This window comes from Mesorhizobium sp. M0715 (assembly GCF_040320355.1).
In the GTDB taxonomy this organism is placed as follows: domain Bacteria; phylum Pseudomonadota; class Alphaproteobacteria; order Rhizobiales; family Rhizobiaceae; genus Mesorhizobium.
Genome location: NZ_JAMYPL010000018.1, coordinates 1 through 57,031, shown reverse-complemented (window position 1 = coordinate 57,031; position 57,031 = coordinate 1). Strand labels below are relative to the sequence as shown.

At 62.5% G+C, this 57,031-nt stretch carries 51 protein-coding genes, 1 tRNA gene, 1 pseudogene and 1 riboswitch (1 of these 54 cut by a window edge); of the genes and pseudogenes, 28 read left to right on the top strand and 25 right to left on the bottom strand.

The features are described from left to right. The 6 genes from rhaS to NKI21_RS20810 form a co-directional block, all read left to right on the top strand. Window positions 1-641, top strand: the 3' portion of a protein-coding gene (gene rhaS, locus NKI21_RS20835; protein WP_023813908.1) for a rhamnose ABC transporter substrate-binding protein. Its footprint begins 355 nt before the window's first position; 641 of the gene's 996 nt are visible here — the last part of the coding sequence; the start codon falls outside the window, past its left edge; it ends in the stop codon at window positions 639-641. 84 nt (window positions 642-725) lie between these two features. Continuing rightward, on the top strand, window positions 726-2,267 hold the full coding sequence (locus NKI21_RS20830; RefSeq protein ID WP_352441457.1) for a sugar ABC transporter ATP-binding protein: 1,542 nt from the start codon (window positions 726-728) through the stop codon (window positions 2,265-2,267). Further along, window positions 2,264-3,238 carry an ABC transporter permease gene (locus NKI21_RS20825; protein ID WP_352441458.1) on the top strand — a complete coding sequence of 325 codons (975 nt, stop codon included), beginning with the start codon at window positions 2,264-2,266 and terminating at the stop codon, window positions 3,236-3,238. Before NKI21_RS20830 ends, NKI21_RS20825 begins: the two co-directional genes overlap by 4 nt. Beyond that, window positions 3,235-4,230: an ABC transporter permease gene (locus NKI21_RS20820; RefSeq protein ID WP_352441459.1), complete on the top strand. Its 996-nt coding sequence runs from the start codon at window positions 3,235-3,237 to the stop codon at window positions 4,228-4,230. Before NKI21_RS20825 ends, NKI21_RS20820 begins: the two co-directional genes overlap by 4 nt. After that, window positions 4,230-4,547 (top strand): L-rhamnose mutarotase, encoded by a 318-nt coding sequence (gene rhaM, locus NKI21_RS20815; RefSeq protein WP_352441460.1) that lies wholly within the window; start codon window positions 4,230-4,232, stop codon window positions 4,545-4,547. The genes NKI21_RS20820 and rhaM overlap by 1 nt, the downstream gene beginning before the upstream one ends. Beyond that, window positions 4,544-5,920, top strand: coding sequence for an FGGY-family carbohydrate kinase (locus tag NKI21_RS20810; protein WP_352441461.1), 1,377 nt, complete (start codon window positions 4,544-4,546; stop codon window positions 5,918-5,920). Before rhaM ends, NKI21_RS20810 begins: the two co-directional genes overlap by 4 nt. Here the strand turns inward: NKI21_RS20810 and NKI21_RS20805 are convergent, their stop codons facing one another. The 3 genes from NKI21_RS20805 to galE all read right to left on the bottom strand — a co-directional run bounded on the left by NKI21_RS20805 (window position 5,921) and on the right by galE (window position 10,101). Beyond that, window positions 5,921-7,747, bottom strand: a complete 1,827-nt coding sequence (locus NKI21_RS20805; protein ID WP_352441462.1) for an alanine racemase — start codon at window positions 7,745-7,747, stop codon at window positions 5,921-5,923. It lies immediately after the preceding gene. A 2-nt stretch (window positions 7,748-7,749) separates the two neighbouring features. Then, a complete protein-coding gene (locus NKI21_RS20800; protein ID WP_352441463.1) occupies window positions 7,750-9,000 on the bottom strand; it encodes a D-amino acid dehydrogenase in 1,251 nt (416 codons plus the stop codon). 105 nt (window positions 9,001-9,105) lie between these two features. Next, entirely contained in the window at window positions 9,106-10,101 is a 996-nt protein-coding gene (gene galE / locus NKI21_RS20795; RefSeq protein WP_352441464.1) for a UDP-glucose 4-epimerase GalE, read from the bottom strand. 268 nt (window positions 10,102-10,369) lie between these two features. Between galE and hemA the strand changes: the two genes are divergently transcribed. Next, complete coding sequence (gene hemA, locus NKI21_RS20790) at window positions 10,370-11,647, top strand: 5-aminolevulinate synthase (protein WP_352441465.1); 1,278 nt, start codon at window positions 10,370-10,372, stop codon at window positions 11,645-11,647. Window positions 11,648-11,720: 73 nt separating this feature from the next. On the opposite strand, the gene NKI21_RS20785 is transcribed toward hemA, so the two are convergent. Continuing rightward, a complete protein-coding gene (locus tag NKI21_RS20785; protein ID WP_352441466.1) occupies window positions 11,721-12,887 on the bottom strand; it encodes a pyridoxal phosphate-dependent aminotransferase in 1,167 nt (388 codons plus the stop codon). A 112-nt stretch (window positions 12,888-12,999) separates the two neighbouring features. Continuing rightward, window positions 13,000-13,422 (bottom strand): large conductance mechanosensitive channel protein MscL, encoded by a 423-nt coding sequence (gene mscL, locus NKI21_RS20780; protein ID WP_023813897.1) that lies wholly within the window; start codon window positions 13,420-13,422, stop codon window positions 13,000-13,002. Between the two features lie 264 nt (window positions 13,423-13,686). Here mscL and NKI21_RS20775 point away from each other — a divergent pair, with 264 nt between their 5' ends. Further along, window positions 13,687-17,175 (top strand): PAS domain-containing hybrid sensor histidine kinase/response regulator, encoded by a 3,489-nt coding sequence (locus NKI21_RS20775; RefSeq protein WP_352441467.1) that lies wholly within the window; start codon window positions 13,687-13,689, stop codon window positions 17,173-17,175. Between the two features lie 147 nt (window positions 17,176-17,322). Here NKI21_RS20775 and NKI21_RS20770 read toward each other — a convergent pair whose 3' ends face one another. After that, window positions 17,323-18,231 carry a LysR family transcriptional regulator gene (locus NKI21_RS20770; RefSeq protein ID WP_023813895.1) on the bottom strand — a complete coding sequence of 303 codons (909 nt, stop codon included), beginning with the start codon at window positions 18,229-18,231 and terminating at the stop codon, window positions 17,323-17,325. 146 nt (window positions 18,232-18,377) lie between these two features. Here NKI21_RS20770 and NKI21_RS20765 point away from each other — a divergent pair, with 146 nt between their 5' ends. Then, window positions 18,378-19,889 (top strand): MFS transporter, encoded by a 1,512-nt coding sequence (locus NKI21_RS20765; RefSeq protein WP_352441468.1) that lies wholly within the window; start codon window positions 18,378-18,380, stop codon window positions 19,887-19,889. A 32-nt stretch (window positions 19,890-19,921) separates the two neighbouring features. Here NKI21_RS20765 and NKI21_RS20760 read toward each other — a convergent pair whose 3' ends face one another. Beyond that, a complete protein-coding gene (locus NKI21_RS20760) occupies window positions 19,922-20,581 on the bottom strand; it encodes a response regulator transcription factor (protein ID WP_023813893.1) in 660 nt (219 codons plus the stop codon). 122 nt (window positions 20,582-20,703) lie between these two features. Continuing rightward, window positions 20,704-21,132: a hypothetical protein gene (locus NKI21_RS20755; protein WP_023813892.1), complete on the bottom strand. Its 429-nt coding sequence runs from the start codon at window positions 21,130-21,132 to the stop codon at window positions 20,704-20,706. A gap of 187 nt (window positions 21,133-21,319) precedes the next feature. On the opposite strand from NKI21_RS20755, the gene NKI21_RS20750 reads away from it, so the two are divergent. Then, window positions 21,320-21,670: a DUF952 domain-containing protein gene (locus tag NKI21_RS20750; protein ID WP_352554146.1), complete on the top strand. Its 351-nt coding sequence runs from the start codon at window positions 21,320-21,322 to the stop codon at window positions 21,668-21,670. Next, on the top strand, window positions 21,667-22,743 hold the full coding sequence (locus NKI21_RS20745; protein WP_352867014.1) for a quinone-dependent dihydroorotate dehydrogenase: 1,077 nt from the start codon (window positions 21,667-21,669) through the stop codon (window positions 22,741-22,743). The genes NKI21_RS20750 and NKI21_RS20745 overlap by 4 nt, the downstream gene beginning before the upstream one ends. 7 nt (window positions 22,744-22,750) lie before the next feature. On the opposite strand, the gene NKI21_RS20740 is transcribed toward NKI21_RS20745, so the two are convergent. The 3 genes and pseudogenes from NKI21_RS20740 to NKI21_RS20730 all read right to left on the bottom strand — a co-directional run bounded on the left by NKI21_RS20740 (window position 22,751) and on the right by NKI21_RS20730 (window position 24,648). Beyond that, window positions 22,751-22,924, bottom strand: a complete 174-nt coding sequence (locus tag NKI21_RS20740) for a hypothetical protein (protein WP_352867011.1) — start codon at window positions 22,922-22,924, stop codon at window positions 22,751-22,753. 341 nt (window positions 22,925-23,265) lie between these two features. Then, window positions 23,266-24,017: pseudogene (locus NKI21_RS20735) on the bottom strand (IS5 family transposase). A 76-nt stretch (window positions 24,018-24,093) separates the two neighbouring features. Further along, entirely contained in the window at window positions 24,094-24,648 is a 555-nt protein-coding gene (locus NKI21_RS20730; protein ID WP_352867008.1) for a hypothetical protein, read from the bottom strand. Between NKI21_RS20730 and NKI21_RS20725 the strand changes: the two genes are divergently transcribed. Continuing rightward, window positions 24,647-24,808 carry a hypothetical protein gene (locus NKI21_RS20725; protein WP_352867005.1) on the top strand — a complete coding sequence of 54 codons (162 nt, stop codon included), beginning with the start codon at window positions 24,647-24,649 and terminating at the stop codon, window positions 24,806-24,808. The genes NKI21_RS20730 and NKI21_RS20725 overlap by 2 nt on opposite strands. Window positions 24,809-24,839: 31 nt before the next feature. Beyond that, window positions 24,840-25,181: a hypothetical protein gene (locus NKI21_RS20720; protein ID WP_352867002.1), complete on the top strand. Its 342-nt coding sequence runs from the start codon at window positions 24,840-24,842 to the stop codon at window positions 25,179-25,181. A gap of 620 nt (window positions 25,182-25,801) precedes the next feature. Here the strand turns inward: NKI21_RS20720 and NKI21_RS20715 are convergent. Together NKI21_RS20715 and NKI21_RS20710 are read right to left on the bottom strand one after the other, a co-directional pair. After that, window positions 25,802-26,773, bottom strand: a complete 972-nt coding sequence (locus NKI21_RS20715; RefSeq protein WP_352866999.1) for an IS1595 family transposase — start codon at window positions 26,771-26,773, stop codon at window positions 25,802-25,804. A gap of 129 nt (window positions 26,774-26,902) precedes the next feature. After that, entirely contained in the window at window positions 26,903-28,276 is a 1,374-nt protein-coding gene (locus NKI21_RS20710) for an MATE family efflux transporter (RefSeq protein WP_352866996.1), read from the bottom strand. A gap of 132 nt (window positions 28,277-28,408) precedes the next feature. On the opposite strand from NKI21_RS20710, the gene NKI21_RS20705 reads away from it, so the two are divergent. Continuing rightward, window positions 28,409-29,311, top strand: a complete 903-nt coding sequence (locus NKI21_RS20705; RefSeq protein WP_352866993.1) for a histone deacetylase family protein — start codon at window positions 28,409-28,411, stop codon at window positions 29,309-29,311. A 59-nt stretch (window positions 29,312-29,370) separates the two neighbouring features. Here the strand turns inward: NKI21_RS20705 and NKI21_RS20700 are convergent, their stop codons facing one another. After that, window positions 29,371-29,634, bottom strand: coding sequence for a DUF6460 domain-containing protein (locus tag NKI21_RS20700; RefSeq protein WP_023813886.1), 264 nt, complete (start codon window positions 29,632-29,634; stop codon window positions 29,371-29,373). A gap of 273 nt (window positions 29,635-29,907) precedes the next feature. On the opposite strand from NKI21_RS20700, the gene NKI21_RS20695 reads away from it, so the two are divergent. The 6 genes from NKI21_RS20695 to NKI21_RS20670 all read left to right on the top strand — a co-directional run bounded on the left by NKI21_RS20695 (window position 29,908) and on the right by NKI21_RS20670 (window position 35,817). Then, window positions 29,908-30,897 (top strand): glycosyltransferase family 2 protein, encoded by a 990-nt coding sequence (locus NKI21_RS20695; protein WP_196815360.1) that lies wholly within the window; start codon window positions 29,908-29,910, stop codon window positions 30,895-30,897. After that, the gene (locus tag NKI21_RS20690) at window positions 30,890-31,591 is read left to right on the top strand and encodes a class I SAM-dependent methyltransferase (protein WP_023813884.1); all 702 of its coding nucleotides are present in this window, start codon (window positions 30,890-30,892) and stop codon (window positions 31,589-31,591) included. Before NKI21_RS20695 ends, NKI21_RS20690 begins: the two co-directional genes overlap by 8 nt. Next, window positions 31,569-32,036: a GtrA family protein gene (locus NKI21_RS20685; RefSeq protein ID WP_031213781.1), complete on the top strand. Its 468-nt coding sequence runs from the start codon at window positions 31,569-31,571 to the stop codon at window positions 32,034-32,036. The genes NKI21_RS20690 and NKI21_RS20685 overlap by 23 nt, the downstream gene beginning before the upstream one ends. 38 nt (window positions 32,037-32,074) lie before the next feature. Further along, on the top strand, window positions 32,075-33,556 hold the full coding sequence (locus NKI21_RS20680; RefSeq protein ID WP_352441475.1) for a hypothetical protein: 1,482 nt from the start codon (window positions 32,075-32,077) through the stop codon (window positions 33,554-33,556). 196 nt (window positions 33,557-33,752) lie between these two features. Beyond that, the gene (locus tag NKI21_RS20675) at window positions 33,753-35,666 is read left to right on the top strand and encodes an acyltransferase family protein (protein WP_352720406.1); all 1,914 of its coding nucleotides are present in this window, start codon (window positions 33,753-33,755) and stop codon (window positions 35,664-35,666) included. Between the two features lie 77 nt (window positions 35,667-35,743). Further along, window positions 35,744-35,817: transfer RNA gene (locus NKI21_RS20670), tRNA-Gly, on the top strand. Between the two features lie 2 nt (window positions 35,818-35,819). Here NKI21_RS20670 and NKI21_RS20665 read toward each other — a convergent pair. Both NKI21_RS20665 and NKI21_RS20660 read right to left on the bottom strand, forming a co-directional pair. Further along, on the bottom strand, window positions 35,820-36,056 hold the full coding sequence (locus NKI21_RS20665; RefSeq protein WP_023813880.1) for a hypothetical protein: 237 nt from the start codon (window positions 36,054-36,056) through the stop codon (window positions 35,820-35,822). 222 nt (window positions 36,057-36,278) lie between these two features. After that, on the bottom strand, window positions 36,279-37,268 hold the full coding sequence (locus NKI21_RS20660; RefSeq protein ID WP_128305263.1) for a LysR family transcriptional regulator: 990 nt from the start codon (window positions 37,266-37,268) through the stop codon (window positions 36,279-36,281). Between the two features lie 312 nt (window positions 37,269-37,580). Here NKI21_RS20660 and chvE point away from each other — a divergent pair, with 312 nt between their 5' ends. From chvE to araD1, 4 genes are all read left to right on the top strand, one after another. Beyond that, a complete protein-coding gene (gene chvE, locus NKI21_RS20655) occupies window positions 37,581-38,651 on the top strand; it encodes a multiple monosaccharide ABC transporter substrate-binding protein (protein ID WP_023813878.1) in 1,071 nt (356 codons plus the stop codon). A gap of 123 nt (window positions 38,652-38,774) precedes the next feature. After that, the gene (gene mmsA / locus NKI21_RS20650; RefSeq protein ID WP_352441477.1) at window positions 38,775-40,307 is read left to right on the top strand and encodes a multiple monosaccharide ABC transporter ATP-binding protein; all 1,533 of its coding nucleotides are present in this window, start codon (window positions 38,775-38,777) and stop codon (window positions 40,305-40,307) included. Further along, window positions 40,304-41,590: a multiple monosaccharide ABC transporter permease gene (gene mmsB, locus NKI21_RS20645; RefSeq protein WP_027038593.1), complete on the top strand. Its 1,287-nt coding sequence runs from the start codon at window positions 40,304-40,306 to the stop codon at window positions 41,588-41,590. The genes mmsA and mmsB overlap by 4 nt, the downstream gene beginning before the upstream one ends. A 299-nt stretch (window positions 41,591-41,889) precedes the next feature. Next, entirely contained in the window at window positions 41,890-42,882 is a 993-nt protein-coding gene (gene araD1 / locus NKI21_RS20640) for an AraD1 family protein (protein ID WP_352441478.1), read from the top strand. 55 nt (window positions 42,883-42,937) lie between these two features. Here araD1 and NKI21_RS20635 read toward each other — a convergent pair whose 3' ends face one another. Both NKI21_RS20635 and NKI21_RS20630 read right to left on the bottom strand, forming a co-directional pair. Further along, window positions 42,938-43,708 (bottom strand): ABC transporter substrate-binding protein, encoded by a 771-nt coding sequence (locus NKI21_RS20635; RefSeq protein ID WP_352443180.1) that lies wholly within the window; start codon window positions 43,706-43,708, stop codon window positions 42,938-42,940. Window positions 43,709-43,805: 97 nt separating this feature from the next. Beyond that, window positions 43,806-44,900, bottom strand: coding sequence for a 2'-deoxycytidine 5'-triphosphate deaminase (locus NKI21_RS20630; protein WP_352443181.1), 1,095 nt, complete (start codon window positions 44,898-44,900; stop codon window positions 43,806-43,808). Window positions 44,901-45,038: 138 nt separating this feature from the next. Then, a riboswitch (SAM riboswitch) is annotated at window positions 45,039-45,116 on the top strand. Between the two features lie 57 nt (window positions 45,117-45,173). On the opposite strand from NKI21_RS20630, the gene NKI21_RS20625 reads away from it, so the two are divergent. Beyond that, complete coding sequence (locus tag NKI21_RS20625) at window positions 45,174-46,361, top strand: O-succinylhomoserine sulfhydrylase (protein ID WP_352443182.1); 1,188 nt, start codon at window positions 45,174-45,176, stop codon at window positions 46,359-46,361. Between the two features lie 5 nt (window positions 46,362-46,366). On the opposite strand, the gene NKI21_RS20620 is transcribed toward NKI21_RS20625, so the two are convergent. After that, entirely contained in the window at window positions 46,367-47,518 is a 1,152-nt protein-coding gene (locus tag NKI21_RS20620; RefSeq protein WP_352866988.1) for a ceramide glucosyltransferase, read from the bottom strand. A gap of 350 nt (window positions 47,519-47,868) precedes the next feature. Between NKI21_RS20620 and apaG the strand changes: the two genes are divergently transcribed. Next, window positions 47,869-48,261, top strand: coding sequence for a Co2+/Mg2+ efflux facilitator ApaG/CorD (gene apaG / locus NKI21_RS20615; RefSeq protein ID WP_352443184.1), 393 nt, complete (start codon window positions 47,869-47,871; stop codon window positions 48,259-48,261). Between the two features lie 47 nt (window positions 48,262-48,308). Here the strand turns inward: apaG and NKI21_RS20610 are convergent, their stop codons facing one another. From NKI21_RS20610 to NKI21_RS20600, 3 genes are all read right to left on the bottom strand, one after another. Continuing rightward, window positions 48,309-49,340, bottom strand: coding sequence for an Hsp33 family molecular chaperone (locus NKI21_RS20610; RefSeq protein ID WP_352443185.1), 1,032 nt, complete (start codon window positions 49,338-49,340; stop codon window positions 48,309-48,311). Between the two features lie 78 nt (window positions 49,341-49,418). Further along, window positions 49,419-50,330 carry an ornithine carbamoyltransferase gene (argF, locus tag NKI21_RS20605; RefSeq protein WP_352443186.1) on the bottom strand — a complete coding sequence of 304 codons (912 nt, stop codon included), beginning with the start codon at window positions 50,328-50,330 and terminating at the stop codon, window positions 49,419-49,421. A gap of 16 nt (window positions 50,331-50,346) precedes the next feature. Next, window positions 50,347-51,546, bottom strand: coding sequence for an aspartate aminotransferase family protein (locus tag NKI21_RS20600; RefSeq protein ID WP_352443187.1), 1,200 nt, complete (start codon window positions 51,544-51,546; stop codon window positions 50,347-50,349). Window positions 51,547-51,904: 358 nt separating this feature from the next. On the opposite strand from NKI21_RS20600, the gene NKI21_RS20595 reads away from it, so the two are divergent. Next, window positions 51,905-52,423 (top strand): GcrA family cell cycle regulator, encoded by a 519-nt coding sequence (locus NKI21_RS20595; protein ID WP_023811342.1) that lies wholly within the window; start codon window positions 51,905-51,907, stop codon window positions 52,421-52,423. Window positions 52,424-52,564: 141 nt separating this feature from the next. On the opposite strand, the gene NKI21_RS20590 is transcribed toward NKI21_RS20595, so the two are convergent. The 3 genes from NKI21_RS20590 to NKI21_RS20580 all read right to left on the bottom strand — a co-directional run bounded on the left by NKI21_RS20590 (window position 52,565) and on the right by NKI21_RS20580 (window position 55,769). Next, window positions 52,565-53,575 carry a magnesium and cobalt transport protein CorA gene (locus NKI21_RS20590; protein WP_023811343.1) on the bottom strand — a complete coding sequence of 337 codons (1,011 nt, stop codon included), beginning with the start codon at window positions 53,573-53,575 and terminating at the stop codon, window positions 52,565-52,567. 89 nt (window positions 53,576-53,664) lie between these two features. Then, on the bottom strand, window positions 53,665-54,390 hold the full coding sequence (phoU, locus tag NKI21_RS20585; RefSeq protein WP_023811344.1) for a phosphate signaling complex protein PhoU: 726 nt from the start codon (window positions 54,388-54,390) through the stop codon (window positions 53,665-53,667). 113 nt (window positions 54,391-54,503) lie between these two features. Continuing rightward, a complete protein-coding gene (locus NKI21_RS20580) occupies window positions 54,504-55,769 on the bottom strand; it encodes an ATP-binding protein (RefSeq protein WP_128304363.1) in 1,266 nt (421 codons plus the stop codon). Window positions 55,770-55,993: 224 nt separating this feature from the next. Between NKI21_RS20580 and ppk2 the strand changes: the two genes are divergently transcribed. Beyond that, window positions 55,994-56,902 (top strand): polyphosphate kinase 2, encoded by a 909-nt coding sequence (gene ppk2, locus NKI21_RS20575; protein WP_352443188.1) that lies wholly within the window; start codon window positions 55,994-55,996, stop codon window positions 56,900-56,902. The last annotated feature ends 129 nt before the right edge of the window (window positions 56,903-57,031 follow it).

Sequence of the window (57,031 nt, the reverse complement as noted above, 5' to 3'; positions counted from 1 at the left end):
TCGCCAAGGAAGGCCGCCAGCTTCACCTCAACCCGTCCGACACCGGCCTGATCGGCGAGACCATCATCAAGCTTGCCGCCGATTACCTGCCGGAAGGCGGCGAAGTCGCCATCCTGTCGGCCTCCTCGACCGCGACCAACCAGAACGCCTGGATCGATGCGGCCAAGAAGATCCTGCCGGAGAAGTTCCCCAAGATCAAACTTGTCGCCACCGTCTATGGCGATGACGATTCGGCCAAGAGCACTGATGAGGCCAAGGGCCTGTTGAAGTCCTATCCGAACCTCAAGGCGATCATAGCGCCGACCACCGTCGGCGTCGTTGCCGCCGCCCAGGTCGTCACCGATGAGAACTTGATCGGCAAGGTCAATGTCACCGGCCTGGCGCTGCCGTCCGAGTTCAAGAAGTTTATCGACAACGGTTCCAGCCAGGCGGTTGCGCTGTGGAATCCGATCGACCTCGGCTACTCGGCCGTCTACCTCGCCCATGATCTGGCGGTGAAGAAGGAAGAGGCGAAGCCCGGCGCCACGCTGTCGATCGGCCGCGTCGGCAAGGTCACGCTCGACGACACCAACTCGGCTGCGATGGCTCCGCCGTTCCAGTTCGACAAGTCGAACATCGAGAAGTTCTCCAAGATTTATTGATCTGGAGCGCTCTCAAGCTGTCGCGGCGGAGCTCACGTCCCGCCGCGACTTTAAACGGACCTTGTTTCAGGGCTTGATACGACTATGGACACGACAGCCCAACCCGGCACGGTGAAGGAGCAGCCTCTAGCCTCGGCTCCACGCCTGACGCTGTCCGGCATCTCCAAGAGCTTTCCCGGCGTGCGCGCGCTGCACAATGTCAGCCTGTCGCTCTACCCCGGCCAGGTGACGGCGCTGATCGGCGAAAACGGCGCCGGCAAGTCGACGCTGGTCAAGATCATGACCGGCATCTACCAGCCCGACGAGGGTACCATCAGCATCGACGGCCAGGCAGTCACCCTGCCCAGCGCGCATGCCGCCTTCGGCTATGGCGTTACTGCCATCCATCAGGAAACCGTGCTGTTCGACGATTTGACGGTCGCCGAAAACATCTTTCTCGGCCACGCGCCGCGCACGCGTTTGCGCACCATCGACTGGCGCACGATGCGCAAAAATGCGCGCGAAGTGCTCGACACCATGCATGCCGGCCATATCGACGCCGATGCGCGCCTGAAGGACCTCGGCATCGCCAACAAGCATCTGGTCGCCGTCGCGCGCGCCATGTCGATCGACGCGCAGATCGTCATCATGGACGAGCCGACCGCCGCGCTTTCGATGAAGGAGATCGAGGAGCTCTTTTTGCTGATCGAGTTCCTCAAGAGCGACGGCAAGGCGATCCTGTTCATCAGCCACAAGTTCGACGAGATCTACCGTATCGCCGACCGCTACACGGTGTTCCGCGATGGCGAGATGGTCGGCGAAGGCCTGATCACGGATGCCGGCCAGAGCCAGATCGTGCGCCTGATGGTTGGCCGCGCGGTCGATCACATCTTCCCGCAGCGCAAGGCCGAGATCGGCGCGCCGGTGCTCTCCGTTTCCGGCCTGTCGCATCCGACCGAATTCAACGACATCGGCTTCGAACTGCACAAGGGCGAGATCCTCGGCTTCTACGGCCTGGTCGGCGCCGGCCGCAGCGAGGTAATGCAGGCGATATCGGGCATCACCCGCACATCAGCCGGCACGATCACGCTGGAAGGCAAGACGCTCGCGCCGAAATCGGCGGCGGATTCGATCGATGCCGGCATCGTCTACGTGCCGGAGGAACGCGGCAAGCAAGGCGTGGTGATCGGCCTGCCGATCTTCCAGAACGTCTCGCTGCCTTCGCTCAAGCGCACGTCGAAGTCCGGCCTGCTGCGGCTGGCGGAAGAGTTCGATCTGGCCCGCTCCTACACTGAGCGGCTCGACCTCAGGGCCTCCTCGCTAAGCCAGGACGTCGGCACGCTGTCGGGCGGCAACCAGCAGAAGATCGTCATCGCCAAATGGCTGGCGACGTCGCCCAAGGTGATCATCCTGGACGAGCCGACCAAGGGCATCGACATCGGCTCGAAGGCCGCCGTGCACGGCTTCATGGCCGAGTTGGTGGCGCAAGGGCTGTCGGTGATCATGGTGTCCTCCGAGCTGCCCGAAATCCTCGGCATGTCCGACCGCGTCGTGGTCATGCGCGAGGGGCTCGTCGCGGCGGTCTACGACAACAAGGGGTTGGACGCCGAGACGCTGGTTCGGACGGCAGCGGGGATCGCGGCATGAAGGCTTTCCTCAAATACCGTGAAATCTGGCTGTTGGCGGCCATCGTCGTGCTGATCGGCCTGATTTCGACGCGTTTCCCGGCCTTTGCCGACCCCGGCAATCTGCGTCAGGTGTTCAACGACACCTCGATCCTGATGATCCTGGCGCTCGGCCAGATGGTGGTCATCCTGACCCGGTCGATCGATCTGTCGATGGCGTCCAACCTCTGCTTCACCGGCATGGTGGTGGCGATGCTGAACGCCGCGCATCCGGCGATCCCGATCCCGCTGCTGATCGTCATTGCGCTGGCCGTCGGTCTGGTGCTCGGCGTCATCAACGGCCTTTTGGTCTGGCGGCTGAACATCCCTTCGATCGTGGTGACATTGGGCACGCTGACCATCTATCGCGGCGCCACCTTCGTCCTGTCCGGCGGCGCCTGGGTCAATGCCGACAAGATGAGCCCGGATTTCATCGGCTTTCAGCGCGCGGCCTTTCTCGGCATTCCGGTGCTGTCCTGGATCGCCATCCTGGTCATCGCGCTGTTCTTTATCTTGATGACACGCACCGCGCTCGGCCGCTCGATCTATGCCATCGGCGTCAACCCGACGGCTTCGGTCTATGCCGGCATCGATGTCGGCCGGACGAAGTTCATCGTCTTCTGCATCTCCGGCATGATCGGCGGCCTGTCAGGCTATCTCTGGATCTCGCGCTATGTGATCGCGTCGGTCGAGGTCGCCAACGGCTATGAGCTCAACATCATCGCCGCCTGCGTCATCGGCGGCATCTCGATCGCCGGCGGCATCGGCTCGGTCGGCGGCGCGGTGCTCGGCGCACTGTTCCTCGGCATCATCTCCAACGCCTTGCCGGTCATCAACATCTCGCCCTTCTGGCAGATGGCGATTTCGGGCAGCGCCATCATCCTGGCCGTCGTGCTCAATGCGCGCGGCGAACGCCGGCAAGGCCGCATCATCCTCAGAAAGGTGGAGGCGTGACCGACATCCCTGCTCCGCGCCACATTCCCGACCGGCTCGACAAGCCGCTTCGTTCGGCGATCTTTTCCTGGGAAGCGCTGCTAGTCGTGGTGGCCGTCGCCATCTTCGCCATCAACAGCTTCGCCTCGCCCTATTTCCTCGACCCTTATTCGCTGTCCGATCTGACCTTCAATTTCACCGAGAAAGGCCTGATCGCCTTCGCCATGGCGCTGCTGATCATCTCGGGCGAGATCGACCTGTCGGTGGCCGCCATTATTGCGCTGGCGTCGACGATGATGGGCATGGCGGTGCAGGCCGGCGCCGGCACGCCGGTGCTGGTGGCGATCGGCATCGTCGTCGGGCTCGGCTGCGGCGCCTTCAACGGTCTGCTGGTGACAAGGCTCGGCCTGCCCTCCATCGTCGTCACCATCGGCACGATGAGCCTGTTTCGCGGCATCGCCTTCATCATCCTCGGCGACCAGGCCTACAAGGGCTATCCCTCAAACTTCGCCTTCTTCGGCCAGGGCTATGTCTGGTGGGTGGTGTCGTTCGAACTGGTGCTCTTCCTCATCGCGGCCGTCGTTTACTGGTTCCTGCTGCACCGCACGAGTTTCGGCCGCCGCGTCTTTGCCATCGGCAACAATCCGGTCGCTGCGCAATTTTCCGGCGTGCGCGTCGGCCGCACCAAGTTCATCCTGTTTTGCCTGACCGGGCTGATGTCGGGCATCGCCTCAGTGCTGATCACCTCGCGCCTCGGCTCGACGCGGCCCTCGATCGCGCAGGGCTACGAGCTGGAAGTCATCACCATGGTGGTGCTCGGCGGCGTCAGCATCCTCGGCGGCGCCGGCAGTATTGTTGGCGTCGTGCTGGCCGCCTTCATCATGGGGCTGGTGACCTTCGGGCTCGGCCTGCTCAATGTGCCCGGCATCGTCATGTCGATCTTCATCGGCCTGCTGCTGATCATCGTCATCGCCTTGCCGATCGTTTGGCGGCGGCTCCGCGGAGGGCGCTGATGCCGCAGAAATACGCGTTCAAAATGAAGCTCAAGCCGGGCATGAAGGCCGAGTACAAGAAGCGCCATGACGAGATCTGGCCGTCACTGGTCGCGCTGCTGAAGCAGGCCGGCGTCTCCGATTATTCCATCCATCTCGACGAGGAGACCAATATCCTGTTCGGTGTGCTGTGGCGGCGAGACGACCACGGCATGGGCGAATTGCCCGGATATCCGGTGATGCAGCGCTGGTGGGCTGAAATGGCCGACATCATGGAAACCAGACCGGACAACGAGCCGGTGGCCGTGCCGCTGGAAACAATGTTCCACATGGCATGAGTGCGATGCGCCACATCGCCGTCATCGACATCGGCAAGACCAACGCCAAGGTGGCGCTGGTCGACCTCGCGACGTTGAGCGAGGTGGCGCTGCGCCGCACGTCCAATGCGCCGGTGCGACAGGCGCCCTACCCGCACCACGATGTCGAGGCCTTGTGGGCATTCATCCTCGAAAGCCTTGCCGGCCTCAACCACGAACAGCGCATCGACGCCATTTCGATCACCACCCACGGCGCGACGGGCGTGCTGGTCGACGCGGCGGGTGAACTGGTGCTGCCGGTCCTCGACTATGAGTTCGATGGCCCCGACAGGCTGGCAGCGGATTATGACGCGATCCGCCCGCCTTTCGCCGAGACCGGCACGCCGCGCCTGCCGCTCGGCCTCAATCTCGGTGCGCAATTCTTCTGGCAGCAGAAAAACTTCCCGGCCGAATTCGCCAGGGCCGCCGCGATGCTGATGTACCCGCAATACTGGGCGCTTCGCCTGACCGGCATCGCCGCCAACGAGGTCACCTCGCTCGGCTGCCACACCGATCTGTGGAACCCGTGGACGGCGGATTTTTCATCGTTGGTCGACGGCTTGGAGTGGCGGAGCCTGATGGCGCCGGTGCGGCCAGCCAGGGATCGTCTCGGCCCTATCCTGCCCATCGTTGCGGTGCGAACCGGACTCGGTGCGCAAACGCCGGTGTTCTGCGGCCTGCATGATTCCAACGCCTCGCTGCTGCCGCATCTGCTGTCCGACAAACCACCTTTCTCCGTGGTCTCGACCGGCACCTGGGTGGTGTCGATGGCGGTCGGCGGCAAACAGATTGCGCTGGATGCCGCGCGCGACACACTGGTCAATGTCAACGCACTCGGCAATCCCGTTCCCTCTGCGCGCTTCATGGGCGGCCGCGAGTTTTCCGTGCTGACCAAGGACCAGCCGGAGCAGTGGACCGAGAATGATGTCGGCGCCGTGCTGGCGCGAAAGATGCTGCTGCTGCCGTCGACCCAGCAAGGGTCTGGGCCGTTCCCGCATCAGACCGCGGCATGGCTCAACGCTGACGGCATGAACAGCGGCCAGCGCTTTGCCGCCATCTCGTTCTATCTGGCGTTGATGACGGCGACCTGCCTCGACCTGATCGGCGCGGACGGTCCGACCACGGTCGAAGGCCCCTTTGCCCGTAACCGGCTCTTTGTCGGCATGCTGGCGGCAGCCACGGCGCGCGCCGTGGTTGCGTCCGAGGCCGCCACCGGCACCAGCATCGGCGCGGCGCTGCTGGCATCCGATCAGCCGGCGACGCACGGCAAGGGCGAAAGAATAGAACCGCCTGTAGACCCGGCCTGGGTTGATTATGCCAGCGCATGGCGCGCGGCAGTGGACGTGCAGGGCTGATCAAAGAATCCGCTTGCCGAAGGCCGACATGACGAAGTTGACCGCGTCGGTGCCGATCCGCGGCTCCAGATCCGCCGTCAGGCCCGACACATCCATCGACAGCAGCCCGCCGGAGAGTGCGATCGCCTCCATCGCCTGATGCGTCTCGCGCACGGTCAGCCCGCCGGAGCCCGCAGCCCAGCCGGCGAATTCGGTCGCGGTCGGCGAATAGCTGACGTGAAAGCCTTGCGTACCAGAGGTGGCGATGCGTATCGCCTCATGCATCAGGTCGCGCATGCCCATGGCGTCGATATCGGTCATGGTGAATGCCGACACGCGCGAATCCTTCAGCACCCGCGCTTCGGCCGGATCGGCGTGACGCAAGCCGACGATGACGACATTTTCCGGCGACAGCTGCGGCTGCAGCGCACCCGCCTTGTGGTCGAGGCCGAGAGTGCGCGCCAGCACCGAGCCTTCCGGCAGGTCGATGCCCTCCTCGTCCTCCGGCATCAGGGCGGCGATGGAATCGATCCAGATCAGGCCGAAGGAATGTGTCGCGCGCGCCGTCGCGGTCAGCGCCTTGTGGGCGATGCGCCGGTCGGCGCCTGCGATGAGGCGGACCAGCCCCGATGGCGGCCTCTCGACATCGGCGAGTTCCACCACGTCGAAGTTCATCGCTTCCAGCCGCGCGCCGGTGCCTTCCCGGGCCAGGATGCCGGCAGCTCCCTGCCCGGCCGTGATCTGCACCATCTTGCGACCGGAAAAATCCTCGACGTCGTGCATCGGGGCCTTCTCGACATATTCCGAAGTCATTGCCAAAAGCATGGCGCCATAGCTCATGCGGAAGGCGACGCGGTCGCCGACGGAGGGCCTCGGATCGGCATCGGCGACGTCGAGTAGCAGATGATCGCTGGAGGCGCCCAGCACCCGTATCCCCTTGGCGATCGGCGTCAGCCCCTCGACCAGCACGTCCTCGCGGCCGATATTGGCGATGGCGCGCAGCCTGTCGCCCTCGTCGGGGAAGACCGGCTGGTTGCCGAAGGCGTCATAGCCGGATTGGCCGATCGGCCGTGACGGCTTGAGCTTGACCTCGATGATGTCGCTGGTCAGCCGGCAGGCATCGGGTTCGAGCTCCGCCCACGGCGTGTCGCGGAAGGTCTCGACGCCGCCCTGCAGGATCGCCTCGCCGACCCGCAGATTGTTGATGCCGGCCGGCAGTCTGCCTTCGAGCAGCAGCGGCAGCGACGACGAGGCACCGCCGGAGATCACGTCGAGGCTTCTGCCGGACAGGCGCTCGGTCTTGTAGGCATGGGCGACGAGTTGGCCGAGATTTTCCGGCGTCGGCATGATGGCGCCGAAACAGCCGAGATTGGTGCCGATGCCGGCAATGCGAACGCCCTTGAACTGCAGTATCTGCTCGACCGTCGGGATCAGGTCGTTCGGCCAGATGCCTTCGCGCAGATCGCCGAGATCGATCATCAGCATGATGTCGTGGACGCGGCCCATGCGCTCGGCGATGCGCGAAATCTCGCGGATGGTGGCGAGTTCCGACTGCAGGCTGATGTCGACGGTGCGTACCACCTCCTCGACCCGCGCCATCGGCGGGCTGCGCAACAGCATGATCGGCGCGTTGATGCCGCTGTCGCGCAGCCGGCGGATGTTCTCGAAGCGCGATTCGGCGATGCCGGCGACACCGCCGCGCAGCATGGCGCGCGCCACTTGCGGCATGCCGCAGGCGCCCTTGGTGACGCCGAACACCTTGATGCCCGAGAGCGCGCAGCGCTCGACGATGGTGCGCGCATTGCGCTCGATGCGGCCAAGGTCGATAGCGACTTGCGGCCCCGACATTTCTAGCCTCCGTAAACCAGCCCTTGCGGGTCGATCTCCGGCTTGCGGCCGGCAACGAGATCGGCAAGGAATTTGCCGGAGCCGCAGGCCATGGTCCAGCCGACATGGCCGTGGCCGGTGTCGAGATAGAGGTTCTTGTAGCGCGCCTGGCCGATGACCGGCACCGAGTTGGGCATCATCGGCCGCAGGCCCGCCCAGAACACAGCCTTCTTCTCGTCGAAGGCACCCGGGAAAAGATCCTTGCCGGTGCTGATGATCGTCTTGAAATCGGCGGGCTTGAAAGTTCGGTCGAAGCCGGTGAATTCAGCCGTCGAGGACATCCGCAAGCGGTTGCCCAGCCTGGAATAGCCGATCAGCCGGTCCTCGTCGGCTCCGCCCATGGTCGGTCCCTTGCTTTCGTCCTCCAAGGGAATCGTCGCGGTATAGCCTTTTACCGGATAGACAGGCAGGTCGATGCCATAGCGGCGCCCGAGCAGGCCGCTCTCCGGTCCCATCGAGATGACCACGGCATCGCCGGCGACCGGGCCGGCCGACGTCAACACCGCGCGCACATGATCGCCCTCGATGTCGAGGCCTTCGACTGTCGTGCCGAACAGGAATTTGACGCCGAGTTTCTCGGCAGCATAGGCGGCCAGCCTGTCGACAAACTGCTTGGAATCTCCGGTCTGGTCGGTTGGCGAATAGACGCCACCGGCAATCTTGTCCTTGACGCCGGCAAGGCCTGGTTCCAGCTCGACCAGCCGGTCGCGGCCGACGATTTCGATCGGCAGACCGTGCTTGGCAAGATAACGGTAATTGTCGGTACCGGTGTCGAGGCTCTTTTGCGAGCGGAAGAAATAGAGAATGCCCTTCTTGCGCTCGTCGTAGTGGATGCCGGTGGCTTCCGAAAGCGCATTGATGCAGTCGCGCGAATAGAGCGCGAGCCTGAGCTTGATGTCGGTGTTGGCGCGCAGGCGCGCCACCGTGCACTGGCGCAGGAAACGCAGGCTCCAGGCGAGGAAATAGGGATCGAGGCGCAGCCTGACCTTGATGCCGAGATCATGGTTGTAGAGCCCGCGCAGGAAGGTCTTCAAAGCCGCCGGCGAGGCCCAGGCGGTGGCGTCACCCGGTGACACCAGGCCGGCATTGGACTGGCTGGTGCCTTGTGCCGCCGCCGGATGGCGCTCGATCACTGTCACCTCATGGCCGTCGCTGGCCAGATAATAGGCGGCCGCCGTACCGACGACACCGGCCCCGAGCACCGTTATTTTCATGCCATCCCCCAAGAGCTCCTCGCGGCGCGGCGCCTCCGCGCCTTGCCGCGAATGCCTTCAATAGCGCTTCGCTGCCCGCCTTGCGAGCCCTTGGGAGAACCCGGTTCAGCCGCGCGCGGAGTTCTTGCCGGTCAGGATGCGCTCCCAGGCGAGCGCGTCGGCGACGATCTGGTCGAGATTGTCGCGTTGCGGGGTCCAGCCGAGCTCGGCGCGGGCGAGATCCGAATTGGCAACCACCGCCGCGGCATCGCCAGGGCGACGGTCGCCCATCTTCACCTCGAAATCATGACCAAAGGCGCGGCGCACGCTGTCGATGACCTCGAGCACCGAATAGCCATGGCTGTAGCCGCAATTGGCGACGAGGCTGGTGCCCCCGGCACGCAGCCGCTGCAAGGCCAGGCGATGCGCCGCCGCCAGGTCGCTGACATGGATGTAGTCGCGCATGCAGGTGCCGTCCGGCGTCGGATAATCGGTGCCGAACACCTGCATGAACGGCCGCTTGCCAAGTGCCGTCTCGCAGGCAACCTTGATCAGATGAGTGGCGCCCGGCGTCGACTGGCCGGTGCGGCCCTTCGGGTCGGCGCCGGCGACGTTGAAGTAGCGCAGCGCGGTATAGCGCAGGCCATGCGCGATCGACGCGTCGCGCAGCATCCACTCACTCATCAGCTTGGACAGGCCATAGGGCGATTCCGGCGACAGGCGGGCGTCCTCGCGCACCGGCTCCAGGCCGGCTCCGCCATAGACGGCGGCGGTCGAGGAAAAGATGAAATTGGGCACGCCTTCGCGCACCGCGGTTTCGATCAGCGTGCGCGTCTTCGAGGTGTTGTTCTCATAGTAGCTGAGCGGGTCGGCGACCGATTCCGGAACCACGATCGAGCCGGCGAAATGAATGATCGCGTCGACCTTGTTCTCCCTGATGACCCCGCCGACCAATTCCCTGTCGGCAACATCACCGACAACCAGCCTTGCCTCGGGCGCCACCGCCCATTCGAAACCGGTGGAAAGACGGTCGAGAACGACCACGCTTTCGCCGGCATCCAGCAGCTCCCAGACCATATGGCTGCCGATGTAACCGGCGCCGCCTGTAACCAAAACCGTCATCCGCGTCCTCGCTTATCCAAGATTTATCGGAAACTGTCTCAACCCCCGCTCTACTGGAAAGCCCGCCGCATGACCATTGGAACCCGTGGTAACCGGCCTCGCCGGCCAGTGGCATTGTCCTGAAACAAAGTTGATCCACATCAAGGGAATAGGCCACGATCCGTGGTCGTTAGGAACAGGTCCGGGGCGTGGCATTTTGACCAAAAAGGCCAGGTGGACGACCAACAGGCCAATGATTATGATCCCGCGCAAAAATTGGGAAGTCGACATGAACTATCAGCGGTTCTTCGAGGAAGCGATCGACCAGCTCCATGCCGAGCGTCGCTACCGCGTTTTCGCCGACCTGGAGCGCATCGCGGGCAAGTTCCCGCGCGCCATCTGGCGTTCCAATGGCCGCGCCGAGGAAATCACCGTCTGGTGCTCCAACGACTATCTCGGCATGGGCCAGCATCCCGACGTCATCGCCGCTTTCCAGAACACGGCAGGCAAGATGGGTTCGGGCGCCGGCGGCACCCGCAACATTTCCGGCACCTCGAACCCGCTGGTCGAGCTCGAGGTGGAGCTTGCCGACCTGCACGACAAGGAAGCGGCACTGGTCTTCACCTCCGGTTTCGTCTCCAACGAAGCCTCGATCTCGACCATCGCGAAGCTTTTGCCCAACTGCCTGATCATCTCGGACGAATTGAACCACGCCTCGATGATCGAAGGCGTGCGGCGTTCCGGCGCCGAGAAGAAGATCTTCCGCCACAACGACGTGGCGCATCTGGAAAGCCTTTTGCAGGCGGCGGGGCGCGAACGCGCCAAGCTGATCGTCTTCGAAAGCGTCTATTCGATGGATGGCGACATCGCGCCGATCAGAGAGATCGTCGAGCTCGCCGAGCGCTACAACGCCATGACCTATATCGACGAGGTCCATGCCGTCGGCATGTACGGGCCGCGCGGCGGCGGCATCACCGAGCGCGAAGGCCTGGCCGACCGCATCGACATCATCGAAGGCACGCTCGCCAAGGCGTTCGGCACGCTGGGCGGCTACATCACCGGCACCAGCGCCGTGATCGACGCCGTACGCTCCTATGCGCCGGGCTTCATCTTCACCACGGCACTGCCGCCGGCGATCGCGGCCGCCGCGACCGCGTCGATCCGCCATCTCAAGCGCTCGCGGGCCGAGCGCGACGCCCAGCAGCAGCAAGCGAGCCGAACCAAGCAGATCCTGTCGGCCGCCGGCCTGCCGGTGATGGACTCGCCGACCCACATCGTGCCGCTGCTGGTCGGCGATCCGGAGGCCTGCAAGATGGCCAGCGACCGCCTGCTCGGCGTGCACGGCATCTACATCCAGCCGATCAACTACCCGACCGTGCCGCGCGGCACCGAGCGGCTGCGCATCACGCCGACGCCGTTCCATTCCGATGCGCTGATCGCCGAATTGCAGGATGCGCTGGTCGAGACCTGGGATGCGCTTGGCATCCCCTATGGCTCCGCCGGGCGGCCTTCGGTGGCCAAGAGCGACCGCATCATTCCCCTGCTGGTGCCCAAGTCAGGCGGCTGAAGCCGTTTGAAACTCGGCTCCGGCGGCTATCTGGCTCGCCGGAGCGATTTTCAATCCGCGCTTCGTCGGCGGCTCAAATAGCCTTCATCCAATTTGCCAGCCGGTGCGCCGCTTCCTCGATCTGGTCGAGGCGGCGGTGGAAACACAACCGCAAAAACGCCTCGCCGCCGGGGCCGAAAGCGGTGCCTGGCGCCAGGCCGACATTGGCCTTGTCGACAATGTCGAAGGCAGCGGTGCGTGAATCGGTGATGCCGTCGACAGTGAAAAACAGATAGAACGCGCCCTGCGGCACGGTGAACCGAGCACGATCCGTGGCACCGAGGATGCCGCAGACAAGGTCACGCGCCTTGCGCGCCCGCTCCACCTGTTCGGCAACGAAGGCATCGCCCCCGTCAAGCGCGGCGGCCGCGCCGCGCTGCATGAACTGGGCGACGCCGGAGTTCGAATACTGGATCAGGTTCTCGAACACCTGCTGCAAGCTCGGATGCGTCTTGATCCAGCCGACGCGCCAGCCGGTCATCGCCCAGTTCTTGGAGAAGGAATTGACGTACAGGATGCGGTCTTCCGCCGACGCGATGTCGAGGAAGGACGGCGCGCGGCCGTGGCCATAGTGGAAAAGCGAATAGATCTCGTCGGCGATGATCCAGAGGTTTTTCGCGCGCGCTAGATCGAGGATGGCCTGCAAGGTCTCATGATCGGCGGTCCAGCCGGTCGGATTCGACGGCGTGTTGATGAACAGCGCCTTTGTGCGCGGCGTGATCGAAGCCGCGATCTTCTCGACGTCGCAGGACCAGCCATTGCCGGAATGATCGAGCGTGACCGCGACTGGAATGGCTCCCGCTATCGCTGCCGCGGCATCGAAATTCGGCCAGGCCGGCGACAGATAAACCACCTCGTCGCCCACGCCGGCGAGCGCGTCGAGCGCCAGCTGGATGGCATGCATGCCGGAGCCGGTGACGATGAATTCTTCCTCCGGGAAGGTCTTGCCGAAATGCCTGGCATAGTAGCGGGAGAGCGCCTGCCTGAGATCGGGGATGCCCCTTTGCCAGGTGTAGAATGTCTCGCCGCCGGCCATCGCCTTCGACGCGGCATCGGTGATGAAGGCTGGCGTCGGCAGGTCGCCCTCGCCGGCCCAGAGCGGAATCATGCCTTCGCGCAGGCGGCCGTAATTGACGACGGCGACAATGCCGCTTTCGGGTGCCGCACGGGCCTCAGGGCGCAAGCTGTCGATCAGGGTCATTGGCGGGTCCGTTTTGGTCTGCGGTTTTCGTCAGCGGTCCATACCAGATGCGAAAACAGAAAACCCCGGCCGCGAACGACCGGGGTTTTGGTCCAGCAAATGCCAGCCGCGGTCAGCGCCTGGCGAGCAGATCGCGAATTTCGGTGAGCAGAGCGACATCGGCGGGCGGCGGAGCGGCCGGAGCAGCGGGCTTCTCGCGCTCAAGCCGCCTGCGCATGTTGTTCACCGCCTTGACCATCAGGAAGATGATGAACGCGAGAATGAGGAAGTTCAGCGCCACGGTGATGAAGCTGCCATAGGCAAAGACCGCGCCCTGCTTCTTGGCATCGGCCAGCGAGGTCGCGTTGACGGCTGAGGACAATCCGAAGAAATAGTTGTTGAAGTCCAATCCGCCGAAAATCGCACCGACGATCGGCATGATGATGTCGTTGACAAGGGAATCGACGATCTTGCCGAAGGCCGCGCCGATGATGACGCCGACCGCAAGGTCCATCACATTGCCCTTGGAAATGAATTCCTGGAATTCTTTCAGCATTCGACCCTCCTTGTCGTGACTGGCCAAGCTGCCGTTTCCGTCCTTGCGGCATCGACCTGAGGCAACATAACAAAAACCTCCGGTTGCAACATCGATAAAAGGGAGAAAACAACCGCTTTCTTCTTACCTGACGGCACCTTGCTTGTACTGTCTGAATATCGCGGTCGCGATCATGCTTCCAAAGCCGCAATGGACTCCGACGCCAAGCTGTGATTGCGTCCGGGCAAGCCGGATAAAAAGGCGGCAGAGGAGGAAAGTCCAAGCGTGCAGGGCTTGTTCATCGTCATCATCGCGGTCGCCTATGTGACGCTGCTGTTTGCCATCGCCAGCCTCGGCGACCGCCGCTCGGCCATTTCCGAGCCGAGCCGGGGGCGGCCCTTCATCTACGCGCTCAGCCTGGCAATCTACTGCACATCCTGGACTTTCTTCGGCTCGGTCGGTCTCTCTTCCGAACGCGGCCTCGAATTCCTCGGCATCTATACGGGCCCGGTGCTCGTCTTCGTGTTCGGCTTCCCGCTGCTCAACCGCATCGTGCGGCTGGCCAAGACCGAGAAGATCACCTCGATCGCGGATTTCCTCGGCGCACGCTACGGCAAGAGTTTCACCGTCGCGGCGATCGCCACGCTGATCGCCACCATCGGCGCGGTGCCCTATATCGCACTGCAGTTGAAGGCGATCTCCGGTTCGGTCAGCCTGATGGTCGAGCACTATACGGGATCGCCGCCTTCGTTCGATCCCTTCGTCAGCGACATCTCTCTGGTCGTCGCCATGCTCCTGGCGCTGTTCGCGGTGCTGTTTGGAACCCGTCACGCCGACGCCACCGAACACCAGGATGGGCTGGTGCTGGCGGTGGCGGTCGAAACCGTCGTCAAGCTCGCCGCCTTCCTGGCGATCGGCCTGATGGTCACCTTCCTGATCTTCGGCGGCCCGGGCGACATGTTCGACAAGCTCGCTGAGAACGCCCAGGTTCGACAGGCGATGAGCTACAACACTTCGCTCGCCACCTGGCTGGTGCTGACGTGCCTCAGCGGTTTTGCCATCATCATGCTGCCGCGGCAGTTCTACGTCACCATCGTCGAGAACCGCGGCGAGGCCGAACTGCGCACCGCGACATGGGTGTTTCCACTCTACCTCGTGGCGATCAACCTGTTCGTGCTGCCGATCGCCTTCGCCGGCCTTTCGCTGGTCGGCACCGGAACCAGCAGCGATCTCTACGTGCTGTCGCTGCCCCTGTTCAGCGGTCATGATGTGCTGGCGATGGCGGCTTTCATCGGCGGCCTGTCGGCGGCGACGGCGATGGTGATCGTCGAAAGCGTGGCGCTGTCGATCATGATCTCCAACGACCTCGTCATTCCGCTGTTCGTGCGCCGCCTGCTCAAGACCTCGACCTCCGAGACCGAGGACTGGTCGACGCTGATCCTCAATGTGCGGCGCGGGGCGATCTTCATCCTCTTGTTCATCGCCTTCCTCTATTATCGCGAGAGCACCGACAGCGCGCGGCTTTCCTCGATCGGCCTGATGTCGTTCGCGGCCATCGCGCAGTTCGCGCCCGCCCTGATCGGCGGGCTGATCTGGCGCGGGGCCAACGGCCGGGGTGCGGCACTCGGCATGATCGCTGGCATCCTCGTCTGGGGCTACACGCTGCTGTTTCCATCGCTTGCCGCACCCGATACCGGCATCATCGTGCACGGGCTGTTCGGCTTCGAGGCGCTGCGGCCGCAGGCATTGTTCGGCACAGTCGCCGAACCGCTGAACCACGGCGTGTTGTGGAGCCTGTCGATCAACGCGGTGTTCTTTGTGCTCGGTTCGCTGTCGCGCGCATCGGTGCCGCTGGAACGCATACAGGCGTCGATCTTCGTGCCGCGCGATGCCGGCCCGATGCCAAGCCTGCGCCGCTTCCGCACCGCCATCACCGTCAACGACCTCAAGGACACGATCGGGCGCTATCTCGGCGTCGAGCGCACCGAGCGCTCTTTCCAGTCGTTCGAAAAGACCAACGGAACCTCGCTGCACGGCAACGAGCAGGCGAGCATGGACGTCATCCGCTTTTCCGAGCAATTGCTGGCCAGCGCCGTCGGCTCCTCCTCGGCACGCCTGATCCTGTCGCTGCTGTTTCGCCGCCACGACCGCGAATCCAGGGATGCCTTCCGCTTGCTCGACGACGCCACCGAGGCGCTGCAGCACAACCGCGACCTGTTGCAGATCGCGCTCGACCAGATGGAACAGGGCATCACCGTCTTCGATCGCGATTTCCGCCTGATCTGCTGGAACCGCCAATATCGGGCGCTGTTCGACCTGCCCGACGAGATGGGCCAGGTCGGCGTCTCGCTCGACCGCATCCTGCGCCATCTCGCCGAACGCGGCGACATCCCCGCCGATCAGCGTGTGGCCATGCTCAACCGGCTGACCAGTTTCGTCAGCCCATGGCAGATGGAGCTGAAAACCTCGGGCCGCATCCTGGAACTGCGCTCCAACCCGATGCCGGACGGCGGCATCGTCGCCACCTATGCCGACATTTCCGGGCGCGTGGAACAGGATCTGGCGCTGAAGCGTGCTAATGAATCGCTGGAACAGCGCGTCAAGACCCGCACCATCGAACTGACCCGGGTCAATGAGGAGCTGGCGCAGGCGCAGATGCTGGCCGAGGAGGCCAATCTCGGCAAGACGCGCTTCCTCGCCGCCGCCGGCCACGACATCCTGCAGCCGCTGAACGCCGCCCGGCTCTATTGCTCCTCGCTGATCGAGAAGGCCGGCAAGGGGCCTGCCGGCAAGGCGGCCGTCAACATCGAATCCTCGCTGGAATCGGTCGAGACGATTCTCGGCGCCGTGCTCGACATCTCCCGCCTCGATGCCGGCGCAATGAAGCCGGACGATACCGCCTTCAACCTCGACGGATTGCTGCGCCAGATCGGCAACGACTTCCGGCCGCTCGCCGCCGAAAAGAAGCTCGCGCTGACCATCATGCCGTCATCGCTGACAGTGACGACGGACCGCAATCTGCTGCGCCGCCTGATCCAGAACCTCGTTTCCAACGCCATCAAATACACGCGCCACGGCCGTGTGCTGGTTGGCGTCAGGCGGCGCGGCGAACTGGCCGAGATCCAGGTGATCGACACCGGCATCGGCATCGCCGGCGACAAGCTGAACACCGTCTTTCGCGAATTCACCCGGCTCGACGAGGGCGCGCGCGAGGCCGAAGGCCTCGGTCTCGGCCTCTCCATCGTCGACCGCATCGCCCGGGTGCTGCGCCTGGAGATCCGGATCTTTTCCACCCCTGGCAAGGGCACGCGCTTCTCCGTCATCCTGCCCGTGGCGGCCGTGCAGGAGCCGCGGCGCGAGATCGAAACCAGGGCTCCTGCCCGCGCGACGGCTTCGCTGGCCGGGTTGCACGTGCTGTGCATCGACAACGACGCCCGCATCCTCGAAGGCATGCGGCTCCTGCTCGAAGGCTGGGGTTGCAACGTCGACACCGTGGCCGGTTCAAAGGATCTGGAGACCGCGAAGATACACCGCCCGGACATCGTTCTTGCCGACTACCATCTCGACGGCGAAACCGGTCTCGAACTCGTCGTCAGGCTGCGCGCGACCCATGGCGACAACCTGCCGGCCGTGCTGGTCACCGCCGACCGCTCCAACGAGGTGCGCACGGCCGCCGGCGGGCTCGAGATTGCGGTGATCAACAAACCGCTCAAACCAGCGGTACTGCGCTCGATGATGGCCAGGGTCAGGCCGCTAGCACCGGCGGCCGAATAGCATCAAGGGCGGCCGGTCTCAGCCCTGGTGTCCGAGGGTGGTGTCCTAGAGCATTTCACCGTTTCATGGAAACGGCGTTCTGCTCTAACTCTTTGTTTTAACCCAATTCTAGACGGAAAACCGCTTCACACTTTTCCTAGAATTGCTCTAGGCCAGGCCGTCGACCATCTGGGAACTGCGGAACCGGGGCCGTCCGGCATTGCCCGCCACAGGCGGACGATGCTCGCGAAAGGCCATTGCAAGCGTCCTCAGCGCCTCGCGGGACTTGGCGTCCGTCAGCGTCGAAAGCAGCACGATCTCGGAAGGCGGCAGCGCCGGAAGCCCGAATTTCCGGCTGACCTCGATGGTGCCGGATGGGGCAAGCCGGCAGGAAAATACCGAGGCTGCGAGGCCGGCCGAGACAGCTTCGGCAACGGCGAAGGAGCCGCAGCCGAGGAACACCTCCGTCCACGGTATTCCGACAGCGTCGAGCGCGCGGGTCGTGATGTTGCGGATACCGCATGATGGCGAGGATGCCGCCAGGCGCAGCGGCTCGTCGGCCCGGTGGATGAAGTCGGGCGCGGCGTACCAGCCGAAATGTTCGGGCGCCAGCACTTCACCATCGCGCCGGTCGTCCTCCCGGCGGATGATCGCCGCGTCGATCTCACCGCGATCAAAAGCGTCCAGCAGGTCGTGTGAATCATCGAGCCGCACTTCGATGGTGAGCGCCGGGTCATGCGCATTGAGCCGCGCCAGCAATGTCGGGACTTCCGCGCCTCCGACATGGGTGGCGATGCCCAGTGTGAAGCGGCGGCGCACCGAAGACAGGCTGGCAATGGCGCGATCGTGTGCCGCGAGGAAGTCGCGTGCGGGCTGGAGAAACACCGCGCCCTGCGCGGACAAGCGAACCAGCCGAGGCGTGCGCTCGATCAATTTCTGGCCAACGCGCTCTTCCAGCCGCTTCAGCTTCACGCTGATCGCCCCTTGCGTGCTGCCAAGAGCCTCGGCCGCACGCGTAAAGCTCTGAAGATCGGCGATGGCGACGAATGTTTTCACAGCGTCTACGTCCAGCGTCATGTCAGCTATCCGCACTTGTTGTCTCTGAAATAGCCAACCATGCAATTCTAAAATGATCAAGCTTCGCCTACCCTGGGCCGTACGCGCGCTGGGCGAGCTGCAATGGATTCGCCGATTGCCGACAAATACGTTCGAAAGGTTGAATCATGCCCACTGTATTGACCCGCCGAGGCATCATCGTTCTGTTTGCCGCCTGCCTGGCGTGCCTGATGTTCGGCCTGGAGATTTCAAGCGTTCCCACGATCCTGCCGACACTGGAGCAGATGCTGCACGCCGACTTCAAGCAACTGCAATGGGTGATGAACGCCTATACGATCGCGGTCACGACGGTGCTGATGGCGGTCGGCACGATCGCCGATCGTTACGGGCGCAAGCGTATCTTTCTGGTCGCCATCGCCGCCTTCGGCCTGACATCACTGATTTGCGGCGTCGCCGAAAGCGTCTCCACGCTCATTGTCGCCCGGTTTCTGCAGGGCCTGAGCGGCGGTGCGATGCTGATCTGCCAGCTTGCCGTGCTGTCGCATGAATTCCGGGAAGGGCGCGAACGCGCCGTCGCGTGGGGCTGGTGGGGCGTCATCTTCGGCATCGGCCTCGGCTTCGGCCCCATCATCGGCGGCGGCATCGTCGCGGTCTCGAGCTGGCAATGGGTATTTCTTGTCCACGTGCCGGTTGCTGCGCTGGCATTCGCCCTCGCTCTGATGGGCGTCCACGAATCGAAGGACCCGCAGGCGGGCAAGCTCGACATAGCGGGCATCCTGACGCTGTCACCGTCGGTCTTCTGTCTCGTCTTCTACATCATCCAGGGGCCGGATCTGGGTTTCTCCAGCCCAACCGCGCTGGCGATCCTCGGCATCTCGATAGTGAGCTTCATCGCCTTCCTCATCGCCGAGAAGGTCAGCCAGCGGCCGATGTTCGACTTCTCGGTCTTCCGGATCCGACCCTTTTCGGGCGCCATCGTCGGCTCGGCCGCGATGAACCTCAGCTATTGGCCTTTCATGATCTACCTGCCGATCTGGTTCCACGCCGGGCTCGGCTATGACACCGTCTCCACCGGCCTTGCCCTGCTTGCCTACACGCTGCCGACGCTTGTGCTGCCGCCGTTGGCAGAGCGCTTTTCGCTGCGTTATCGGCCCGGCATCATCATTCCGGCGGGCCTCGTCATCATCGGCGTCGGGTTCATCCTGATGAAGTTCGGCAGCGCCGCCGCGCAACCGGACTGGCTGACGATGCTGCCCGGCTGCCTGATCGCGGGGATGGGTCTGGGAATAACCAACACACCTGTCACCAACACGACGACGGGTTCCGTTTCGAGCGATCGCGCCGGCATGGCCTCCGGCATCGACATGAGCGCGCGCATGGTTTCATTGGCGTTGAACATCGCGGTGATGGGCTTCATCCTGGCCAGCGGTGTGCTGGCGCATCTGGGGCATGCGCTGCCCGACCTCGACGCTGCCCAATTGCGTCTTCTCGCCGAAGCTATCGCTGCTGGAAATCCCATCTCCGGGCCCGCCGGGACCGTCGCCCAGGATGCGCTGCGCAACGGCTTTGGCTGGGTCATGCTCTATGGCGGGATCGGCGTCTGGATCATGGCCGCCATCAGTTTCGCAAGCTTCAACGGCCGGCCGATGCGGCGGACGGAGGTTCAGTGCTCTGATTGAACACTATTCTGATTGAACAGGCGCCCTGGCGATCAACCCGCCGGCTGCAGCGGGTCGCTTCCGATCTTGGACAGCAGGATCACCGCCTGCGTGCGGCTGTCGACGCCGAGCTTCTGCAGGATGGCGGAGACATGCGCCTTGATGGTAGCCTCGGAGACGCCGAGTTCATAGGCGATCTGCTTGTTGAGCAGGCCCTCGGCCAGCATGCCGAGCACCCGTGTCTGCTGCGGCGTCAAAGCCTGCAGCCGCTTGATAAGGTCCGATATTTCGGGATCGCGCTCGATGCCGAGATCGACGCCGGCTGGTGCTGCGATGTCGCCGGCAAGCACCGATTGCACGGCGCTGCGGATCTCCTCCATGCTGGCCGATTTGGAGATAAAGCCGGAAGCGCCGAGGTCGAGCGCCCGCCTGATGGTCGCCGGATCGTCGTGGGCCGACACCACGACCAGCGGCACCGCCGGATGGATGCCGCGCAGCGAGACCAGGCCGGAGAGCCCGCTGGCGCCCGGCATCGACAGGTCGAGCAGCACCAGATCGACGTCCTCGTTGGCCACGACCAGCGCCTTGGCGCTCTCGAAATCGCCGGCTTCGTGGATGGCGGCGACGTTGCCGATGCCGGCGAGCGCTTCGCGCAGCGCACCGCGAAACAGCGGGTGATCGTCGGCGATGACGAAAGAATAGCCTGCCGGCAAATGTCCCTCCCCGAATCCCCTATGGGTTTAGCTTTTTCGGGATCAGTGGGCGATTATGCGGGGCGGCGCGCTGTTTTCAAGCGGCAAAGCCAGCGCCCCGCGTTTTCCCTTGGTTGAAGCGCTCAGGTCTTCTGCGAATTGGGCTGGGCGCCGTTGTCCTTGTCCATATCCCTGACGATGCCCATGAAGCCGCGAAGGAAGCGCTCCATGTAGCCCATCGTCTTGTTGAAATCCTCCTCGCTCGGCAGTTTCGATTCGAGGCGGGCGGAGAGCGAATTCTCGAGCTTGGTGACGCGCTCGTCCATCGCCTTCATCGAGGTTTGCAGGCGGTCGACCTCGTCCTGGAAAGCAGCGCGTTCGTCGGCCGCCATCTTGCAGACGAGCTGGCCCGAACGCTCCTCGCAAATCGACATGGCGCCGGTCTGCGTATCGATACGGACAAAGCCGTTATCGGACTTTTCCAGCCGGTAGCGGTCGGTTTCTTCCGAGTAAGCTGAAGCCGCGATCAGCGAAACGAGCGCGGCGGGGATCAAGATGTGCTGCAGACGCATGTTGTCCTCCATGGCCAAGGCCTCAGATATCGCATGTTTGCGCCGGAAATGGGGAAGACCCTTGGCATGGCCTTTCCCGAATGGCTGGTTCGGAATCTTCTTGACGCAATTCCCAAGGGAAAGCGCTATGCGCTTTTCCCGGGAAAACCGTTTCACACTTTTCCTGGAACTGCTCTATAGCGCAACCATGTCTCAGATTATCTACAAGATAACCCCGCAAGCGCCATGGCGCGAGGCCGAAACGCATGGCCGCTTCACCGGCGCGCCGATCGATGTCGCCGACGGCTTCATCCACTTCTCCACGGCAGCACAGGTCAGGGAAACGGCGGCAAAGCACTTTGCCGGCCAGACAGACCTTTTGTTGGTCGCCGTCGACGGCGCCGGCCTGGGCGCCGCGCTGAGATACGAGGTCTCGCGCGGCGGCGAACTGTTTCCGCATCTCTACGACGTTCTGGACCTGAAAGCAGTGCTGTCGGTCCGACCACTGCCGCTTGGCGCCGATGGTGTGCACCAGTTCCCGGCACTGGAGGGGCAATGAGCGTGCTCGACCGGCTCGGCCAGAAGCTGCTGTTCGCCTTCGATCCGGAAACGGCGCATGGCCTGTCAATCGCCGCCTTGCGATGCGGCGTTCCGGTTGGTGCGCCGGCGGTCCGCGACGACAGGCTGAAGGTCAGCGTCTGCGGCCTCGATTTCCCCAATCCGCTCGGCATGGCGGCCGGCTATGACAAGAACGCCGAGGTGCCCGACGCGCTGCTTGGGCTGGGTTTCGGCTTCGCCGAGGTCGGCACGATCACGCCGCTGCCGCAAACCGGCAATCCGAAGCCGCGTATTTTCCGGCTGACTGCCGACGATGCGGTGATCAACCGGCTGGGCTTCAACAATGAAGGCCATGCAGCGGCCGAAAAGCGCCTTGCCGCACGTAAGGGCCGCTCCGGCATCGTCGGCGTCAACATCGGCGCCAACAAGGACAGCAGCGACCGAATCGGCGACTATGAGCGCGGTGTCGCCCGGTTTGCGCAATACGCCAGCTATCTCACCGTCAACATCTCCTCGCCCAACACGCCGGGCCTGCGCAACATGCAGGCGCGCGAGCAGCTCGGCGAACTCTTGTCGCGGGTCATGGCCGCGCGCGCCACGGGAACGGCGCAGCCGCCGGTGTTCCTGAAGATCGCGCCGGATCTGGTCGAGGCCGAGCTGGAGGACATCGCCGCCGAGGTCACCGAGAAGCGGATCGACGGCGTCATCGTCTCCAACACCACCATCTCCCGGCCGCCGCTGCGCAGCGGCGACACCGCGCGCGAGACCGGGGGACTCTCCGGCAAGCCGCTGTTCGAGCGTTCGACCATCGTGCTGGCGAAGATGCGCAAACTGCTCGGACCGGACCGCGCCATCATCGGCGTCGGCGGCGTCGATTCCGCCGATACGGCGCTGGACAAGATCCGTGCGGGTGCTGATCTGGTCCAGCTCTACACCGGCATGATCTATGCCGGGCCTTCACTGCCAGGCCGTATTCTTTCCGGAATGGTCCGTTTCGTCGAAAAAGAACGGCTGAAGTCGATTTGCGAGTTGCGCGACAGCCGCCTCGACTTGTGGGCGTCCAGGCAACTCTGAACCGCTCTCAGGAGCGTAGATTGTGACTGACGGCCCGCTCGCAAATGGCGCCGCCGATGGCAGGCAACACCCCGAAGAGAAGCAATTGCGCGGTGCCGCCGATGCCAGAAACCGCGGAGAGAATGAACGCAGCGAGCAATCCCAGCGCCGCGCCCAAGACATATGGCAGGTAGCTTCGCATAAGCTCGCCCTGGAACAATTGGTGCATCTGTTGGAAATCGACTGGAAGTGCAAGTGCATCCGACCGCACGGCATTGGCAACGAACCCGGGTTAACGGGTTCCTTCGGAGTCTCGCCGAGGCGTTGGCTGACGGAGCATCAGACGAAAAACCCGCCTGTTCGGCGGGTCACCGGCGCAAATCAGCACCATGAGCAAAAATGTACCATAGCTGAGAGCACCCAGTCAAGAAAAAATTCCTAATTATATACGTGACAAAGTATGGTCGATTCGGTAAAGCAGTCGGGACAGGCCGGCACTGAAAAGATGGAGCGACTTAGGACGGAGCTAGGCTGAATCGACATTCAGCGCATCCAGATCATTGCTGCGGCGAGATGGATGAAGCTTAGGAAGTGGCGTGCCCTGCGGTCATAGCGCGTTGCGAAGCGCCTGAAGTGCTTGAGTTTGTTGAAGCAGCGCTCGATGCGGTTTCGACATTTGTAGATGATGGGATCATGCGGGATGGGGACTGATCGGGAACGGGTCGAGGGAATGACCGCCTTTGCCCCGATCTCGTCGATGAGGTTTCGCAGGGCGCTGGAATCATAGGCCCTATCGGCAAGGACGGCCTGGGCTGTGCAGCCTTCGAGCAGTAGTGGCGCGGCCAAGATGTCATGGCTCTGCCCGGCGGCAAGCAGGAACCTGAGGGGACGACCGAAGGTATCGGCAAGCATGTGGATTTTGGTGGTTAGTCCACCTCGGGAGCGCCCCAGAGCCTGATCCGAGGCCCCCCTTTTCCGGTCGCTGCCTGTTGATGGGCGCGCACCAGAGTACTGTCCAGCATCAAATATTGGTTGTCCCGATCCTTCGTCAGATCCGCGAAGACGCGGTCCCATACCCCGACTTTGGACCAGCGCGAGAACCGCTTGTGCAGCGTCTTACCGTAGCGCTCTGGCAGATCGTGCCAGTGAGCACCGGATCGAAGCACCCATAACACACCATTGACGAACAGCCGATTGTCCGAGCCAGTCCGGCCAGGGTCACCAACCTTGCCCGACAGCTGCGACGAAATCCGCCGCCATTGCTCGTCGCTCAACTCATACCGCTTCGTCGCCATCCTAAGTCTCCGCAAATCGCGGACACCTATGAATCACGCATCGCGCCAAAACGGAATCCCTGAATGTCGATTGGTCCTAGCCGAAAGGCTCGCCCTCTGGGAGTGCAGCGGAGTACTGGCTAAGGAGTTCGCGGACGAACTTGTTAGCCTCGTCTTTAGGCATTATCCCCACGGTCTGGACACCGAAGAAAAATAAGTTGAGCGAGAGGGCCATGGCTCTTTCAGCCACAAATTCGATCTTAGGGACGGTAAATTCTCGCTTGTCCTGCCTATGGTTTTTCCCGTGAATGATCTTGGAAATTGGGAAGGCTTCCGAGCTGGTGCGTAGTTCCACTAAGCCATGGATACACCAATGGCGCTGCTCTGCGATTTGCCATGCCTCCTCAAGCAGTTCGTTCAACCTTGGCAAATGCGACGCAAGGTCAGGATGATCGGCGAACGCCTTTCGGAGATATGGCGGCTTTCCCTTGAAAGAGACAGGGGGAACCGGCGCTACCTGGTTGCCATCGTAGAGTTCGTGCACATATCGTATGATGAAATCCAACGCGCATTCGGCTGACGCCCAGCCGACCGTAAGGAGACCGATCGCAGTGAACGTGTCTCGCTTGTCTTCTGGGATATCCTTGATCATGGCCCATCCTGAAAAAGAGACCGACGAAAAGAAATTCAACGAGACACTACAACGGATGCTGAAAACGCCGCCGAAGATGCATGACGCCCGCCCGCCCGACAAGACGAGTGTGGACAAAGCCCAGGATTCCAGTAAAGGTGCCGCAAAATCCAAGGGCTAAATGGCCCTTAGGGACCGTAGGGCGGGGCAAAATGGCGGTCGAGACGACGAGCGTAAAGTTCCACTACATAAAATCGCCACTTGCCCGTGATCTCCATATTGATGGCGTTTACGGCGGCATAAATAATGTCACCGGACAACTCATCGTATCGATTTTTGCAGAGCGCGCGCCGATTCCGACGTCGCTGACGGTTGAACTTTCTGACGGAACGTTAGGTAAAGAACTTGAACGGGAAGGTAAGGATGGCGTGGTAAGGGTGGTGCAAGATACATTATATATGGATTTCGCTACTGCCTTTGTTGTCCACAAGTGGCTTGGATCACACATCGACGGCTTCTTGGAAGCGCACCCTGAATTGGAGGGTAAACTGTGAGTCTCTATACCGGAACCGAGTCGGCTGTTCGCGATATTTCCCGAGATCTGGGCTCGCGTAAGGGCGCGGCTTCATATGTGGTCAGCGCGGCAATAGCTCGGGTTACAGATGTTTTGGTCACCACAAGCGTCTCAGGCGCGGGGGTATCTCCAGTGTTAAGAGCAGCCATTAACAATCAATCGCTGTCGACGCGTAGGAACTCGGCGTGGCCGGCAATCACGGCAGCGCTGTTGGTGCTTGGGGTAGCACTGTTGGTGGCAGGCTTGGCGGCTAGCCTTTTTGTTGGGGTTTCTTGGGCAGCGGGACTGTTTCCGGTGGGGGCGACAATTCTTTTCATCGCCACATTGGTTGCAGGATTCTCCCGCAAGGGCGGGCATTCGTGGGGCCAGAACTAAAAACAATAAGCGACTTGGCCTTAAAGGTTAGGGGCGGAACCGCTTCCCTTTGTTTGGCTTCATGGGGCATGTGGTCTGGGCCATACGCCAAGGGGTTTCTTGCGCCGTTTGATTGGTGGGCAAGCCTCGCTGGTACGGGCGGTATGTGGATCGGCGGCTTATGTCTAGCCGTCGCTGCGGTTCGCAGCCTTTTTTCGAATAGCTAGAAGCTTTCGCGTCTTCTGCTTAGGCGAGACCGGCTTCACCAATCCGCCGATAAGTAAGGCGCTTGCCTTCGATCATTGCAAGCAACTGGTCGTGGCGTTCGGTGTCAGTCACCTTAAGCGCCGTGCGGCGATTGTAGCGGAAATCGAACTCGGCAAGGTAGCGGTGCAAGTGCGCCTCGCCGCAATGCTGGTAAACGCCAACCATGCCGCGCTTGAACACTGAGAACACGTTCTCAATCGTGTTCGAATGGATCGACACGCCGTCCTCATAGCGGACGTATTCGCCAGCAGAATGGTTGGTCGTCTTGTGCGAGGCGTATTCCTCGCCAGTCACAGTGTAGAGCTTGGACTGGTCGGTATAGAGCGTCGAATTGCGGTCGGCATTGCGCACCAGGATATCGCGCACAACTGCCTTGGTGGCGTGCTGGACGTGAACCATGCGGGCTTTGCCGCCGCGCTCGACAAGGCCGATAACGGTGCGCTTCGGCTTCATCTTGCGCTTCAAGCGGGGCTGGCCTTTGCGCTGAGGAGATAGGTAATCGCGGTCGACGCGTCCAATGTAGGTTTCGTCGGCTTCCACGGTCTTGCCTTCGCCACCAAGCGGGCCAGCCGACTTCACGTCTTCCGCCATGGCCTCGCGGATGCGGTGCGCCATAAACCAAGCAGTCTTGTAGGTGACGCCAAGCATGCGGTGCAGTTGGTGAGCGCTCATGCCCTTCTTGGACGAAGCCATGAGGAACGTCGCCAGCAACCACTTGTTCAAGGCGATCTTGGAGCGCTCGAACACGGTGCCGACAGTCACGGTGAACTGTTCGCGGCATTCCATGCAGTTGTACAGGCCGGGACGGTGCGCCTTGCCTTCCATCTTGGTGATGCGGTCGGGATTGGCATTGCCGCAATGCGGGCAGTTAGGACCATGCGGCCAACGCTGCGCTTCCAAATGGATGCGGGCGGCGTCGGCGTCTTGGAAGATTGGGCTGTCGAGTTTCATGGCTAGGTGCTCCCTGCCATGTTTGTAACAGGCGGCTCATGCTTTGTCACGTATATAATTAGGAAAAAATTCCTATCGCGGAAAGCCGTTCGGTGCCATGGACGACGCAGGGCCTTCCGGGGACACCGTCTAAAACGCCGTCCGCACCCTGAGCCTCAGGATTGTCAGCAGGCTGAAGCCTCGCACCAGCAGGAAGACGTGCAGCGCCGCCCACAGTCCATTGTTGCCGAAGGCGGGCGCAAGGGTCAGCAGTGCGGCCGCGAAAACCAGGAACGACAGCAGCATCATGTTGCGCATGTCGCGGGACCAGGTCGCGCCGATGAAAACGCCATCCATCTGGAACGCCAGCACACCGCTCAGCGCCGTGAATGCCGCCCACGGCAGGTAGATGTCGGCCACCGAACGGACTTCCTCCGATGTCGTCACGAGAGCCACCAGATTGGCGCCCCCAGACAGCATTATCAGCGTCGCGGCTCCCGCCAGTCCGAAACCCCAGAACAGCGTCAGCCGGACGGCCTGGCGGAACGGTGCGGCGGCGCGCGCGCCGACGGCACGGCCAGCCAGCTGTTCGGCGGCGGTGGCAAAGCCGTCGAGGAAATAGCCGGCGACGAGGAAGAAGTTCATCAGCACGGCGTTGGCGGCCAGCGTCACCGTGCCGAACTGCGCGCCCTGGCGGGTGAACAATGCGAAGGCGGCGAGCAGCGAGAACGAGCGGATCATGATGTCGCGGTTGAGCGACATCATGCGCAGGAAGGCGGCCATGTCGAGCAGGCGGTGGCGCGGCAAGGATGGGGCAGCCCGGAACCGGCGGATCACGATCGCCAGGCCGAGCAGCATGGCCAGGAACTCACCGGTGACGGTCGCCCAGGCAACGCCGGCGACACCCCAGCCAAGTTTCAGCCCAAGCAGGAAGCAGAGCGCGATGTTGATGCCGTTGAGCACCAGCTGCAGCATCAACCCGAGCCCACCCTCGCCGCGCCCCAGCACATAGCCGAGGATGGCATAGTTGATCAGCGAGAAGGGTGCCGCAAGCAGCCTGATGCGGATGTAGACGCCCATCGCTTCGCTGACGCGCGGTTCGGCGCCCATGAATTTCTGCCCGGCGATGGCGACCAGTGGGGCAAGGGCCGCGAGCACGATGCCGGCGATAACCGCGATCAGCACGGCTCGCCAGAACACCGCCTGTTCCTCCAGGGCATCGCCACGCCCACACGCCTGTGCGACAAGGCCGGTGGTGCCCGAGCGCAGGAAATTGAAAGAGGTGAAGACGACGTCGAAGATCAATGCGCCGGCCGCCAGGCCGCCAAGCAAGGCGGCATCGCCGAACTGGCCGATGACAGCCGTGTCGACCAGGCCGAGCATCGGCGTGGTCAGATAGGCAAGCGTCATCGGCACGGCGATGGCGAGCACGGAGCGGTTGGTGACGACAAATGATCCGGGGTGAATCGGGGATCCCGCGTGGATAGGGGATCCGGCGTCGGCTGGTGTTGCACCTTTGTCCAAGGATTGCTGCCTTGCTGATTGCGGCTTGATAGAACCGTCGATGTGCCCCATTTTCCGGCCACCGCGCAATCACCTATCCCTTGACGGCCAACCGAAATCCCGGTCTGGCGTGAGCCAGCCGGATACGATTTCATGCCTCTGCAGATCGTCCATCATCCCGACTACGACGCCGGCTTCGCCGTCAACCATCGCTTTCCGATGAGCAAATATCCCTTGCTGATGGAGGCGCTGCGTACGCGCGGCCTCGCCGGCCCCGACGCGCTCAGCACTGCCGAACCGGCACCGGCGTCATGGCTGGAGCTTGCCCATGCGGCGGACTATGTCGACCAGGTCGTCAACTGCCGCGTGCCCGAAAAGATCGAACGCGAGATCGGTTTTCCGATCGGACCCCGCGTCTCGCTGCGCGCGCAGCTTGCCACCGGCGGCACCGTGCTGGCGGCGCGGCTGGCCTTGCGCCACGGTATCGCCTGCAACACCGCAGGCGGCAGCCATCATGCGCGGCGCGCGCAGGGCGCGGGCTTCTGCACCTTCAACGATGTCGCCGTCGCCGCATTGGTCCTGCTCGCCGAAGCCGCGGCACAAAACATCCTGGTCGTCGACCTCGACGTGCACCAGGGCGACGGCACGGCGGATATTCTCGCCGATGATCCGCGCGTGTTCACCTTTTCCATGCATGGCGACCGCAACTATCCCGTGCGCAAGATCGCCTCCGACCTCGATGTCGCGCTGCCCGACGGCACGGGTGACGTCGCTTACATGAAGAGGCTCGCCGCCATCCTGCCGGAGCTCTCCGCCCAAGCCCATTGGGACATCGTGTTCTACAATGCCGGCGTCGACGTCCATGCTGAGGACCGGCTTGGCAGGCTGTCGCTGTCGGATGACGGCCTGCGCGCCCGCGACGACATGGTCATCAGCCACTTTCGCACGCGTGGCGTTCCGGTGTGTGGCGTCATCGGGGGTGGCTATTCAACGGATGTGCCCGCACTCGCGGCGCGCCACGCCATCCTGTTCGAGGTCGCCGCGGGCTACGCCTGATAGTCCTTTTCAAGCACGGTCTTGTCGGAAAACCGGTTCCCACTTTTCGGGATCATGCTCTACTTCCGGTAGTTGGCGATCCTCAACAAGATGAACGCCGGCACGACGATAGCCGCGCCCAGCAAGATATAGCCGAGGAAGCGGTCGATGGCGTGGAAGCCGAGATTCCACAGGTCCATGAAGAACTTCCGGATGCCGTAGAGCACATCCATCGGCGACCAGCCGAAGGCATTCATGACCAGGCCGACGAGGAAAGACACCACCAGCAGTTTCAGGATCACCTTGAGCGGCGAGTCGCCAAGGAAGCGCGTCAATGCGGACAAGGCCCGTCTCCAGATTGAGGTACCCTGGCTAGAGGGCGTCAGCCAGACATACGCACTTGGCTTGTCCGCTTCAAGCCGGGAGTTCTGCGGGATAGCGAGACACCGAGCATAGTGTGGCCGCAAGCCGAGCCCAGGCGCATGGCAGACTGCCGGCTACTGCCGCAGCGATCCCGCTGGCTTATCTGTTTTCTAACCAATTGCCGCTATTCCCAATCGAATAGCGGGAGCAAGGCTTTGGTGGAGACGGAGAGAAACACCGCGCGACGCGGCGTCATGCTGTCGGTGGTCATCCCATGCTACAACGAGCTGGATGGCGTGGCCGAACTGCACCGGCGGGTCACGGCCGCATGCCTTGAACAAGGCCCTTCCTACGAGATCGTCCTTGTCATCGATGGCGCGACCGACGGTACGCGCGAGGCCATTCTACAACTGGCCGAAAAGGACGAACATGTCGTCGCCATCGACCTCGCCCGCAATTACGGCCACCAGATCGCGTTGAGCGCCGGGCTCGAATTCTGTCGCGGCCAGCGCATTCTCATTCTCGATGCCGACCTGCAGGATCCACCTGAACTGCTCGGCGCGATGATGACGAAGATGAACGAAGGCTTCGATGTGGTCTACGGCCAGAGGCTGACGCGCGATGGCGAAAGCTGGTTCAAGCTCGCCTCCGCGTCCATGTTCTATCGCTTGCTGCGCCGGATGGTCGACGTCGACATAGCCCCGAATACCGGTGATTTCCGGCTGATGAACCGTCGTGCGCTCGACCATCTGAACGCGATGCCAGAACGTTACAGGTTCATTCGCGGCATGGTTAGCTGGATCGGGCTGAAACAGGTGGCTTTCCCCTATGAGCGGCACCGCCGCTTTGCCGGCACCACCCATTATCCGCTGAAGAAAATGCTTCTTCTGGCGGTCGACGCGATGACCAGCTTCTCCATCGTGCCCTTGCGCTTCGCTTCGCTGCTCGGAATGATGTTCGGGCTTCTGGGGCTGGTCGTGCTCGGCTACACGCTGTTCGAATGGTCGGTCGGAAACGTGTTGCCCGGCTGGACCAGCCTTGCCGCGATCGTGCTGATCCTCGGCAGCGTCCAGCTTATGGTGCTCGGAATCTTCGGCGAGTATCTCGGGCGCATGTACATGGAGACAAAGCGGCGGCCGCTCTACTTCGTCAACGAGATCGTTTCGCGCAGCCAGGCGGTGGAGGACGGCGAATTGCCGGTCCATCGCCTGCAGGAGATGGCAAAGAGGGCCGCACGTGCTTGAGGCGGAGTTCGACCAGTTTGCGCGGGAATATCAGGAGCAGCATGCCGCAAGCATAAGGCTGAGCGGCGAAAACCCGGATTTCTTCGCCAGGTACAAGATCGACGACGTCGCCGCGACGCTGCGGCGGGCCGGTGTCAAACCCCGACGAGTACTGGATTTCGGCGCCGGCGTCGGCAATTCGCTCGGCCATATGCGCAACGCGTTTCCCGACGCGGAGATCACCTTGCTCGATCCTTCGCGGGAATCGCTCGACATCGCCAGCAAGCGCTTTCCCGGCCAGGCCGCCTTCACGCATTTCGACGGCAAGACAATTCCTTTTGCCGACGGCAGCTTCGACCTGGCCTTCGCGGCCTGTGTATTCCACCATATTCCCGAGGACCTGCAGATCGGACTGTTCGCCGAGATCGGCAGGGTGCTGGCCGATGGCGGCAGCTTCTTCGTCTTCGAACACAATCCCTGGAACCCGCTGACCACGCACGCGGTGAGAAACTGTGCCTTCGATGAAAACGCGGTTTTGATAAATTCGCGCGAGATGCGCAGGCGCATGGCCGAGGCGGGCCTTGCCAATACGAGGATCGTCTACCGGATTTTCTTTCCTCGGATGCTTGCGAGACTGAGGCCGTTCGAGCGCTTCCTCACCAAGGTACCTGTCGGAGCCCAATATTTTGCGCATGTGGTCAAGCCTGCCGTTTGACTTCCCGAGGATGCTGCGATTTGGCGCCGTCGGTCTGTTGAACACGGCGCTGGGATACGCTGTCATCCTGGCCGGGCTTGCGCTGGGTCTGGGCGACATCCTTGCCAACGCCACGGGTTATGCCGCCGGCCTTGTCCTCGGCTTCTTCCTCAACCGCCAATGGACCTTCAGCAGAGCCGATGGTTTCCAGCCCGGAACCGCGCTGCGCTACGGGGGTGTCTTTCTGGTCGCCTACAGCGTCAATCTGGCCGTCGTGATCGCCGCCCGTTCAGCAGGCATCGTCGAAAACCCGCTGGTCCACCTCGCGGGAATCTGCGTCTATTCGGTTGTTTTCTATCTTGGCTCGGCTCGCTTCGTGTTTGTGGGGCGCGGGGACGACAGCACCGACCGCACAGTTCGGGTGGCCGACAAGCCTCGGCAGCACCCCGCCAATCCAACACCTTGAACCCAACTGTCACCGGAACCGATCAGAGGCGGCGCAGCATGAACGACGCTCAGGCCAGTGCGGAGGCCGCGACATACAACGAGCGGAACAGGCTGATCTTCTGCCTGTTCGCGGCCTTGGCGATGGCCGGTGCGTTGGGTGCCCAGGCAGGCGCCACCCTGCAGGATCCCGACAGCTGGTGGCAAGTGAAGGTCGGTCTGGATTTCCTGACTAACCGGACATTTCCGACCGTCGATCCCTATTCCTACACGTTTGCCGGCCAGCCCTGGATTGCCAAGGAATGGCTGGGACAGGTCCTGCTGGCTCTTGCCTACCGGGCGGGCGGCTGGAACGGGGTCGTCACCGCGATCATCGCCTCGATCTCCCTGACGGTTTTCCTCATGGGGTGGTTTCTCAGCGCATGGCTGAAACCGATCCTGGCGATTACACTGGCCTTCGCGGCGGTGTTCCTGATCAACCCGATCTTCACGGCGCGTCCGCATGTCTTCACCTTCCCGATCATCGTCATCTGGACGGCGGTGCTCTTCGGTGCGGCGAGGGAAGAACGGGCGCCGCCCTGGTGGCTGCTTGTGCTGGTCGTGTTATGGGCGAACCTGCACGCCACCTTCACCTTGAGCTTCGTCATCGCGGCTTTTGCCGGTCTCGATCTGCTGGCGCGCACGGGCCTGTCGAAACCGTCCCTGCTGGCGAAGTGGATCGCGTTCGGTCTGCTTTGCCCGCTGGTCAGCCTGATCCACCCCTACGGCGTCCAGGCCATCCTGGCGACGCTCGCCGTGGCCTACGGCAATGAGGCGGTGTCGCTGATCATGGAATGGAAACCGTTCAATCAGCCGGACAGTCCCGTCCAGGAAGCGGCGATGCTGCTGGCGCTTTTCGGGCTACTGGTGTCCCGATTGCGAATTGGCTGGGCCAAGGCCTTGTTCGTCGTCTTCACCTTGCATGTCTATCTCGCCCATGTGCGCTTCATGTATCTGTTCTTCCTGCTGATTCCGCTGGTGATGGCGGCCGAGGTCGCCCAGCAATATCCCTCGCTTTCGGCCACCGCATGGCTGGCCGAAAAGCGCGACGGACTGGAGAGATTCTTCGCCAGGCGGTTCTACGCCATCTGCGGCACGGCAGCCGTTCTGCTGATTGGCGGGGTCACTGTGCTCGGCAGCGTCTATCAGGTAGCGCCAAGTCCGAAGACATCGGCCAGCGGGGCGCTGGCATTCGCGCAAAGCCATCATCTATCCGGCAACGTGCTGAATTCCTACAATTTCGGCGGCACGCTGATTTTCCACGGGTTCAAGACCTATATCGACGGACGGACGGACCAGCTGTTCCTGGGAGGTTTCACAAAAGCCGATGACGAGACGGGTCACAGCAACGGCAAGCCACTCCTCGAAGCCCGGTTGAAGAAATACGCAATAGGCTGGGCGCTGCTGTCGGCTGACGACGCCCGCATCCCCTTTTTCGACCAGTTGGGCTGGAAGCGGGCCTATGCGGACGACCATGCAGTGATCTATCTGCCTGGCGCCTGATCCTGGTGCGTTGCTGGCGAATTTCGCGACGGCCAATATATGCCTTGACACGTATGTTGCAGCGCAACAAATTACTGCTTGGGGATAAGCCTGTGAGATCGATGAGCCGGGATTTTCAGCACGACCTGAGGCATCGCCGAATGAGCGTGGCGGGTGCGGCCGCACGGATCCTGGTGGCCGTGTGCGAGCCGGCCGGATGAACTACCGGCGCGACATCGACGGCCTGCGGGCCGTTGCGGTGCTGCCCGTCGTGCTCTTCCATTTCGGCGTGTCCGCCATTCCTGGCGGCTTCACCGGTGTCGACATCTTCTTCGTCATATCGGGCTATCTGATCAGCGGCAGCCTGCTCGATGATCTTGAGCGGGGCCAGTTCTCGATCGGCCGCTTCTACTGGCGCCGCGCACGGCGCATCCTGCCGGCGCTGACCTTCGTCATCCTGCTCGCGAGCATTGCCGCCTGGTTCATCCTTCTGCCTTCGGATCTCCACGAATTCAGCCTTAGCGTGATCGCCGCCTCGACCTTCTGGTCGAACATCTATTTCTGGAAAACGACGAACTATTTCTCCATCGACGCCGAACTGCGGCCGCTCCTGCACACATGGTCGCTTTCGGTGGAAGAGCAGTATTATATCTTCGCGCCGATCCTCCTTTATCTGATCTACCGATACGTCTCGAAACGCTGGCTGACGGTACTTCTGCCGATGGCCGTCGGCAGCTTTGCCCTGGCAGTCATAGCAACCTCGCTGGCACCGACGGCAGGCTTCTATCTCTTGCCGACGCGCATATGGGAGCTGGCGCTGGGCGCCATGCTGATGTTGCGGAAGCCTCCGGTCCTAGCCAGTCGGCTGGCGGCGGACCTGATCGGCCTCGCCGGCTTTGCCCTGATTGCATTTGGCTTTGTGATGATTTCGGACAGCGATCCGTTCCCCGGCTACAACGCCCTATTCCCCTGCATCGGAACAGCTTTGCTGATCTATGCTGGCCAGGATAACGCCGACAGGCCGGCATCTGTCGCCACTCGCGTGCTTCGGTTGGCGCCGCTGGTCTGGGTCGGCCTCATTTCCTATTCGCTTTACCTCGTCCACTGGCCGATCAACTCGTTCGTCCATTATCTCTCCCTGAAGACTGTCGGTGTGCCAACGATTATCGCGATGACGGTGGCCAGTTTCGCCTTGGCGGCATTCTCCTGGAAATATGTCGAGCAACCCTTCCGCCACAAACGCGCCTATACCGCCCCGCTGCCTATCTTCGCCTTTTCGGCGACGGCAATCGTGCTGCTGTGCGCCGGTGGTTTGGCCGGTGCACTGGGCAACGGTTTCCCGCAACGGTTTCCGGATTTCTCGACCGAACGTATCCGGGTCGGCGACTGGCGCAACGGCATCTGTTTCAACGAAAACGGGACCCGCATCGAAGACTGGAACCTTGCCGACTGCACCCGTACAATGGGCTTTGCCACCAATGTGCTGCTGTGGGGCGATTCTTTCGCTGCCCATTATGTTCCGGGACTTGAGCCCAACGCCCAGAAAATCCAGGCCAATGTCATCCAATACACCTATGCCGGCTGTCCGCCCGACCTGACCTATTTTTCCTATGCTCGGCCCGCCTGCACCCGCTTCAACGAACGGGCCTTGTCGATTATTCGCGACGCCAACATCCAGGCGGTGATCTTGAGCGGCCGATGGACCGACTACCAGGCCAGGGGCTTCGACGGCCTGCAGAAGACGATCGATCGGCTTCGCGAGATGGGGGTCAAGGTCTATACCGTCGGCCAGTCTCCGGAATTCATCGCCGACGTCCAGAAGATCGCTTTCTTGGTGAAACGGGAGCATGCCGGAACCACATCCTGGCCGATGGCTATGGATCCGAACATCAACGCACGGGTTCTGCCGTTCACCAAAGGGGCCGATTTCATAGATCCGCTGACGTATCTGTGCGACTCGGCCGGTTGTTCATACGCCGATGCCACGACCAATGAATTTCTCTACTTCGACTATGGCCACTTCTCTTCCGCCGGCGCGACGCTGGCCATCTCGAAATACTGGCCAAGCTTCGCCCCCGGCAATAAGGTCGCGGAGGCAAAACGGCAATTCACGGCCGCGGGCGCGCCGTGATCCGCAGCACGACCGTCGTGAGAACAGACCGCTTTGCGATTGCCCGAAGGCTAACCCTCATGGTAACGAGGGCACACGCGGGTATGATGTAATGGTAGCTTGTCAGCTTCCCAAGCTGAACGCGAGGGTTCGATTCCCTCTACCCGCTCCAGTCTAAGGCGTCAGAACCATTTCAGCGCCTGCCTGTTCGTCGAACACAACCGAGCAGCCTCGCGCAAGCGCCACCGTTGCGAGGGCGTTTGCTGCCACGTCATCCGATGAAACGAAATCGCCGGTCAACACCCGCAATTCTTCCACGCCTTCAGCCATGGAAACGAAATTCCCGACCGATCGATCGTGCTTGCAGGCCTCGATCACGTAAAGCAGATCGATGATTTCGAAGCTGCGCATGTTCAGCCTCCAGAAGAAATCGTCCCTTGCAAGATCATGAACGCATTGGCGGGAAACAATGTTCCCAGTTCGCTTTCGCTAGAGCAATTCCAGGAACGGTTTTCCGTCCGGAATTGCGTCAAAACGAGGAGTTAGAGCGGGTCGCCGTTTCCGTGAAACGGTGAACTGCTCTAGCCTCGGCCTGGCGGTGCTTTCGCCGGACAACCTTACCCGAGCGAGCCATCATCCCACTTCTCTCAGAATGAAGTCGTGCAGCATCTTGGCGGCCGGCGACAGCGCGCGATTCTTCACCGTGATCAGGCTGTAGGGCCTGACCTCGATGTCGAATTCGGTCTGGACGACGTCGATGGCGCCGGCCAGCCCGTCAGGGTTCTGGATGAATTTCGCCACCTGGACAGAGACCGGTGCGATGGCATCGGATTGCGCGACCATGACCAGGGTCAGGAGCAGCGAACTGGTGTTCAGGATACGATCCGGCAAAGCGATGTTGCGGTTGAGGAAGTTGCTCTCCATGGCCTGGCGCAAGGGCGAGCCGCCAGACTGGAAGACCCAGTCATAGGCGGCGGTCTCTTCCAGCCGCACCGCCTCGCCCTTGGTGAGCGGATGGCCCCGGCGCACGATCAGGCAGGCCTTCTCGACGCCGATGACGCGCGACTCGAACAGCCGCGGATTGAGATCGTCCGGTATGCGCGCGATGATGAAATCATGACGCGTGGCGATCAGCTCGCGTGCCAGCACATTGGAGGTCTCGACCTGCATGGTGATCTCGATGCGCGGATAGATGCGGCGGATCTCACGAATTGCCGGCACCGCCAGCTCGATAGCCGGCGCGGTCACGGCACCCAGGAAAACCGAACCACCCTTGCCCGCCTTGAGCTCGGAAATCTCGCGGTCGACCTCGCGCATCTCCAGCAGGATCGAGCGCGCGCGCCTGGCCAAAGCCTTGCCGTATGGCGTCAAGGTGATACCGCGCGGCAGCCTCTCGCACAGCTTGACCTCCAGCACCGCCTCCATCTCTGCGATCATGCGCGAGGCCGCCGGCTGCGAAATATTCAGAACCTGGGCTGCCGCGCTGACTCGGCTGTGGTCGTCGAGCGCGACGATCATGCGCATGTGACGCAGACTGAGACCGCTGCGCAGCAGGGTTTCGCCATCGCCCGGTGCTTCTCTGTAACCATTTGAAGCTGTTGTCAGATTCCCGGGCCGCGCCATCGCTTTTCCCTGCCTTCTGCTCGTGTGAGGCCGACCTTGGAGTCAGCCCGTCACGTCCCAATACATATACCAACCATGATATAGCAACCATCAAAGATCGCATTTGACAGTTATGGCAAAGACCCACACCCTCCGCGCGTTCCAAGACGTGACGGTCGCTGACGAGAAAAATCGTATCGATTGAACCAGCGTCTCGGGGCCATGGGAGGATACCGGAGATCGATATGACGGCAGCAGTGCCTTGGCGCTTCTGCACGATTGCGCGGCCCGCGACCCCCGGGGTGCCGCGTCCATCAAACAGGGAGAGTTAAAGTGAAAATCATCAAGACACTGGCCGCCGTCGCGGCCCTTGGCATCGCTGCCATGACTTACTCGGCGCACGCAGCCGACAAGGGTCTTGTCGGCGTGCTGATGCCGACCAAGACCTCGCAGCGCTGGATCAATGACGGCGATGCCGTCAAGTCCCAGCTCGAGGCTCTCGGCTACACCGTCGACCTGCAATACGCGCAGGACGACATCCCCAACCAGCTCAGCCAGCTGGAAAACGAAATCACCAAAGGCCCGAAGGCGCTGATCATCGCTTCGATCGACGGCACCACCCTGTCGGATGCTCTGCAGAAGGCCGCTGACGCGGGCGTCGTCGTCGTCGCCTATGACCGCCTGATCAAGAAGACCGCCAATGTCGACTACTACACCACCTTCGACAATTTCGGCGTCGGCGTGATCCAGGCGAATTCGCTGGTCAAGGGCCTCAAGGAGCGTTTCCCGAACACCAAGCCGTGGAACGTCGAACTGTTCGGCGGCTCGCCCGACGACAACAACGCCTTCTTCTTCTACAATGGCGCCATCTCCGTCCTGCAGCCGCTGATCGACGACGGCTCGATCAAGATCAAGTCTGGCCAGACCGGCATGGACAAGGTCGGCACGCTGCGTTGGCTCGCCGCCACCGCCCAGGCGCGCATGGACAATCTGCTGTCGGCCAACTATTCGGACGGCAGCCGCGTCGATGGCGTTCTGTCGCCCTATGACGGCCTGTCGCGCGGCATCACCGCCTCGCTGCGCGCCGTCGGTTACGGCACCGAGGCTCAGCCGTGGCCTGTTGTGACCGGCCAGGACGCCGAAACCGCTTCGGTCAAGCTGATCATCTCGGGCGAGCAGTACTCGACCGTGTTCAAGGACACCCGCGAACTGGCCAAGGCCACCGTCGAACTCGTCGACAAGGTGCTCTCGGGCGGCAAGCCGGACGGCCTCGATGAAAAGACCTACAACAACGACGTCAAGGTCGTTCCCTCGATCCTGTTGACGCCGCATGAGGTCGACAAGTCGAACTACCAGGCGCTGGTCGTCGACTCCGGCTACATCAAGGCCGACGAACTGAAGTAATCCCGGTTACAAAGTCAGGGGGTCCTGCGCAACGCAGGGCCCCTTTTCGTTCACCAGCGAGCCCGGTATTGTCACCGACCTCGCCGGCAATGTTTGCCGAGCTCTCAAGGAGCGGTAGTCCCCATGGCCTCGACGATTTTGGAGATGCGCGACATCACCAAGACGTTTCCCGGCGTGAAGGCGCTGTCGAACGTCAATCTCAGCGTCGAGGAAGGCGAGATCCATGCCGTGGTCGGCGAAAACGGCGCCGGCAAGTCGACGCTGATGAAGGTGCTGTCGGGCGTCTATCCCTCCGGCACCTATGACGGCCAGATCATCTTCCAAGGCCAGGAATGCCAGTTCAAAGGCATCCATGACAGCGAACACAAGGGCATCGTCATCATCCACCAGGAGCTTGCGCTGGTGCCGATGCTGTCGATCGCGGAAAACATCTTCCTCGGCAACGAACACGCCAAATTCGGCGTCATCGACTGGGATGCCAACGAGGCGCGCACCAGCGCGCTGTTGAAGAAGGTGGGCCTCAAGGAGGACCCCAAGACGCTGATCACCAATATCGGCGTCGGCAAGCAGCAGCTGGTCGAAATCGCCAAGGCGCTGAGCAAGGAAGTCAAGCTGCTGATCCTGGACGAGCCGACGGCTTCGCTGAGCGAGAAGGACAGCCAGGCGCTGCTCGACCTTTTGCTCGAATTCAAGCGGCAAGGCATGACCTCGATCCTGATCTCGCACAAGCTCAACGAGGTGAACCGGGTCGCCGACAAGGTGACGGTGATCCGTGACGGGCGCACCATCGAGACGCTGGCCAAGAAAGACATCTCGGAAGACCGCATCATCACTTCGATGGTCGGCCGCTCACTCGACGACCGCTATCCGCCGCGCGAGCCTGATATCGGCGAGGTCGTGTTCGAAGTGAAGAACTGGTCGGTCTATCACCCGATCCATGCCGAGCGGCAGGTGATCAAGGGCATCGACATCAACGTGCGCAAGGGCGAAGTGGTGGGTATTGCCGGGCTGATGGGCGCTGGACGCACCGAATTCGCCATGAGCCTGTTCGGCCGTTCCTACGGCCGCCGCATCTCCGGCGAGGTGCTGCTCAAGGGCAAGCCGGTCGACGTATCCTCGGTGAGCAAGGCGGTCCAACACGGCATCGCCTACGTCACAGAGGACCGCAAGACCTACGGTCTCAACCTCATCGACCATATCAAGCACAACATCACGTTGGCCAATCTCGGCGGCGTGTCGCGCCACAGCGTGATCGACGACATGCGCGAACTCGCCGTCGCCAACGATTATCGCAAGAAGACCAATATCCGCGCGTCCAGCGTCTATCAGATGACCGGCAATCTCTCCGGCGGCAACCAGCAGAAGGTGGTGCTGTCGAAATGGCTGTTCGCCGACCCGGACGTGCTGATCCTCGACGAGCCGACACGCGGCATCGATGTCGGCGCCAAGTACGAAATCTATACGATCATCGCGCGGCTCGCCTCGGAGGGTAAGGCGATCGTGGTCATCTCGTCGGAAATGCCGGAATTGCTCGGCATCACCGACCGCATCTACGTCATGAACGAAGGGCGCATCGTGGGCGAAATGCCCGCCGCGGAAGCAAGCCAGGAAAAAATAATGCGTGCCATCGTTCGTGGAGAAGGAAAAGCAGCATGAGCACCGAAAGCGCCCCCGCCCCGCAGGGCAACGTCGCCGAAGAGCAGCGCCCACGCATCGCCGTCTCGGCGCTGACGACGAACCTGCGCGAGTACGGCCTGATCCTGGCGCTGATCGCCATCATGGTGTTCTTCCAGTTCACCACGAACGGAACGCTGTTCAAGCCGGTGAACCTGAGCAATCTGGTGCAGCAGAACTCGTTCATCATCGTGATGGCGCTGGGCATGCTGCTGGTGATCGTCTCCGGCCATATCGACCTGAGTGTCGGATCGGTGGCGGGCTTCATCGGCGCGCTGGCGGCGATGATGATGGTCATCTGGCCGCTCGGCCCGTTCAGCAATCCGCTGGTGGTGTCGATCATCTGCCTGATCGTGGGCGGCGCGATCGGCGCCGCGCAAGGCTACTGGATCGCCTATCACCGGATACCGAGCTTCATCGTCACGCTGGCCGGCATGCTGATCTTCCGCGGCATCTGCCAGGCCCTGCTGGGCGGCGGATCCTCGGTGGGGCCGCTACCCGATGGCTTCAAGGCGCTCAGCTCCGGCTTCATCCCGGATGTCATCGGCCCGCTGACGCTGATCCCGCCGACGGTGAACGCGGCCGGCAAGACCATCATGGGCAGCGGCCTGACGCTGCACATGACAACGATCGTGCTGGGCCTGATCGCCGTGCTGGCCTATGCCTATTTCGGGGTGAGGACGCGCCGCAAGCGCGAACGCCATGGCTATGAGGCCGAGCCCTTTGCCCTGTTCGTCGTCAAGACGCTGGTCGGCAGCGCGCTGGCCCTGTTCCTGGTCTACCAGTTCGCCAGCTACAGGGGCCTGCCGGTGGTGCTGCTCGTCATGGGCGTGCTGATCTCGCTGTTCGTCTTCGTCACCAAGCGCATGACCATCGGCCGCCGTATCTACGCCATGGGCGGCAATTCCAAGGCCGCGCAGCTGTCGGGCATCAACACCGAGCGGCTGACGCTGATGGTGTTCATCAATATGGGCGTGCTGTCGGCGCTCGGCGGCCTGATCATCGCGGCGCGACTGGGACAGGCGGTGCCGGCCGCGGGCCTCGGCAGCGAGCTCGACGTCATCGCCGCCGTCTTCATCGGCGGCGCCTCGGCCATGGGCGGCGTCGGTCAGGTCATCGGTGCGGTCGTTGGCGGCTTCATCATGGGCGTGATGAACAACGGCATGTCGATCATGGGCGTCAATGTCGACTGGCAGCAGGTGGTCAAAGGCCTGGTGCTGCTCGGTGCCGTGATCTTCGACGTCTACAACAAGAACAAGGCCTGAACGGGCTTAAGAGCAATTCCAAGGAAAAGTGTGAAACGGTTTTCCGCCCGGAATTGCACCACAATGAGTTAGAGCGGTTCGCCGTTTCCGTGAGACGGTGAACTGCTCTAGTCGAGGCAAGCAGGAGGCATACGATCGCGGCGCTGCCGGCAACCCGGTAACAGAAGTCCCTGAGGGACCAGGCCCGCGAGCGCAATCCGAACTGAGAATTTAAACCGTGGCATGGACGAGGTCCGGCCGCGCCGAGCAAGGTCTGCCGTTTTGGCAGCCCTGCCAAGGCAAATGAGAGAGGATTCATCATGCTGATCTCCCAGATCCTTGACGACGCCGAGACCATCCGCGTCGTTGCCCGCAATGGCGGCAAGACCCGGATCATCAATGGCGCCCGCAGCGTCTATTCGCTGGCGATGGAGGCCGCCCGCACCGGCGTCGGCCTCGTCGCGCTGATCGAACGCAAAGGACTTGGCGAGACGGTCGATCTCGAGGCCGCTTACAAGAAGGGGCGGCTGCTGTCGCCGATCAACCACCCCGATCCGGCGCATCTGCACCTGACGGGCACCGGGCTGACGCATCTCGGCTCGGCGGCGACGCGCGATTCCATGCACAAGAAGCTGAGCGCCGACGGCGAGGAGCAGCTCACCGATTCCATGAAGATGTTCCGCATGGGGCTGGAGGGCGGCAAGCCCGCGAACGGCCAGATCGGCGTGCAGCCGGAATGGTTCTACAAGGGCAACGGCACGATGGCGGTGGCGCCAGGTGCCGCACTCCTGTCACCGGCCTTTGCCAAGGACGCCGGCGAAGAGCCCGAGGTGGCCGGCATCTATGTCATCGGCGACGACGGCGCACCTTTCCGCGTCGGCTTCACGCTGTCGAACGAGTTTTCCGACCACGTCACCGAGCGCGTGAACTATCTGTTCCTCGCCCATTCCAAGCTGCGCAACGCCTCGTTCGGTCCGGAAATCCTGATCGGCGACCTGCCGCCCGATATCCGCGGCACCTCGCGCATCGTGCGCGACAGCGAGGTGCTATGGGAAAAGCCGTTCCTGTCCGGTGAAGCGAACATGTCGCACACCATCGCCAATCTCGAGCATCACCATTTCAAATACGCGGCCTTCCGCCAGCCGGGCGACGTGCATGTGCATATGTTCGGTACGGCGACGCTGTCCTTCGCCGACGGCATCAAGACCGAGGCCGGCGATGTGTTCGAGATCGAGGCTGGGGACTTCGGCCTGCCGCTGCGCAACCCGCTGGAGATCGAGCTGCCCGTGAAGGTGGCTGTGAAGGCGCTTTGAGGTAGCACCCTCCCTTCTCCCCTTGTGGGAGAAGGAAGAGACGCTCTTCGACGTTTCAATAAATATCGAAGTCGAAATACTTGGCCTGAATCTTCTTGTAGGTGCCGTCGGCGACGATCGCGTCGATGGCCGCGTTGAGCTTGTCGCGCAGGGCCGTGTCTTCCAGGCGCACGGCAATGCCGGCTTGCGTTTCGGTGCCCTTGACGTCGCCGACCAGCTTGCAGCAGCCGTCGCTTGCCTTCTTCAGCCAGTCCATCAGCACGAACTTGTCCGAGATCACGGCGTCAAGGCGGCCGTTGGTCAAGTCGGTGATCGCCTCTTCCTGGGTCGGATAGAGTTTGGCCTCCGCGCCCGCCTTGCCATATTCATTCTGGGCATAGTCGGCCTGCGTGGTCGAAGCCTGGGCGCCGACCGTCTTGCCGGCAAGGGCCGCCGGTTCGGTCGAGGTCAGGTCGCTGTCCTTCGGCGCCACCAGGGCGAGCGGTGTCGTATAATATTTGTTGGTGAAGGCGACCTGCTTCTTGCGCTCCTCGGTGATGCTCATCGAGGCGATGATGGCGTCGAATTTCTTCGCCTGCAAAGCGGGAATGATGCCGTCCCAGTCCTGGGTGACGATTTCGCATTCGACCTTCATCTGCGCGCACAGCGCATTGGCGATGTCGATGTCGAAGCCTTCGACCTTGCCGTCAGCGGTAATGGTGTTGAACGGCGGATAGGCGCCCTCGGTGCCGATCTTGATTTTCTCCTGCGCCTGCGAAGGCGAGCCGGCCGCCATCACCAGTATGGCAGCGCCTGCCACCGATATGATCCATTTCGAAATCTGCATTTTCTTGGTTCCCCTTGAACGCCGGCAGCCTGACGACCAGCAAGGCAGCCAAGCATGGCGAGCCGGTACAGGCAAGTATTTTGCCTGACGGCGGCGCTCAGCGCGCGGCGCGGAAATGCTTGGACAGCTTCAGGCCCTGCGCCTGATAGTTGGAGCCGAGATCGGTGCCGTAGAGCGCCTGCGGCCGCTTCAGCATGTGCTCGTAGACCAGCCGGCCGACGATCTGACCATGGTCGAGAATGAACGGCACTTCGTGGCTGCGCACTTCCAGCACCGCCCGGCTGCCCGTGCCGCCAGACGCGGAATGGCCAAAGCCCGGATCGAAGAAGCCGGCATAGTGGACGCGGAACTCGCCGACCAGCGGATCGAAGGGCGTCATCTCGGCGGCGTAGAGCGGCGGTACGTGCACCGCCTCCTGGCTGACGAGGATGTAGAACTCGTCGGGATCGAGCACCAGTTCGCCGGCGCCGCTCTTGTGGATCGGCTCCCAGAAGTCGACGACTTCCTGGGCCGCGCGCTTGTCGACATCGACGAGGCCGGTGTGATGCTTGCCGCGATAGCCGACCAGACCGTTTTGGTCGCCGTTGAGGTCAATCGACAGCGCGATGCCGCCGCCGGAAATATTCGGCGGCTCGGTGGCGACCAGCGTCTGCGCGCGATGCAGGTCGTGCAGCTCGGCTTCCGAGAGCAGCGCATTGCCGGTGCGGAAGCGGATTTGCGACAGGCGCGAGCCGGTGCGCACGACGATCGGGAAGGTGCGCGGGCTGACTTCCAGAAAGAGCGGGCCATGATAGCCGGCGGCGATCTTGTCGAACTCGTGGCCGCGATCGGTCATGACGCGGGTGAAGATGTCGAGCCGTCCGGTCGAACTCTTCGGATTGGCCGAGGCCGAAATGTCCGCCGGCAGCGCCAGGCTTTCAAGCAAGGGCACGATGTAGACGCAGCCGGTCTCCAGCACCGCGCCCTCGGCAAGATTGATCTCGTGCAGTTGCAGCCGGTCGAGCTTTTCCGAAACCTTGTGGTTGGGGCCGGGCAGAAAGGAGGCGCGCACCCGCCAGGCCTTGTCGCCGAGCCTGAGATCGAGGCTGGCCGGCTGGATCTGGTCGGCGTCGAGCGCACGCGCCGACTTCAGCGCGCCGGACTGGAACAGCGCTGAAATGTCCTGATCGGGAAGAATGCCTGTCTGCCGCAAGGCTCCACTCCTAGGTCAGACGTTTTTCTTGTCGCAGGTTCTTGTCGCAAAACCGTGGAACACTTTTGCGGAACCTGCTTGGTACAAACCTCTTAATGAAGCCGGCAATTGACGCAAGCGCGGTGCGGGTCTAAAGGGTCGTTATCCCGTGGTGATTTGGCCGGTCGGCTTGCAGCCACGTTAAACAAGTCGCTAAAGGACCGTCGGGCCGCAAGGCCGTATGGACCGGTTGCGACTTTCGCGGCCGGTTTTTTTGTGTCTGGAAGAAGAGCGATGAGCACCAAGAAGCACAACTGGAAGCCTCAGACGGCACTCGTGCACAGCGGAACACTGCGTTCCGGTTTCGGCGAAACGTCGGAAGCGATCTACCTCACCCAGGGCTATGTCTACGAAACGGCGCAGGCCGCCGAGGCCCGTTTCAAGGGTGAGGAACCGGGCTTCATCTATTCGCGCTACGCCAATCCGACCGTCGACATGTTCGAAAAACGCATGTGCGCGCTCGAAGGCGCCGAAGACGCCCGCGCCACCGCGTCCGGCATGGCCGCGGTGACGGCCGCCCTTCTGTGCAGCGCCAAGGCCGGCGACCATATCGTGGCGGCGCGTGCGCTGTTCGGCTCCTGCCGCTGGGTGGTCGAGACGCTGGCGCCGAGATACGGCATCGAGGCGACGCTGGTCGACGGCACCGACATCGCCAATTGGGAAAAGGCGATCAAGCCGAACACCAAGCTGTTCTTCCTGGAAAGCCCGACCAATCCGACGCTGGAAGTGGTCGATATCGCCGCTGTCGCTTCGCTTGCCAATTCGATCGGCGCAAGGCTGATCGTCGACAATGTCTTCGCCACGCCCCTGCAGCAGAAGCCCTTGCAGCTCGGCGCCCATATCGTCGTCTATTCGGCGACCAAGCACATAGACGGCCAGGGGCGCTGTCTCGGCGGCGTGATCCTGTCGGACAAGAAGTGGATCGACGAGAACCTGCACGATTATTTCCGCCATACCGGCCCAAGCCTGTCGCCCTTCAACGCCTGGACGCTGCTGAAAGGCCTGGAAACACTGCCGCTGCGCGTGCGCCAGCAGACGGAAAGCGCGGGCAGGATCGCGGATTTCCTGGCCGAACGGCCGGAAATCGCCCGCGTCATCTATCCCGGCCGCGCCGACCACCCGCAGGCCGATATCGTCAAGAAGCAGATGTCGGGCGGCTCGACGCTGATCTGCCTGGACGTCAAGGGCGGCAAGCAGGCGGCCTTCGCCTTGCAGAACGCGCTCGACATCGTCTTGATCTCCAACAATCTCGGCGATGCCAAGAGCCTGATCACCCACCCGGCGACGACGACGCACAAGAATCTGAGCGACGAGGCGCGCGCCGAGCTCGGCATCGGGCCGGGCACGCTCCGGCTGTCGGTCGGGCTGGAAGACACCGACGATCTGCTTGAGGACATCGCGCAGGCGCTGAAGGCCAGGTAGGACCTTCAGGCGCCGGACGGCGTCTCCTCCAGTTCGGCCGTCTTGGTGCCGATGGTCATCGCGTTGCCGCGCCAGTCGACGGCGCCGCCAAGCCAGCCGCGCGCCCACAGCGCTGGCAGGATCAGGTCGCGCATCATGATCGCGGCCACCATGCGTGGCGACAGGTACCAGCCCTTGGACCAGGCCAGCGCGCACTCGGGAAGGTAGAAGGCTACCAGCACTGCAAGGGCGGTTGCCCAGAGGCTGAAGCCGGCACTGGCCGCGGCAATCAGCGCAAGCACCAGAGGCACCACGGCGCCGGTCAGGATTTCGGGTGCGAAGAACAGCGGGAAAGTGACGCGGCGCAGGCGCGCCCAACGGGCCTGACGCGACCAGATCTCGTCAAAAGAGCGCCGGCCAAGCGGCTGCTCGAAGGGGGCGGCGACGAGATTGACGCGCAGGCCGAGACCGTTCACCAGCTTGGTCGCGGCGGCATCCTCCGCGATCTCGGCGGCCAGCCCGCGGATGCCGCCATTGGCGTCGAGCATCGGCTTGTTCCAGAGCATGCTCTTGCCCTGGGCAAAGCCAAGGCCGAGCGCATCGCCGGCATATTGCCAGCGCGCCTGCAGCGTGTTGAGGAAAGCGCATTCGACCTCGGCCCAGAAGCCGGCCGGCCGCGAGCCGATCGGCGTCGAGCAGACAAGGCCGGTGCCGGGCCGCCAGGCAGCCATCAGATGCTGGATGTAGTCCCTCGGCATCAGCACGTTGGAATCGGCCAGGACGACCCAGTCGTGCCGCGCCGCCTCCCAGCCCTTGACGCAATTGTTGAGTTTCGGATTGGCGCTGATGCGGTCGTCGCCGACAAGCAGCCGGGCCGGCACTTTCGAAAACCGGACGATCGTCCTGTTTATCAATTTGACCACCGGATCGTCGGCATGGGCGACGCAGAAAATCAACTCGTAGCGCGGCCAGTCGAGCGAGAAGGCGCGCTCCAGCGTCTCCTGCGTGAACGGCTCGACGCCGCGCGACGGCACGACGATCGACACCGGCCGTCGCTTGCCGGCCGGCGCGGCAATGGCGCGGCGCCGTTTCAGACGCGAAGCGGCGAGCACGATGCTGGCGAGATTTGAGAGAATGAGGGCAGTTGAAAGCGTGGCGGCTATGAGAGTGAGTTCCATCGAGATCCGGTCACTCCAGGAAAACCGGTCCGCCAGAACAATCTGGCTGGCATGACGACCGATTCAACAATTCGACAGAGCGCCCGAGTCGCGCGGCACTGGTCGGCGCACACCATCATTGTCATGTGTCACTTAAATGACATTCTTTGCCGCCACCTGCGGTTCCGTCCGCAATGACAGGACGCGCACCGTTGACCAGCCCGCGTGGAGCGCCGAAAGTTCGACTTAGAGCCTGTTCCATCCCGATTGAACCGGGATGGGGCTCTATCTCTGTTTCTTTGAGCATGATCTTTTCTGAAAACCGGTTCCCACTTTTCAGGATCATGCTCTAGATTGTTTTGGAGCCGCTTATGTATAGCGCCGTCACGCGCAACATCGAAGTGCAGGTCAGGCCGTTCTATCTGGAGGACCGTTCGGATCCCTCGGAGAACCGCTATGTCTGGGGCTATCAGATAATGATCGACAATCAGTCGGACGATTTCGTGCAGCTTCTGTCGCGCTATTGGCACATCACCGACGGCACCGGCCGGGTCGAGGAAGTGCGCGGCCCCGGCGTGGTCGGCGACCAGCCCGAACTCAATCCCGGCGACAGCTACCAATACACGTCCGGTTGCCCGCTCTCGACACCATCCGGCATCATGGTCGGGCACTACACGATGCGCAACAAGCGGGGCGAGACGTTCGACATCGCCATTCCGGCGTTTTCGCTGGACCTGCCAGGGACGCGGCGGACGGTGAATTGATTTCGCCTCACCGGCCGCTCCGCGGCCGGTGAGGCGTGGTTTTTTCTCTACTGGGCCGCAAATTCCGCCGGATCGAAGTCATATTGCTTCGAGCAGAATTCGCAGGCGACGTGGATGCCGCCGTCCTCTGTACTGTCCTTGATCTCCTGCGCGGAAAAACCCTCGAGGATGCCGCGGATCTTGTCCTTGGAGCACGAGCACTGGTCGGCGACCGGAACGCCGCCGAAGACGCGCACGCCATGCTCGTGGAACAGCCTGTAGAGCAGCCGCTCGGCGCCGATCGTCGGGTCGATCAGTTCGGTCGGCTCGATCGTACCGAGCAGCGCCAGCAACTCCTGCCAGGAATTGTCGGCCCGATCGTGGATCTCCTCGCGCGGATCGCCATCGCCACCCGGCAGGTCCGGGACGCGCATGCGCTCGGGCGACTGCGGCAGGAACTGCGCCAGGATACCACCGGCGCGCCACTGCTCGCGGGCGCCGCCGGGACCGGGCGTCAAAAGCTTGGCCACCGACAGCCTGAGATCCGTCGGGATCTGCTCCGACTGACGAAAATAGGTGCGCGCAGCATCCTCCAGCGTCTCGCCGTCGAGCTGGACGATGCCCTGATAGCGCTGCGTGTGAGCGCCCTGGTCGATGGTCAGCGCCAGCACGCCGCTGCCGAGCAGCGTCTGCTGGGAGGTTTCGCCGGCCGCGACCAGCGCTTCCAGCCGGTCGGCATCGAAACGCGCATAGGCGCGCAATGCCGAGGGCGTGGAAAAATCCGCGACCAGCATGTCGACAGGCCCGTCGGTGCGGGTCTGCAGGATGAATTTGCCCTCGAACTTCAGCGAAGTGCCGAGCAGCACGGTCAGCACACAGGCCTCCGCCAGCAGGCGGGCGACCGGCTCGGGATAATCGTGGCGGCTGAGGATGGCGTCCAGCATCGGCCCGAGTTGGACCGTGCGGCCCCGCACATCGAGAGGGCCGACCTCGAACGGCACGACGTGATCGTCGCCGGCATAGCCGAATTCGCCGAGTTTGGGGTGATGTTCAGTCACTTGATAGGTTTCCAACATGACAAAGCTCCGGGGCGCGGCCATGCCGCCCTCCGGGGCGCATGCGTCGAAACGCGCTGTTTTTGCGTGATGGCCCGCAGATAGGCATCACACCTCCGGAGATCAAGCGCCGAGGCACCAGGCGAGCACGGCCTTCTGGGCATGGAGCCGGTTCTCGGCCTCGTCGAAGACCACCGAATGCGGTCCGTCGATGACCTCGTCGGTCACCTCCTCGCCACGATGCGCCGGCAGGCAGTGCATGAACAGCGCGTCCGGTTTGGCCCTGGCCATCAGCTTGGCGTTGACCTGGTAGGGCGAGAACACATTGTGGCCGCGGGCGCGATGCTCCTGGCCCATCGACACCCAGCAATCGGTGACGATGCAGTCGGCCTGATCGACGGCTTCCTCGGGCGAGCGGGTGAAGTGCAGCTTGCCGCCATGCGCCTGCGACCAGTCGATATGCTTCTGCGCCGGCTCACTGCCCTCGGGCACGGCGACGTTGAGGTTGAAGCGGAACCGGGCCGACGCCTCGATCAGCGAATGCAGCACATTGTTGCCGTCGCCGGTCCAGGCGATGGTCTTGCCGGCGACCGGACCGCGATGCTCCTCGAAGGTCATGATATCAGCCATCAGCTGGCAGGGATGGGTGTCATCGGTCAGTCCGTTGATCACCGGCACGGTGGCGTTCTCGGTCAGTTCCAGCAGCCGCTCATGCGAGGTGGTGCGGATCATGATCGCATCGACATAGCGCGACAGCACCTTGGCCGTGTCGGCAATGGTCTCGGAGCGGCCGAGCTGCATTTCGGTGCCGGTCAGCATGATGGTCTCGCCGCCGAGCTGCCGCATGCCGACGTCGAAGGAGACGCGCGTGCGCGTCGACGGCTTGTCGAAGATCATCGCCAGCACCTTGCCTTCGAGCGGTTTGGTGCGCTCGCCGGCCTTGAGGCGGGCCTTTCGCACCACCGCATCGTCCAGCATCAAGCGCAGATCGCCTTCGGAAACGGCGGAAAGATCGGTGAAATGGCGAACTGACATCAGGAATGTTTCCGGATTACTTCGCGGCGGCGGAGGCGATCGCCTCCGACAGGCCCTTGGCGCCGGCGCGGATGCGGTTGAGCGCGTCATGGATCTCGGCGTCGGTGACGGTGAGCGGCGGCAACAGGCGAATGACGTTGTCGCCGGCCGGAACCGCCAGCAGGTGCTGGTCGCGCAAGGCCATGTTCACCTTGGTGTTGGGCATGGCGCATTTGAGCCCGAGCATCAGCCCGGCACCCCTGATGTCCTCGATGATTTCGGGAAACTCGTCGGCGACCGACGCCAGCCCCTGCTTCATCAGCAGCGCCTTGCGCTGGACGTCTTCGAGGAAGCCGTCTTCCAGCACGACATCGAGCACGGCGTTACCGACTGCCATGGCAAGCGGGTTGCCGCCGAACGTGGTGCCATGCACGCCAGCGGTCATGCCGACGGCCGCTTCATCCGTGGCAAGGCAGGCGCCCATCGGGAAGCCGCCGCCAATACCCTTGGCGATCGCCATGATGTCCGGCGTTACACCTGACCATTCATGCGCGAACAGCTTGCCGGTGCGGCCGATGCCGCACTGGACCTCGTCGTAGATCAACAGCAGGCCGTGCTGCTCGCACAATTGCCTGAGCCGCTTCAGGGACTGCGTCGGCACCGGGCGGATACCGCCCTCGCCCTGCACCGGCTCGATCAGGATGGCGGCCGTCTCCGGCGTGATCGCCTTTTCGGCGGCGTCGATGTCGTCGAAACTGACCTGATCGAAACCTTCGACCTTGGGGCCGAAGCCCTCGAGATATTTGTACTGGCCGCCGGCCGCGATGGTCGCCAGCGTGCGGCCATGGAAGGCACCTTCGAAGGTGATGACGCGGAAGCGCTCGGGGTGTCCGTTGACGAACTGGCAGCGGCGCGCCGTCTTGATCGCGCATTCCAGCGCCTCGGCGCCGGAATTGGTGAAGAACACCTTGTCGGCGAAGGTGGCGTCGGCCAGCCGCTCGCCAAGCCGGCTCTGCCCGGGGATCTCGTAGAGGTTGGAGACATGCCACAGCTTGGCTGCCTGCTCGGTGAGTGCGGCGACCAGATGCGGATGGCTGTGGCCCAGCGAATTGACGGCGATGCCGCCGGCAAAGTCGAGATATCGCTCGCCCTTGTCGGTAATCAGCCATGTGCCTTCCCCGTGGTCGAAGGCCAGGGGTGCGCGAGCAAAGGTCTCGTAAAGCGCCGAACCGCTCATTATATGCGTCTCCGGTACCGGAAAATCAAAAAAGCCGCCAAAGCGGCGGCCTGTGCGGCTTATCCCGTTTTTCGGCCATGAAGTCAACGAAAACGTCGCGTAGTGGCGCGCGGCAAGCCCCCTGACGGGACGCCGGCTCATAAGCGACCGGGCAAGTTGGGGAAAACCGAAAAAACCGATTCGTGTTGCACTTGGGACTCTTGTCACCGAGTCAGCGCATAGAGTAGTTGTAGTCGAGAAATAACTAGATTTCGTGCGGCGGACCTAATCACCAGATATATGTGGTGTCTGCCCCGGCAAATGTTGCCGGGTCGGGAGAAGGATTCCGATTGCCGCACGCTTAGAGGAGCGCGGTCTCATGAACTGGACTGACGAGCGGGTAGAACTCTTGAGAAAACTGTGGTCGGAGGGTCTGAGCGCAAGCCAGATTGCTGCGCAGCTTGGAGGGGTCAGCCGCAATGCGGTCATCGGGAAGGTGCATCGGCTGAAACTCTCGGGCCGCGGTCGCTCGACCGCCACGCCGGCACGCCAGAAAAAGGCGGCACAAGGATCGACCGTCCAGAAATCGGTATCACGCGCTGCAACCACGGCACGCCATGTCACGACATCGATCGGCGCGACGGCCTTGCAGACACAGTTCGACGCCGAACCGGTGGCGCGCCATTATATCCGTCCGGTTGAGAATGTCGTGCTGCCGATCTCGCGGCATCTGCAGCTGGTCGAGCTGACCGAGCGGACCTGCAAATGGCCGAACGGCGATCCGCTTTCAGAGGACTTCCATTTCTGCGGCAACGATGCCGCCGAAACCGGTCCGTACTGCAAGTACCACGCCCGCGTGGCATTCCAGCCGGCATCGGAGCGGCGGCGGAGCCGATAGTTAGGGATTGGGCAGTAGGCAGTAGGCAGTAGGGGCAATATGCTCTGAATTTCTTGCCCTACTGCCTACTGCCTACTGCCTACTGCCTACTGCCTACTGCCTACTGCCTACTGCCTACTGCCTACTGCCTACTGCCTACCCTCACAGCCACCCGTTCTTCCTGAACCGCCAGTAGAGAAACGTGCAGATCAGCACGATAGCGCCCAGCACCACCGGATAGCCGTATTCCATCTTCAGTTCCGGCATGTCGCTGAAGTTCATGCCGTAGATGCCGGCGAGCGCCGTCGGCACCGCCAGGATTGCGGCCCAGGAGGCGAGCTTCTTGGTGTTCGCGGTTTCCTGACTCTGGCCGACCAGCAAGCTCGCCTCGAAAGCGAACGCCAGCACCTCGCGCAGACTGTCGATCTTCTCCTGGACGGTGCGGATGTGATCGGTGACGTCGCGGAACAGCGGATGCATGGCGGTGTGTATCTGCGGCAGCTCGGCGCTGGTCAGCCGTCGGCAGACTTCGACCAGCGGAAGCGCGGCATTGCGCAGGCGTAGGAGATCGCGGCGCAGCATATAGAGCCGTTCGATGTCGGGAGCGGTCATCGGCTTCAGCAGAACCTTGTCCTCGATCGCCTCGACCTCGTCCTCGATCTGCTCGAGCACCGGCATGTAATTGTCGACGATGAAATCGAGAATGGCGTAAAGGACGAAATCCTCACCCTTGGCCAGCGAGTGCGGGCAGCTTTCCCAGTGCTGCCGAACGGCGGCATAGGACGTCGAAGGACCGTGCCTGACGCTGACGATGTAGCCTGAGCCAACAAACAAATGGGTCTCGCCGAAGGTGACCCGACCGTCGATCAGCTGCGCGGTGCGAGCGACGATGAACAAGGCGTCGCCATATTGCTCGATCTTCGGCCGCTGGTGCGGGTGCTCGGCATCCTCGATTGCCAGCTCATGCAGGTGAAATTGCGCCTGGACGCGCAGCAACAGGTTACGGTCGGGCTCCAATAGGCCGATCCAGACGACATGACCGGATTTCTTTGCCCATTCGCCGGCTTCCTCGATGGGAATGTCGGCGATGCGGCGCCCGGCCGTGTAGACGCCGCAAGCGATAATGCCGGATGTCGGCCCAGGCGCCGGGGTCAGGTTCCGAACATTTTCCATCACGACCTCCCGGAGCAAATCCACGGACGAGGATAGAGGCAAAGCCCGGAAAGCTTAGCGTAAATCGGATTACGGTTCGAGAGGCGCGTTCACTTCAGCGGCTGCGTCCCGGAAAGGCTGATTTTGTCGGTCTTGTCGCCCTTGGGCCGCTCAGCCGGCAACTGATCGCCGGTGACGATGTAGTAGATGGTCTCGGCTATGTTGGTGGCGTGATCACCGATACGCTCGATGTTCTTGGCGCAAAACAGCAGATGCGTGCAGGGCGTGATGTTGCGCGGATCTTCCATCATGTAGGTCAGCAATTCGCGAAACAGCGATGTGTACATGGCGTCGATCTGGTCGTCACGATCGCGCACGAAGCCGATTTTCTCCACCGAGCGAGACGCGTAGACGTCGAGCACTTCCTTGAGCTGGGTCAACGCCAGGTTGGACAGAGCCTCGAGGCCGCGGAACAGGCTGGTTGGCTGGCGTCCGTCGGTGACGGCGACCACCCGCTTGGCAACGTTCTTGGCGAGATCGCCAACCCGTTCGAGGTCGGCGGAGATGCGAATGGTCCCGACGATCTCGCGCAAATCCCCCGCCATCGGCTGACGCTTGGCAATGATGATGATCGCCTTGTCGTCGATTTCGCGCTGGCCCTCGTCCAGTACGGTATCGTCGCGGACGACCTTCTGGGCAAGGCCTGGGTCGGCATTGACGAGAGCGGCGACCGCCTGTTCGACCATGCGCTCGGCATGGCCGCCCATCGCGGCGATGCGCTTCGACAGATATTTCAACTCCTCGTCATAGGCGCTGACGATGTGCACGGACTGCATGGCAAAATGCCTTCCCACGGGATGTTTTGATTTTGAGTCGTTTCCTCGAATCCCCGCTGATACGCTAGCCGGATGACAGAAAAAAGAAACAGTCCCCTTGAATTAGGGCGATATCAGTGCGTCGGCAAATGAACCGAGAATGCCGCGCCGTTGCCGACTTCGGACTTGATCGAAAGCCGGGCGTTGTGGCGCGTCAGTATATGCTTGACGATCGACAGGCCGAGGCCGGTGCCTTTCTGGGTCCGGCTGGTCTCGACGTCGACGCGGTAGAAGCGCTCGGTAATGCGCGGAATGTGCTCCTCGGGAATGCCGGGGCCAAAGTCCCTGATCGTCACGTCGATGCCCGGCTCTGATCCGGCATCGCCATGCGCTATGGATACAACCACGCGCCCACCAGACTGCCCGTATTTGCAGGCGTTTTCCAGGAGGTTCTCGAAAACCTGGAAAAGCTCATCTCGATCGCCAGGCACATGAAGCGGCCCATCGGCGTAGTGCCGCTCGATGGCAACGGCGTTTTCGCTGGCCAGCGGTCCGAGCGAATCGATGACGCTGTCGACTGTCTGCCGCAGGTCCACCTCGGTTCCCGGCTTCAGATAGGGTTTCATCTCGAGCCGCGACAGCGACAACAAATCGTCGATCAGACGCGCCATGCGACCGGTCTGGCTCTGCATGATCTGCAGAAACTGGTCGCGCGCCGCCGCGTCGTTGCGGGCTGGCCCGCGCAGCGTTTCGATAAAGCCGGCGATTGAGGCGAGCGGCGTGCGCAGTTCATGGCTGGCATTGGCGATGAAGTCGGCGCGCATGCGGTCGATCCTGCGTGCTTCGCTCTGGTCCTTGAACACCAGCACATAGAGATCGGTGGCGTGACCGACCGAGGACACGCTCACCCGGTAGGCCCGTTCGACCGGCAGCTTCTCCATGTAGTCGACGACATCCGAGGCAACATCGCCGGATAGCACGCCGTCCAGCAGGGTCTGCATCTCCGGTGCCCGGAATTTCAGCGACAGCGACATGCCTGGCGCGATGCCACCGAAAGCGGCGAAGGCGGCGGCGTTGGCATGCACGATGGTGGCAGCCCGGTCGAAGATGATCAGCGGATCGGCGACGGCGGCGGCCAGATATTCGCCCGAGAGCCGCTGCAGGCCGATGGCCTCGATGGCAGCGCCGCTGTCGGTGGATTGGCGCGCGGCGGCGGTCGGCAGTATAGCCGCTGCAAGCAGCAACAGCAGCGCCGCGGGGACGACATAGGCTGAAATCCCGGCCAAGGCATAAACAGCGAGAACCGCAACAATACCGGCCGCAAGCAGCCAGCGGCTATTCCACAGCCGTGCGGCCATGGTTTGCGTGACGCCTCTCTGCTCTGTGTCCAGGTCAGCCATTCGCTCGTGACCTGCCCCCCAATGTCTTCGCACCCGGTCGCACGGTGGCGGAAAACTTCCACCAGATCGCTTGCCGCATGACCCCGAAAATCGGGAATCGATTTTCGGAAAGGATCATGCGCAAATTAAAAGTGCTACAGCGTCCTTTGCGCATCCAAACGGACGCGCGGCGCTGTAGTGGCTCCCCATAGCATGAGTCCGGAAGCTGGAAAGGGTTCGTCTCGATGAAAAAAGCCAAGGAAAGTCCCGCCGCGCCAACTTCGGGGCCGCTGAAGATCAGGATCGGCGGCAAGGAGAGGGAGTTCGACATCGATAATCCCGTGCTTCCCGACTGGGTCGAGGACAACAAGCTGACCGCCGGCGGCTATCCCTACGACAAGAAGATGAAAAGCGACGAGTATGACGAGATGCTCGAGAAGCTGCAGATCGAGTTGGTCAAGGCGCAGGCCTGGCTGCAGTCGACCGGCAAACGGGTGATGGCGCTGTTCGAGGGTCGCGATGCTGCCGGTAAGGGCGGCACGATCTTCGTGGTGCGCCAGTACCTCAATCCGCGCACGGCACGCAACGTGGCGCTGACCAAGCCGACCCCGACCGAACTGGGGCAATGGTACTACCAGCGCTATGTCGACTACTTCCCGACTTCAGGCGAATTCGTCACCTTCGACCGGTCCTGGTACAATCGCGCCGGTGTCGAGCCGGTGATGGGTTTCTGCACGCCGCAGCAGCACGAGCAGTTTCTCGAGGAGACGCCGCATTTCGAACGGATGATCTCCAACGAGGGCATCCACTTTTTCAAATTCTGGCTGAACATCGGCCGGGAGACGCAGCTCGAGCGCTTCCATGACCGTCGCTACAGCCCGCTGAAGAGCTGGAAGTTTTCGCCCATCGACGTTGCAGGCATCACCAAGTGGGACGACTACACCAAGGTGCGCGACACAATGTTCGAGCGCACCCACAAGGAATTCGCGCCGTGGATCATCGTACGGGCCAATGACAAGCGGCGCGCGCGGCTGGCGATCATGCGGCGCATTCTGTCGTCTCTGCCCTATGAGGGGCGCGATCTCGAAATTATCGGCAAGGAAGACAAGAAGATCATCGGCGAAGGGCCGTCATTCCTCGGTAAGCAGGATTGACGCTTCCGCGCCGCGCGGCCATGGGCCCGCGGGGGGGTTGGTTGTGAAAAGCCCCGAGCCCGGCGGTGACCTGCAATACCCCCACGCGGGTGTCGTCCAGCCGCGCCCGGAGGGAAATCGGAAAAAACG

Coding starts and splice junctions, on each gene's coding strand:
- NKI21_RS20830 (WP_352441457.1), top strand. CDS start 726: ATGGACACGACAGCCCAACCCGGCACGGTGAAGGAGCAGCCTCTAGCC.
- NKI21_RS20825 (WP_352441458.1), top strand. CDS start 2,264: ATGAAGGCTTTCCTCAAATACCGTGAAATCTGGCTGTTGGCGGCCATC.
- rhaM (WP_352441460.1), top strand. CDS start 4,230: ATGCCGCAGAAATACGCGTTCAAAATGAAGCTCAAGCCGGGCATGAAG.
- NKI21_RS20810 (WP_352441461.1), top strand. CDS start 4,544: ATGAGTGCGATGCGCCACATCGCCGTCATCGACATCGGCAAGACCAAC.
- NKI21_RS20805 (WP_352441462.1), bottom strand. CDS start 7,747: ATGTCGGGGCCGCAAGTCGCTATCGACCTTGGCCGCATCGAGCGCAAT.
- NKI21_RS20800 (WP_352441463.1), bottom strand. CDS start 9,000: ATGAAAATAACGGTGCTCGGGGCCGGTGTCGTCGGTACGGCGGCCGCC.
- galE (WP_352441464.1), bottom strand. CDS start 10,101: ATGACGGTTTTGGTTACAGGCGGCGCCGGTTACATCGGCAGCCATATG.
- hemA (WP_352441465.1), top strand. CDS start 10,370: ATGAACTATCAGCGGTTCTTCGAGGAAGCGATCGACCAGCTCCATGCC.
- NKI21_RS20785 (WP_352441466.1), bottom strand. CDS start 12,887: ATGACCCTGATCGACAGCTTGCGCCCTGAGGCCCGTGCGGCACCCGAA.
- mscL (WP_023813897.1), bottom strand. CDS start 13,422: ATGCTGAAAGAATTCCAGGAATTCATTTCCAAGGGCAATGTGATGGAC.
- NKI21_RS20770 (WP_023813895.1), bottom strand. CDS start 18,231: ATGACGCTGGACGTAGACGCTGTGAAAACATTCGTCGCCATCGCCGAT.
- NKI21_RS20765 (WP_352441468.1), top strand. CDS start 18,378: ATGCCCACTGTATTGACCCGCCGAGGCATCATCGTTCTGTTTGCCGCC.
- NKI21_RS20755 (WP_023813892.1), bottom strand. CDS start 21,132: ATGCGTCTGCAGCACATCTTGATCCCCGCCGCGCTCGTTTCGCTGATC.
- NKI21_RS20750 (WP_352554146.1), top strand. CDS start 21,320: ATGTCTCAGATTATCTACAAGATAACCCCGCAAGCGCCATGGCGCGAG.
- NKI21_RS20745 (WP_352867014.1), top strand. CDS start 21,667: ATGAGCGTGCTCGACCGGCTCGGCCAGAAGCTGCTGTTCGCCTTCGAT.
- NKI21_RS20740 (WP_352867011.1), bottom strand. CDS start 22,924: ATGCGAAGCTACCTGCCATATGTCTTGGGCGCGGCGCTGGGATTGCTC.
- NKI21_RS20725 (WP_352867005.1), top strand. CDS start 24,647: ATGGCCCATCCTGAAAAAGAGACCGACGAAAAGAAATTCAACGAGACA.
- NKI21_RS20730 (WP_352867008.1), bottom strand. CDS start 24,648: ATGATCAAGGATATCCCAGAAGACAAGCGAGACACGTTCACTGCGATC.
- NKI21_RS20720 (WP_352867002.1), top strand. CDS start 24,840: ATGGCGGTCGAGACGACGAGCGTAAAGTTCCACTACATAAAATCGCCA.
- NKI21_RS20715 (WP_352866999.1), bottom strand. CDS start 26,773: ATGAAACTCGACAGCCCAATCTTCCAAGACGCCGACGCCGCCCGCATC.
- NKI21_RS20705 (WP_352866993.1), top strand. CDS start 28,409: ATGCCTCTGCAGATCGTCCATCATCCCGACTACGACGCCGGCTTCGCC.
- NKI21_RS20695 (WP_196815360.1), top strand. CDS start 29,908: ATGCTGTCGGTGGTCATCCCATGCTACAACGAGCTGGATGGCGTGGCC.
- NKI21_RS20685 (WP_031213781.1), top strand. CDS start 31,569: ATGTGGTCAAGCCTGCCGTTTGACTTCCCGAGGATGCTGCGATTTGGC.
- NKI21_RS20680 (WP_352441475.1), top strand. CDS start 32,075: ATGAACGACGCTCAGGCCAGTGCGGAGGCCGCGACATACAACGAGCGG.
- NKI21_RS20675 (WP_352720406.1), top strand. CDS start 33,753: ATGAACTACCGGCGCGACATCGACGGCCTGCGGGCCGTTGCGGTGCTG.
- NKI21_RS20665 (WP_023813880.1), bottom strand. CDS start 36,056: ATGCGCAGCTTCGAAATCATCGATCTGCTTTACGTGATCGAGGCCTGC.
- NKI21_RS20660 (WP_128305263.1), bottom strand. CDS start 37,268: ATGGCGCGGCCCGGGAATCTGACAACAGCTTCAAATGGTTACAGAGAA.
- mmsA (WP_352441477.1), top strand. CDS start 38,775: ATGGCCTCGACGATTTTGGAGATGCGCGACATCACCAAGACGTTTCCC.
- mmsB (WP_027038593.1), top strand. CDS start 40,304: ATGAGCACCGAAAGCGCCCCCGCCCCGCAGGGCAACGTCGCCGAAGAG.
- araD1 (WP_352441478.1), top strand. CDS start 41,890: ATGCTGATCTCCCAGATCCTTGACGACGCCGAGACCATCCGCGTCGTT.
- NKI21_RS20635 (WP_352443180.1), bottom strand. CDS start 43,708: ATGCAGATTTCGAAATGGATCATATCGGTGGCAGGCGCTGCCATACTG.
- NKI21_RS20625 (WP_352443182.1), top strand. CDS start 45,174: ATGAGCACCAAGAAGCACAACTGGAAGCCTCAGACGGCACTCGTGCAC.
- NKI21_RS20620 (WP_352866988.1), bottom strand. CDS start 47,518: ATGGAACTCACTCTCATAGCCGCCACGCTTTCAACTGCCCTCATTCTC.
- apaG (WP_352443184.1), top strand. CDS start 47,869: ATGTATAGCGCCGTCACGCGCAACATCGAAGTGCAGGTCAGGCCGTTC.
- NKI21_RS20610 (WP_352443185.1), bottom strand. CDS start 49,340: ATGGCCGCGCCCCGGAGCTTTGTCATGTTGGAAACCTATCAAGTGACT.
- argF (WP_352443186.1), bottom strand. CDS start 50,330: ATGTCAGTTCGCCATTTCACCGATCTTTCCGCCGTTTCCGAAGGCGAT.
- NKI21_RS20600 (WP_352443187.1), bottom strand. CDS start 51,546: ATGAGCGGTTCGGCGCTTTACGAGACCTTTGCTCGCGCACCCCTGGCC.
- NKI21_RS20595 (WP_023811342.1), top strand. CDS start 51,905: ATGAACTGGACTGACGAGCGGGTAGAACTCTTGAGAAAACTGTGGTCG.
- NKI21_RS20590 (WP_023811343.1), bottom strand. CDS start 53,575: ATGGAAAATGTTCGGAACCTGACCCCGGCGCCTGGGCCGACATCCGGC.
- phoU (WP_023811344.1), bottom strand. CDS start 54,390: ATGCAGTCCGTGCACATCGTCAGCGCCTATGACGAGGAGTTGAAATAT.
- NKI21_RS20580 (WP_128304363.1), bottom strand. CDS start 55,769: ATGGCTGACCTGGACACAGAGCAGAGAGGCGTCACGCAAACCATGGCC.
- ppk2 (WP_352443188.1), top strand. CDS start 55,994: ATGAAAAAAGCCAAGGAAAGTCCCGCCGCGCCAACTTCGGGGCCGCTG.